The following is a 57,671-nucleotide window of genomic DNA, read 5'->3' as shown; positions in this document are numbered from 1 at the left end:
GCCGCATTCAAGATCACTCGCGCAGGCCAGCTTGTCGGCAACATGGCGGCGGAACGCCTCGGCGTGCCGTTCGGCATCGTCGACCTTTCCCTCGCCCCCACCGCCGAGGTGGGCGACTCTGTCGCGCACATCCTCGAGCGCATGGGCCTGGAGCAGGTGGGTACCCACGGCACCACAGCTGCGCTCGCGCTGCTTAACGACGCCGTGAAGAAGGGCGGCATGATGGCGTGCTCGCGCGTCGGTGGCTTGTCCGGTTCCTTCATCCCCGTCTCCGAGGACCGGGCGATGATCGACGCGGTCCGCGCCGGCTCCATCAGCATGGACAAGCTCGAGGCAATGACCTCGATCTGCTCTGTCGGCTTCGACATGATCGCCATCCCGGGCGACACGTCCGCTGAGCTGATCGCGGGCATGATCGCCGACGAGGCCGCCATCGGTGTGATGAACCACAAGACCACCGCGGCTCGGCTTATCCCGGTTCCGGGAACGAAGCCGGGCGACGAGGTCAACTTCGGCGGACTGCTCGGTTACGCGCCGGTCATTCCCGTCAGCACCAAGTCCAACGATGCCCTCATTCACCGTGGTGGGTTCATCCCCGCGCCGGTCCACGGGTTCAGGAACTAAAGGTCAAAGAAGGTAGGCGGCTGCCTACTTCTTGGTCCCGATCAGAAACCACGCGATCCACCCGAGGGTGTTGACCGTGGCGATGATCGGGCCCCACACCAGCTTCGATCCGCGCACCTTTTCCTTCGGCGTGCGGACGAGGCTGGCCAGCGCGGCGCTCTTTCCGATGCCGTCGATCGTGGCGAGGATGCCCACGGCGGTCTTCTCGCCGCTACTGAGGCGATTCCACTGCTTTGTCAGGGTGCTCACAAACTGATGGGTCATGCCCCGTAGTGTACGCACAGCGCACGGCCGGTTTGCTAGGTTTATGCAATGGCCTCTATCTCGCGCCCTTTTCTGTTGCTCAGCACCCGCCCGGAGGATGAAACGGCGGCGGCAGAGCTAGTGAGTTTCGTTCAGACTATGGGTCTTACTCAGGGCGATATTGAGCAGCGCCGAATTGAGGCGGCACCACTCGGCGAGGTCAATCTCGACGACTATTCCGGGGTTCTTCTAGGTGGAAGCCCGTTCAACAACACTGACGCAGTCAAGTCGAAGTTGCAGCTGCGCATCGAGCGGGAGATTGGCACGCTTATCGCCGAGATCATCGACCGCGACTTCCCGCTCCTCGGTGCCTGCTACGGCATCGGTGCCATTGGCACCGCCATCGGTGCACGCTTGGGTACCGAACACGCCGAAGACGCCGGCCCGGTCGAGCTTTCGCTTGTCGACGCCACCAGCAGCGACCCTGTCCTCGCGGGGCTACCCGAGCGGTTCACCAGCATCGTCGGGCACAAAGAGGCTGTCTTGGAGCTGCCAGACAAGGCCACTGTATTGGTCACCGGTGAGGCTTGCCCGGTGCAGATGTTCCGGGTGAAGAGCAACGTTTACGCTACCCAGTTTCACCCGGAACTCACCGGCGAATCCCTCGAGCTTCGGCTGCGCACCTACGCGCACCTGAACTACTTCGACCCTGCCGAGATGGACTCGATCTTGGAGGCCGTCTACTCGTCGGATTACACCTGGAACAACCGTATTCTGGCGAACTTCGCCAACCGCTACGCGCGGTAGCGCGCGCACAGCGCGACGACGTTGCGCGCTGCGTTGGAGAGGTTGGCCTCAGTATTGTCCATGGCCTCGGCGAGCGTGGCGGGTCCAGCACCAATCGGGAACACAGCCGTGATGCCCTCGGAATAGACAGCGTCGATGTCTCCGTCCACGGATCCGGCGAGCACGACGACGGGCGGCGGGGCTGCACCGGTTGCTGCGGCCGCGCGGCGGGCCACACCCACGGGGACCTTGCCGGACAGCGATTGCCCGTCGATGCGCCCCTCCCCTGTGATGACGAGATCGGCGTCGACGACGATGTCGCTGAAGCTGACGGCGTCGAGGACGGCGTCGATACCCGGTTGAAGCGTCGCATCAGCAAAAGCGACGAGGCCCGCCGCCAGGCCTCCGGCTGCGCCCGCGCCCGGAATCTCGGACACGCTGAGACCGTGATCGCGTTCGATGAGGTTGGCGATGTGGGCCAACCCGGCGTCGAGAAGCGTGACCTGCTCGCGGTCTGCTCCCTTCTGCGGGCCGAAGACGGCGGCTGAGCCGGTGGGGCCTGTGAGCGGGTTATCGATGTCGCACATGACCGTGACGCGCGCGCCGCGCAGGGTTGAGGCGGAGGTGTCGATGCGCGCCACCTGGCTCAACGTCGATCCGGTGGGCACAAACTCGCGCTCGTGTGCGTCGTAAAAGCGCACGCCGAGAGCGGCTGCGGCGCCGCATCCCATGTCTGTCGTGGCGCTTCCCCCGGCGCCCACAATGATGTGGCGCGCGCCGTTGTCTAACGCGTGGGAGATGAGCTCCCCGACTCCATACGTGGTGGCCCGGCCTGTGTCCAATCGTCCAGCCGCCAAGGGCAACCCCGCGCACGCTGCCATCTCGATTACGGACGTGGTGTCATCGAGCACGCCGTACGATGCGGTGACGGACTCCCCTAGGAACACGCCGCACACCGTCGCTTCCTTGATCTCGCCACGCGCGGCGGCGACAAGGGCTGCGACGGTTCCCTCCCCGCCATCGGCAACCGGGATCTGGATCACGTCAGCGGCGGGATCCGCCCGGTACACCCCTGCCGCCACGGCGGCATTGGCTCCCTGAGAGCTCAGTGCCCCTTTGAACGAGTCCGACACGACCACGATCTTCATAGTGCGTCCTTTCGTAGATTCCTAGACGAGAAAGATTCCGAGAATCCAAATGAAGATGATGGACGTGATACCCATGAGAAGGGTAACCACCGTTTGCGTCCGGTACCCCTGTTGCGGAGTCATGCTACCGAAGTTGGTGACGACCCAGAAGTAAGAGTCGTTCGCGTGGGAGACGGTCATTGCACCCGCCGCAATCGCCATCACAGCGAGCGCGATCTGAACCGGTGATTCCAGCCCGAGCGCGGGCAGCAGTGGCGCAACGATGCCCGAGGTGGTTACGAGCGCGACCGTTGACGAACCCTGCGCGGTCTTCAAGATGGCAGAGACGATGAAGGGGAAGAACAGCCCCATGGAGGCGAACGCGGTAGCGTTGGCCTGGACGAAGTCCACCAGGTCCGTGTTGGCGATAACCTTGCCCAGTACACCACCGGCCGCGGTGATGAACAGGATCGGTCCGACCACACGAAGCGTGTCCTCGGTGATGTCGTAGAGCTCGCCCGCCCGGCCAACCTGTGCCAGGACGGCAACGGCGATGGCTGTTCCCAGCGCCAGCGCGATGACTGGGGTTCCGATGAACTCGACCAGGTCACCCGCGATGCCGGTCCAGCCGGCGGCCTTGCTCACGGTTCCTGCCGCCATAGCGAGGATTGGAAAGACGATGGGAATCAGCGCAGCGCCGGCGCTCGGCAGGCGGCCGTAGGAGCGCCGCAGCTCCTCGTACAGCCCTTCGAGCTCTGCATCGCTCAACTCGTGCATGTCCTCATCCGTGGTCACGCGTTTTCCGATGTAGCGCGCGAAGAAGTACGCGACAATCATCGCCGGAATCGACACCACGGCACCGAGCGCGATCACGATGAGGAGGTTGTCGCCGATGCCGAGAGTGTTCGCAGCGGCGATCGGCCCGGGAGTCGGCGGGATGAACACGTGCGAGGTGTACAGGCCCGCCGACAGTGCAACGGTCATCGCGACCGAAGACGCAGCAGTCCGGCGAGCGAGCGCACGACGGATCGGGTTCAAGATGACGAATCCGGAGTCGCAGAAGACCGGGATCGAGACGATCCACCCCATCAGCTGCATGGCGAGGACGGGGCGCTTCCTACCGATCAACCGCACCAGCGCATCCGCAATCTGGAACGCACCTCCGGTCTTCTCCAAGATCAGGCCGATCAGCGCGCCGAGGATGATGACGATGCCGATCGAGGTGAACGTGCCTGAGAAACCCTCCCCAATCACCGTCGCGATTCCGGGGATCTTCTCGCCGGTGTCATCGGTGCGGTCGACAAGCGGGATCCCGCCGATCAGGCCAAGGCCCAGCGACACCAGCATGATGGAAATAAACGGGTGGATGCGCCACTTGGCAATCATGACGATCATGAGCGCGATTGCGGCTGCGAAAGCAGCAATCAAGGCAATTCCGGTCATCACCTCTCCTCTTCTGTGTAGGTAGTGAGTTGAGAATATGCTCCCGATGCCCGGTTATGCACTGGTCCCTGGAACACTATTGGTGAACAATTCTGTGCTCCAGAACATGCAAAGGAGAGTCGTATGCACATCGGCCCTGATCACGCGCAGCGCATCGTCGCGGAAATCAGCACGGTTCTCGGAATGGGCGTGAACCTGATCAACCGCGAAGCCACGATCATCGCCAGCACCGACTCCACCCGCGTGGGCGACTACCATCTCGGGGCGGCGCACGTGATCGCAGACGGTCTCGACTGCCTTGCCATCCCCGCGGACAATCCACTCCCAGGCACCCGGCCCGGGTTGAATCTCCCGATTCGCGTCAACGGGACCACCGCTGGGGTGTTGGGGGTCACGGGTGACCCTGAGGCAATCACGACACCCGCCCACGTCCTGCAGAAGATGACCGAGATCCTCCTGCGCGAAACTCACATGCGCGAAGAAGCCGAACGGCACGAACGCACCTTGGCACACTTCTTGCACTCCTGGCTCTACGATCACCCGGAGCGCCTCCCAGAGTTGGCCGAGGCCGGCCGGTTCTTCGGCGTCGACATCACGGCACCCCACATAGTGGTTGCGGCGAGCATCTCGCCTGCGCATGAACGCTTCCAGATGGCGCCGGTTGACACGCATAAAGAGCTCGACCTGGCGGCAAGCCGTTTGGTCACCGCGCTCACCTCCTCAGGCGCCGTCGCGGCGACGCTCGGCAGCAGACTCATCGCCGCCATTCCCCTCACCCCACCTCACACCGGCGAAGAGACACTGACAAAGGTGGCCGATATCGTGCGGTCGCAGGCAAGGCGCACCCGCCGCACGTCCACGGTGCGCATCGCCGCGGGAATCTCGGGCCACCAAGTGGAGCCGACGGAAGCCGCCTCCCAGGCGGAGAAGGCCCTGCACCACGCGCAGTCGTCACACACGGACGTGCACCTTTACGACGAACTCTGCCTCGAACTCCTCGTCAGCGCAATCCCGCCCCACGACCGCGAGGAGTTTGTCCGACGGGTGTTTCGCGATATCCCCGCCAGCTCACGGGAAGAAGCGATGCGCGACGTGCGGGCCTACCTCGCGGCTGATGGGTCGCTTGCCGAGGCGGCGCACCAACTATTCATCCACAAAAACACCCTCAACGCGCGCCTCAACCGGTTTGCGGAGCTCACCGGCTTCGACCTGCGGAGCATGTCCGACGCGGCCGTAGTATGGCTGGCAATTCAAATGCACGACACCGCGTAAAACGCGGCCTAGGCCAACTCGACGATCTCCATGTACTCGTCCGTCCACATGTCCTCATCGCCCTCCGGCATGATGATGACCCGCTCCGGCTCCAGCGCTCTGACCGCGCCGGGGTCGTGGGTCACCAGCACAACCGCGCCGGTATAGGTCTTCAGCGCATCGAGGACCTGCTCGCGGGATTGGGGATCGAGGTTGTTCGTGGGCTCGTCGAGAAGCAGGACATTCGCGCGAGAGGACACGAGTGTGGCCAACGCGAGGCGTGTCTTTTCACCACCAGACAGGGTCCCTGCGGGCTGCTCGAGCTTGTCGCCGGAGAACATGAAGGCGCCGAGCAGGCCGCGCAGATCCTGCTGACCGGCATCGGGGCAGGCCTCAATGGTGTTCTCCCACACCGACTTGTCCCCGTCGATAGTGTCGTGTTCCTGAGCGAAGTAGCCGATCTTGAGCCCGTGGCCGGTGACGAGGCCGCCCTCGCCGTCCGTGCGTTCCACACCGGCCAGGAGCTTGAGCAAGGTCGTCTTACCAGCACCGTTGGTGCCGAGCACGACCACGCGCGAGCCCTTGTCCACAGCGAGGTCGACGCCGGCAAAAACCTCAAGGGAGCCATACATCTTGGTCAGCCCCTTGCCGTAGAGCGGAGTCTTGCCGCACGGTGCGGGCTCCGGGAAGGAAATCGATGCCACCTTGTCCGCAATGCGGACATCATCAAGGTCGCTCAACATACGATCGGCCCGGGCGAGCATCTGCTTCGCCGCCGCAGCCTTAGTCGCCTTAGCGCCAAGTTTCGCTGCCTGCTTCTGCAGAGCAGAGGCCTTCTTCTCCGCGTTGGCGCGCTCGCGGCGGCGCCTCGCCTCGTCGAGGGCGCGCGCATCCTTGTACTTGGCAAAGCCCATGTTGTAAACATCCGCCTCGGCGCGTACCGCGTCGAGGTACCAGATCTTGTTGCAGACGTCCTCGAGCAGGTCGACGTCGTGCGAGATCATGACCAGCCCACCCTCGTGCTTCGACAGGAATCCGCGCAGCCACGTAATGGAGTCGGCGTCGAGGTGGTTGGTTGGCTCGTCGAGAAGCAGCGTGGTCGTCGACTTACCGGCGCCGCTGTTGGCGGCGAAAAGGATCTGCGCCAGCTCCACGCGTCGGCGTTGACCACCGGAGAGCGTCTTCAGCTGCTGGTCGAGGATGCGCTCGGGAAGCCCGAGATTGTCGCAGATCTGCGCCGCTTCTGCGTCGGCCTCGTAACCGCCGAGCGCGTGGTAGCGCTCCTCAAGCCGGGAATACTTGTTGATCGCGGCGTCGCGCTTCGCCCCGTCGGCAGTCTCCATGATCTCCTGCTGGCGTTCCATGGAGCTGCGCAGCTGGTCCAAGCCGCGCGCCGAGAGCACTCGGTCGCGAGCGGTCTGCTCGATGTCGCCCTCTTTTGAATCCTGCGGCAGGTAGCCGAGCTCGCCGGAGCGCGTCACCGAACCCGCGTACGGCTCGGTCTCCCCCGCAAGGATGCGCATCGTTGTGGTCTTGCCGGCGCCGTTGCGGCCGACGAGCCCGATGCGGTCGCCCGGCTGGACGCGGAGGTGCTGGCCGGGGGCGTCGAGAAGCGTGCGGGCGCCGACGCGGACCTCAAAATCATTGGTGACAATCACACCCGGATACCTTACTACTGCCCCCAACGACGAAAACCGGCGGACGAATCCGCCGGTGTGGTCGCCCTCGTCGAGCTAGACCGAGAACCCGAGGGCGCGCAACTGCTCGCGGCCCTCCTCAGTAATCATGTGCGGACCCCACGGGGGCATCCACACCCAGTTGAGCTCGAGCTCGTCGACACTCGTGTTGCCCACGACCGCCTGAGCCGCCTGCTCCTCGATCACGTCGGTCAGCGGACACGCGGGAGATGTCAACGTCATGTTGACCACCGCCTTGGTACCGGACTCGGCCGCCTCGATCCAGGTGTCGTAGACCAGGCCGAGGTCGACGACGTTGATTCCCAGCTCGGGGTCGATGACGTCGTGCAGGTACTCTGCCACCTTGCCGGAAAGTTCCTCCTGCTCAGCGGTCTGCGTCGGGCGCTCGCGTGGCCCGTCAAAATTGCTTTCGGTCATGTCGAACTCTCCTTAATCCTCGTCGCGGCCTTCTACCGCGTCCGACATTGCTGCCTGAAAGGCCTTCCACCCGAGCAGCGCGCACTTGACGCGCGCCGGAAACTTCGCGACGCCCGCGAACGCGACACCGTCGCCAATCATCTCCGCGTCGCCCTCCACGGTCCCGCGTGAGGTGACCATATTCTCAAACGAGGCGAGCTTCGCCTGCGCTTCCTCGATCGGCAGGCCAATCAGCTCTTCAGCCATGACGCTTGCCGACGCCTGCGAGATCGAGCATCCCTCAGCCGAGTACGACACGTCCTCAACGGTCGAGCCGTCCGCGGACAGGTGGACCCGCAACGTGATCTCGTCGCCGCACGACGGGTTGACGTGGTGAACCTCCGCCTCGAACGGGGCGCGCAGGCCCGCGTGCTGCGGGTTCTTGTAGTGGTCAAGGATGACCTCTTGGTACATCGATTCCAGGTTCACGCTTTACACCCCAAAGAACTTCTTGGCTTTTTCGATTGCGGCGGCCAGGGCTTCGATTTCCTGCTCCGTGTTGTACAGGTAGAAACTGGCCCGTGCCGTCGATTGGACGCTCAGCGCACGGTGGGCCGGCCAAGCGCAGTGGTGCCCGGTACGGATGGCCACGCCCTCGCTGTCGAGCACCTGCCCGAGGTCGTGTGGGTGGAGCCCCGCGACGCCGAACGAGATGGCACCGCCACGATTTTCTGCGGTGACTGGACCGGCGATAGTCAGCCCGTCGATAGCCTGGAGCCGCTCGAGGGCGAGAGCCGTCAACCTGTGCTCATGGGCCTGGATGGCATCCATGCCCACTTCCTCGAGGAACTCCACTGCGGCACCGAGGCCGACAACCTGGCTGGTCATCTGCGTACCCGCCTCGAAACGTTGCGGCGCCGGGGCGTAGGTGGAGCGCTCCATCTCGACGACCTCGATCATCGAGCCGCCCGTGAGGAACGGTGGCAGGGTGTTCAGGAGCTCTGCCCTGCCGTAGACGACGCCGACGCCCGACGGACCGAGCATCTTGTGGCCAGAAAACGCCGCGAAGTCCACGTTGAGACCGTGCAGATCAATGGCCATGTGCGGGACCGACTGGCACGCATCAAGCACGGTGAGCGCCCCGACAGCCTGGGCGCGGCGCACCATTTCGGCCACGTCGGCGTGGGCCCCTGTCACGTTGGACTGGTGGGTGAAAGCGACAACCTTCACTGTCTCGTCCAGTTCGAGGGAATCCATGTCGATGCGGCCGTCGTCGGTCATGGAGTACCACTTCAACGTCGCGCCGGTACGGCGTGCCAACTCCTGCCACGGCACGAGGTTGGCGTGGTGCTCCAGCTCGGTGACGACGATGGTGTCGTTCTCTGTGACGCGCAGGTTGCCCGCGCGGTCGTCGCCAAGCACGTACGCGACGAGGTTCAGCGCCTCGGTCGCGTTCTTGGTGAAGGCGATCTCGTGCCCGTCCGCGCCCACGAAGGCGGCGATGCGGTCGCGCGCGGTCTCGTAGGCGTCCGTCGCTTCCTCCGCCAGTTGGTACGAACCGCGGTGCACGGGTGCGAAATTGCCCAGGACAAAGGCACGCTCAGCTTCCCACACGCGTTCCGGTCGCTGTGATGTCGCTCCCGAGTCGAGGTAAACCAGCGGTTTGCCGTCGCGCACGGTGCGGGACAGGATCGGAAACTCCGCGCGGATGGCCTCCACGTTGAGTGATCCATCTGAGTGTGTAAGTGCCATTAGATGAACTTCTCGTAGCCTTCAGCCTCGAGGGTGTCCGCCAGGGAGGCGTCGCCCGTCTGCACGATCTGGCCGTTGGCGAAGATGTGCACGAAGTCCGGGGTGACGTAGTTAAGGATGCGCTTGTAGTGCGTGATCATCAACACGCCGCCGTTGGTCTCCTCCTGGTAGCGGTTGATGCCCTCGGAGACGATGCGCAGCGCGTCGACGTCGAGACCAGAGTCGGTCTCGTCCATGACCGCGAACTTCGGCTTCATGAGCGCGAGCTGCATGACCTCGTGGCGCTTCTTCTCACCGCCGGAGAAACCTTCGTTGACGGAACGCTCGGAGAACGAGGCATCCATCTGCAGTGCCTCGCGGGCAGCGTTAAGCTCCTGAACCCACTCGCGCAGCTTCGGTGCCTCGCCGCGAACAGCGGTCACGGCCGAGCGCATGAAGTTCGAGGAGGACACGCCGGGAACCTCGACCGGGTACTGCATGGCCAGGAAGAGGCCCGCACGGGCGCGCTCGTCGATCTCCATGTCGAGGATGTTCTCACCGTCGAGAAGCACCTCTCCATCGGTGACCTCGTACTTCGGGTGGCCTGCGAGGGTGTAGGCGAGCGTCGACTTGCCAGAACCGTTCGGCCCCATGATCGCGTGGGTCTCGCCGGAGTTGATGGTTAGGTTAACGCCCTTCAGAATCGGGGTCGGCTCCTGGCCTTCCTCGGTGGGGATAACGTTGGCGTGGAGGTTCCTGATTTCCAGAGTGGACATAGCTTTGTTGCCGTCTCTTTCTTTGTGGGTGTTTCGGGCTTCTAATTAAAGGTTCGCTTGCTCGAGCTCGCCGGACACGCGGGCGATGAGCTCGTCGCGGACGGACTCGACGGGGATCATGTTGAGGACCTCGTTGAAGAATCCGCGGATAATGAGGCGGGTCGCTTCTTCCTCTGGAATACCGCGGGAGCGCAGGTAGAAGACCTGGTCATCGTCGAAGCGCCCAACCGTGGCGGCGTGGCCGGCACCGGCAATCTCACCGGTCTCGATCTCGAGGTTCGGAATCGCATCGGCGCGTGCGCCGTCCGTCAGCACCATGTTGCGGTTCGTCTCGTAGGTGTCGGTGCCCTGCGCCTCGGCACGAATGAGGACGTCGCCGACCCAGCACGTGCGTGCGTCCGGCTTAGCGGAGTTCTTATCCCCCTGCAGCGCTCCCTTGTACAGAACGTTCGAGCGGCAGTTCGGAATGGAGTGATCCACGAGGAGGCGGTTCTCGATGTACTGGCCGTCGTCGGCGAAGTACACACCCGTGAGTTCTGCGTCGCCGCCCGGAGCGGTAAACGACACGCGCGGGGTGATGCGGACGATCTCGCCGCCGAAGGTAGCCACGGTGTGGCGCACGGTAGCGTCACGGCCCACGACGAGCTGCTGCGCTCCGAGGTGGACGGCGTCGGTGTCCCAGTTGGCGTCAACTACGGCGTGGACACGGGAGCCGTCGCCGATCACCCAGTTGATGTTGTCGGCGTGCGTGCCGGAACCTGCGTAGTTGACCAGGACGGTCGCAGCGGAGTTCGCTCCGGACTGGATGAGCACGGTGCCGAAGGTGGTGACGTCTGCGCCAGCACCCGTGACGGTGACGGTGACAGGGGCGTCGAGTTCGGCGTTGTCCGGGATGGTGATAATCGTTCCGCTTACGGCGGAGGTCCACGCCTGGGCTGCGACGCGGTCGACGGGGGCGCCGGCTGCCTTCAGCCGGTCGTCGTCAGGCGACACCTTCTCGACGGCGACCTCCGCGGGCGCTTCCACCTTGATCTGCGCCTCAGCGGCAGGGGCGAACGTGCCGTTGTGCAGGCCGCGGATGCGACGCAGCGAAATAAAGCGCCACACCTCATCGCGACCGCCGGGAACCTCGAAGTCATCCACGTTGAAGGAGGAAAACAGGTCGCCCTTGTTGTTGTGGGGGGTTGCCGCCTTGACAGTGTCAGCGGCGGTGTCGATAGCCAGGTCCGTCATGGTTTAACCCACCGATCCTTCCATTTGCAGTTCGATAAGACGGTTGAGCTCGAGCGCGTACTCCATCGGAAGCTCCTTCGCGATGGGCTCCACGAACCCGCGGACGATCATCGCCATCGCCTCCTCTTCCTCGATGCCACGTGACATGAGGTAGAACAGCTGCTCCTCAGAAACCTTGGACACCTTGGCCTCGTGGCCCAGGGTGACGTGGTCGTTGCGGATGTCGTTGTAGGGGTACGTGTCCGAGCGCGAGATGTTGTCCACCAACAGCGCGTCGCACTCGACGTTGGATGCCGAGTGGTGGGCGTTGGCGTTGATCTGCACCAAACCGCGGTAGGCGGCGCGACCGCCGCCACGCGCGACAGACTTGGACACGATGGTGGAGGAGGTGTGCGGAGCCATGTGTGTCATCTTCGCGCCGGTGTCCTGGAATTGTCCCTCGCCGGCGAACGCGACGGAGAGCACCTCACCACGGGCGTGCTCACCGGTCAGCCACACGGCCGGGTATTTCATCGTCACCTTGGAACCAATGTTTCCGTCGACCCATTCCATGGTCGCGCCCTCTTCGGCCTTAGCGCGCTTGGTCACGAGGTTGTAGACGTTGTTCGACCAGTTCTGGATGGTGGTGTAGCGGCAGCGACCGCCCTTCTTCACCACGATCTCCACCACCGCGGAGTGCAGGGAGTCGGACTTGTAGATCGGCGCGGTACAGCCCTCGACGTAGTGGACGTAGGCGTCCTCGTCCACGATGATCAGGGTGCGCTCGAACTGGCCCATGTTCTCCGTGTTGATGCGGAAGTAGGCCTGCAGCGGGATGTCCACGTGGACCCCCGGGGGCACGTAGATGAAAGAGCCACCGGACCAGACCGCGGAGTTCAGAGCGGAGAATTTGTTGTCGCCGGCCGGGATCACCGTGCCGAAGTATTCCTTGAAAATGTCTTCGTGCTCACGAAGAGCAGTGTCGGTGTCAACGAAGATGACGCCCTTGGCCTCAAGGTCCTCGCGGATCTGGTGGTAGACCACCTCGGACTCGTACTGAGCCGCCACACCCGCGACGAGGCGCTGCTTCTCTGCCTCGGGGATACCAAGCTTGTCGTAGGTGTTCTTGATGTCCTCGGGCAGGTCATCCCATGTGGTGGCCTGACGTTCCGTCGAGCGCACGTAGTACTTGATGTTGTCGAAGTCGATGCCTGAGAGGTCGGCGCCCCAGGTCGGCATCGGCTGCTTCTCAAAGATGTCGAGAGCTTTCAGGCGCTGGTTGAGCATCCACTCTGGCTCGCCCTTGATCTGCGAGATGTCGCGCACGACGTCAGCGCTGAGGCCACGTCGCGCGGAGGCACCCGCCACATCAGGGTCGTGCCAACCGTAGTTGTACGCACCAATGGAATCGATGATCTCGTCGTCGTTCATCGGCTTTTCAAGGCCGGGTGCGGGAGTTGTCTCAGTCAAAGTCTCCGCTCCTTTCAGATTGCTTCCTCACCGGCGTTGTGGCGGTCAGGGGGATATTGGTGGTACAGATGCCGTCTCCGTCCGCGATCAAAGCCAGCGGTTGAACATGTCTGCCAACGATCTCGGAAATCGCCTCATGCTCGGCCTCGCAGATTTCCGGGTGCTCCGCCGCAACGGCGGCGACTGGGCAGTGGTGCTGGCAAATCTGGATGCCCTCTCCCGCCCGCGTCACCGTCGCAGCGTACCCGGACTCGTCGAGAGCACGAGCGAGCTGCTGTGCAACTTCTTCAACATCGCCGTCTCCGTCGACCTCAGCGAGAATCTTCTCCACTCGCTGGCGCGCTAGCGCCCGCACAGCTTCTTCCCCACCGATTTCGCGCAGGACACCGATCGCGTCAGCGGCAAGGCTGTCGTAGTGGCTCCCGAACAGATCGCGGCCTTCATCAGTGAGACGGAAATACTTTGCCGGTCGTCCGCGGGTGGTTTCTTCGCCCGCGACGGCGCGGGGCCCGCACGTTTCTGCCAGACCGTCTTCGACGAGCTTGTCCAGATGGCGTCGGATACCCGCCGCGGAAAGGCCGAGGGACTCCGCAAGGTCGGAGGCGGTGACCGGGCCGAGTTTGAGCATCAGCGACATGACGTCGTGCCGGGTGTCACCCACCGACGCATGTGCGTGGTGCCGTTGTGCAGACATCTGTTCACCTCTCTCGCCACTTGTCACGGCAGTTCGTGCGCCTTAGGTCACACATTCCTGCCTCCACCTTTTTACAACAGTAATGTGTCTTTAATGATTCCGCACTAAACTCAACAGCCGTGTCGCCACTCCTGCCCGCCCCCCTACGCCCGCTGCGCCGGGCGTTTCCCCGCATGGGGTACCCGGGGTCGCGTTCCGCGGAGTTGCACGAAGACTCGCTTGTCGACGTCTCCGCGGCGCGCCTTTCCCCCGTCGCAGCCAACCGCTTCTACGTGTTGCGCTGGCTCGGGGTCGTTGGCACGTTGCTGATGGGACTCGGCGGTCTCGGCGGCGGAGCGTTGCCGGTTGTGGGCAACCCGTACAACGCCCTTCCCGGCGGCGCCGTCATGGCGCAGATGCTCCAGGCTTCCTCGGCCGTTGTCCTCCTGGGCGTCGCCCTCGTTGTCACGGCGTGGCTGCTGATGGGCCCGTTTGTCGGCGCAGGACGAGCCTCCGCGTCAGTGCGATCCGGGGAGCTTTTGCGCACCCTCGTGGCGTGGGTCATCCCGCTATGCTTGACCGCCCCTCTTTTCACACAGGATATTTACTCCTACCTCGCGCAGGGGTCTGTTGTGCGCCAGGGCCTCGACCCTTACAGCGCCGGGGCAGTCGAACTTCTCGGCTCCGAGAACCATCTGGTTCGCTCGGTGCCCTTCATCTGGGCCAATTCACCGAGCCCGTACGGCCCCGTAGCGCTCGGGGTTGCGGCGGCAATTTCCTGGCTCACGAATGACTCCATCGTGCTCGGTGTCTTGGCCCACCGGGCCGTCGCTTTGGTGGGGATTGCCGCCGCGACCTGGGCACTGCTCGCCCTTTCACGGCGGTGCGGAGTCACCCCCGCAACGGCGGTGTGGCTCGGGATGCTCAATCCTTTAACCCTGCTCCACCTCATCGGCGGCATCCATAACGAGGCCCTCATGCTTGGCCTCGTTCTCGTCGGAGTCGAAGTCGGGCTGCGCGCTCTCGACGCGTGGCCTGTAGAACGGGGTCGCGCGGCAGCGCTGTTCATCGCCTCGGGCGCCGCGATTTCATCCGGGGGCATGGTCAAAGTCACCGGTTTCATTGCCCTCGGGTTCATCGGCATGGCGCTCGCCCGCTCACTGCGCTCCAGGTTGCGCGGATGGGCGATCCCGGCCGCTGTTGCGGTGCAGACGGCGGTACTGGTGGCGTCGATAAGCATTGTCACGGCTCTCTCCGGCATCGGCCTCGGGTGGGTGACCGGGCAAGGCGGCGCCGCTTCCATTCGCAGCTGGCTGTCGATCACGACCGATATCGGAGTCAGCGCCGGCTTTATCGGCTCGCATCTCGGGCTCGGCGATCACACCGACGCGATGATGGCGGTCACACGAGGCGTAGGCCTTGTTGTCTCTCTCGCGTTCATGGCGCGACTGCTGTGGGCCACCTACCGCGGGACGATCCATCCGCTCGGCGGATTGGGCGTCTCAACGCTCGTCCTCGTCATCCTGTTCCCCGTTGTGCACCCGTGGTATCCCCTGTGGGCAATCCTTCCGCTCGCAGCGTGGGCGAACCGCCGAGCGTTCCGCATCGGCGTCGCTATCTATTCCGCGGTGTTTAGCTTCTTGGTTCTACCGCGCGGCTTGGCCCTGCCTCCCGGCACCGTCTTCACCATCTACGCCTCGGCCGCTGTGGCGTACGCCGTTCTGGTAGCCGTGGTGTGGTGGTGGTATTCCCGGCGGGGACACCGCAGCCTGGCATAGGTACCGGGCGAGTGGCCGCCGAGGGCTACACTGATTCGCCATGAGTACATCCCGCGGCACGCTGGCGGCCACAACCGATTCGACCGCGCTGGTGGCCGACAATGTCGTGAAACGCTTCGGGGCCAAAACGGCCGTAGATGGGGTGTCCTTTACCGTCGAGCGCGGCACTGTGTTGGCCTTGCTCGGCCCCAACGGTGCGGGCAAGACGACAACGGTAGAGATGTGCGAGGGCTTTACTGCTCCGACGTCAGGTGCCATCCGCGTCCTCGGCATCGACCCGGCGCACGACCCGGATCGCCTCCGCGAACGCATCGGCATCATGCTGCAGGGCGGCGGCTCGTACTCCGGAATCAAGGTTGGGGAAATGCTTCGGCTCTCCGCCTCCTACAACCATGACCCACTCGACCCGGAATGGCTCATTGAACTCCTCGGGCTCGGGGGCGTGCGCAACACAACCTATCGCCGGCTTTCCGGAGGACAGAAACAACGCCTCTCCCTCGCACTGGCCATGATCAGCCGACCCGAGCTCATCTTCCTGGACGAGCCGACCGCAGGCATGGACGCGCAGTCGCGCCTCGCCGTGTGGGACATCATCTCCGAGATGCGTCGCGACGGGGTCACCGTAGTACTGACCACCCACCTCATGGACGAGGCCGAAGCACTCGCGGACAAGGTGGTCATCATGGATCAAGGTCGCGTGGTCGCCCAGGGCACCCCGGGAGAGTTGACCAGCCATCAGCGCTCTCCTCTCGTATCGTTCGAGACGGTGGAGGCATTCGACCTTTCGCTTCTCGACGCCTCCTTGGCCCCCTTCCATGTCACGGTCGAAGCCAGCCGCCCGCTGCACTACCGCATCGCCGGCGTGGCGACGCCGGAAATCATTGCCACGGTCGCCGCCGAAGCCGCACGCCAAGGGATCCACATCCGCCAACTGGGAGTGTCCCACCGCAACCTTGAGGACGTCTTCCTCGACATCACCGGACGCGAATTGAGGAGCTAAACATATGCGCACGACCCCGGGAACCTTTACTCCGCGCCCGCAACGCTCCGCCCCGGTTGCCATGGCAGCCTCTCAAGGGCGCGTCGAGGCCACGCTGATGCTGCGTCACGGTGAGCAGCTTCTGCTTAACATCATCGTTCCGGCAGCGATCCTTGTGGCCGCGGCGAAGGTACCGCTGTTGGGTGCCGGCGACCATCTCGGACGCATCGTTCCAATGGTGTTCGCAGTCGCCGCCAGCAGCGCCGGATTTACCGGGCAGGCCATTGCTCTCGCCTTCGACCGGCGCTACGGGGCACTCAAACGCACTGGCGCCTCCGGGGTCCCGGCCTGGGCGATCATCGCCGGCAAGATCCTCGGGGTGCTGTCCACCGTCGCCGTCCAGGTCCTCGTCTTGGGAGGACTTGCCCTCATTCTCGGGTGGGTAGTTGCCCCGGCTGGAGCGGCGGCCGGCGTCTTTGCCCTCCTGCTCGGCGTCGCCGCCTTCACGTCGCTCGGACTCCTCATGGGTGGAACTTTGAGCTCGGAGCTGGTGCTTGCACTGGCCAACCTCATCTGGCTCGTCCTCATGGGCACGGTCGGATGGGTGGCGTTTTCCGGCGACCTGGAAGCCGCGGGATGGTGGAATGCTGTGCCCACTGTGGCCTTGGCCGGCGCCCTGAGTCAGGCCTTCGAGCTCAGCTACCACCCCGGTGCGTGGGTCTCACTGGCGGCGTGGACTACCGGCGCAGTCGTGCTTTCGACGCGCTGGTTCCGATTCGATGGCTAGGAAACTGCCAGCATCGTTTATGGTAGATATCAAACTAAAGTTGGATCGGAAGGCAACGGAACCACTGTGACCACCACCACGAATTCACCGGCCCCTGCACGCGCAGCGGCCGGCCCCTCGCTCGCCATTCAGCGCCTCTTCGCGCTGCTCCTGCTCATCGGCCAGGGCGCCATCACCGTCACCGGATCCCTGGTCCGCGTGACCGGGTCTGGACTCGGCTGCAACACCTGGCCCAACTGCCATCCGGGATCCCTCTTCCCGGTTCCAGGTGCAGCACCGTGGCTGCACCAAGCAATTGAGTTCGGCAACCGTCTGCTGACCTTCGCGCTCTCCGCAGCCGCAATCGCCGTCCTGGTGGCGGTGTACCGCGCTGGCCGACGCGCAGACATTAAGGGCCTTGCCATTGCATCACTGGTCGGCATTATCATCCAGGCCATCATCGGCGGCATCTCCGTCCACGTTGACCTGCGCTGGTGGGCAGTGGCCATTCACTTCCTGCCGTCCATGGTCCTCGTGTGGATCGCCGCAATGCTCTACATGCGGATCGCCGAGTCGGATGGCGTCGAGCCCTCCCGCCGGTTTGACTCAAGCATTCGTGCGCTGGTCGTGGTTGCGGCCGTAGCTCTCGCGTTGGTGCTCGTCACTGGCACGATGGTGACCGGATCCGGTCCGCACTCGGGTGACTCCGGTGTTGGTATGGAGGGCCGCCTCATGATCGATACCCAGCTGCTCTCCTACGTCCACGCTGCCTGCATGTACGTCTACCTAGTCACGACTCTGCTCGTGACGTTCTTGCTGCGCCGCAACAACGCGCCCAAGGACGCCTACGCCACAGCTCTCGTCTTGGTCGCAATGATCGTGATTCAGTGGGCAATCGGCGTCACCCAGTTCTACATGGGTGTTCCGCGCTGGACTGTGCCGCTTCACATCGCTATGTCGTCGGTAGTGGTTACGTTCAGTGCGTTCCTCTACGCGCACGGACAACGCCGCATCCCCACTCTGGTGTAGGTCAGTCGACCCCCGCGGATCACGCCCTCCGGTTACCCCGGAGGGCTTTACTTTTGTCCGTTGCCGAGACTGCGTCCCCCGGCTCTTCCACGCAGTAGATCGCGCGGCCCGCGCGGCGAGCCCTGGTTGCCCTCCCCTAAAGCGTGCCTGTTGAATGGCTTGGCGTGTCGCGCCCTGCGCGATCCACGCACACCGACCTAGACCTTTATTTGCGCTCCTACGCGGCGCGGAGCCCCTGGTTCGACCCTGTGGTCGGGGCTAGATCATCTCGGCGATCGTCTGCCACCCCAGGACGGCGTCGACAGATAGCGCGAGGAACACTGCGGCGAGATAGTTGTTCGAGAGAATGAACAGCTTGAGCGGCTTGACATCGACCCCGTTCTTCACACCTTCGTGAAGGCGGGTTGCCACGACGATGAACCCGATACCCGCTAGCACGGCAACGACGAGATAGATCCAGGACGCAGCGGGAACCAGCAGAAGCGACACTGCGACGGTGCCCCAGGTATAGATGAGAATCTGCCGCGTGGTCTCCACCGGGGAGGCGACGACGGGGAGCATCGGTACGTTGACACGCGCGTAGTCGTCGCGGTACTTCATAGCCAGCGCCCACGTGTGCGGGGGTGTCCAGAAGAAGATGATCAGGAACATAACAATGGCCTGCCACCACCGGTCCGGGGTTGAGTCATCGACGTTGTCGCGGATCGCAGCCCAGCCGACCAAAACCGGCATGCAGCCCGCAGCGCCGCCCCAGATAACGTTTTGCCAGGTGCGACGCTTCAACCATTTGGTGTAGATGAAGATGTAGAACCAGTTGGTCACAAGGATGAAAAATGCTGCGAGCCAGGAGTTGCACAGCAACCCCAACCACAGGACGCTGAGAATCAGCAGCGCCCAGGCAAACACCGCCGCACGGGTCTTGGTCACTCTCGCCCGGACCAGAGGCCGGGCGCGGGTGCGCCCCATCTTCTGGTCGATGTCGTAATCGGCCACCATGTTGAAGGTGTTGGCAGCGCCAGCACCCATCCATCCGCCGAACAGTGTGGCGAGAATGAGCCACACATTGACGCTCCCCCTGTCCGCCTGCAGCATGGCAGGAATTGCCGCGACGAGAAGGAGCTCAATGACCCGAGGCTTCGTCAGCGCAAAATAGGCCTTGATGGTCTCCAACGATTTCTCCTCTAGCCAAATTCACGGGCAGCTGCCGGGGTAAACACCCGGCGTTAATGCGCGAAGTTGCGCATTTCACAGTTAGTCGGGGCGCCGGCGACAAAAGTTCCAGACGCTCCCGCTCACCCTCAGTCCTTCGGACGATGGTAGCGCCACGTACTGGGCTGGAACGAATTGAACACACCCCACTATCTGTGCCACAGCGCTAAAGGCGGTGTCGTGATACGCCGTCGGCGATGAACGGTTAGGCTTGGTGCGCAGAAGCGGGTGTGCACGCCCCCTCGGCACCGCCACCCTTGAGCGACCACGAAGTGAGGATACTGTGAGCTTGCCCCCCGAACTCGCCGCCATGACCGTCCGCAACTACCCGGACGACTGGACCGAGAACGACACCCGCGCCGTCGACACCGCGCGCGTGCTCGCCGCCGATGCGGTGGAGAACTGCGGCTCTGGGCACCCAGGCACCGCGATGTCGCTTGCTCCGCTCGCGTACACCCTGTACCAGCGCGTGATGAATATCGACCCGCGCGACCCTCACTGGGTCGGTCGCGACCGTTTCGTCCTGTCGAACGGGCACTCGTCGCTCACCCAGTACGTCCAGCTCTACCTCGGTGGCCTGGGTCTTGAGATCGAAGATCTGAAGAACCTGCGCACATGGGGCGCGAAGACCCCCGGACACCCCGAGTACAACCACACCGCGCACGTCGAGATCACCACCGGCCCGCTCGGCCAGGGTTTGGCCTCCGCAGTCGGCATGGCAATGGCTGCGCGCCGCGAACGTGGCCTCTACGACCCTGAGGCTCCCGCAGGCGAGTCCCCGTTCGACCACTTCATTTACGTCGTGGCCGGTGACGGCTGCCTTCAGGAGGGTGTCACCTCCGAGGCCTCCTCCTTGGCGGGCACGCAGCAACTGGGCAACCTGATTGTCTTCTGGGATGACAACCGCATCTCCATCGAAGACGACACGCAGATCGCGTTCACCGAGGACGTGCTGAAGCGCTATGAGGCCTACGGCTGGCAGACCCTCACAGTCGAATCCGGCGAAGACGTCGCCGCCATCGAGAACGCTGTGGCTGAGGCGCAGGCCGACACATCGCGCCCGACGATCATCCGGGTCCAGACCGTCATTGGTTTCCCCGCTCCCAACCTGCAAAACACCGGTGCCATCCACGGTTCGGCGCTCGGTGCCGAAGAAGTGAAGCTGGTCAAGCAGGAGCTCGGGTTCAACCCCGAAGTGATGTTCCCCGTCGAGGACGAGGTCATCGCCCACACCCGCGCGCTCGTCGAGCGCTCCGCCGAAAAGCGCGCCGCCTGGGACGCCAAGTTCGAGCAGTGGGCGCAGCGCAACCCCGAAAGCAAAGCTTTGCTCGAGCGCTTGGCGGCTCGCGAGCTGCCCGCAGGCTGGGACGAGGGCTTCCCGACGTGGGAGCCCGACGCCAAGGGTGTCGCGACGCGCAAGGCATCGGAGGCCTGCATTCAGGCCGCTGCCGCTGCACTCCCCGAGCTGTGGGGCGGCTCCGCCGACCTGGCTGGGTCTAACAACACTCTGGTCAAGGGCGCGGAGTCCTTCGGCCCCGAGTCAATCACGACCGACATGTTCACCGCGCAGCCGTACGGCCGCAACCTGCACTTCGGAATCCGCGAGCACGCCATGGGCGCCATTATGAACGGCATTGCCCTCCACGGCGGCACGCGCGTGTACGGCGGAACCTTCCTCATCTTCTCCGAGTACCTCTACCCCGCTATCCGCGTTGCGGCCTTGTCCGGGATCGACGGATACTACGTGTTCACGCACGACTCCATCGGTCTCGGCGAGGACGGCCCGACCCACCAGCCCGTGGAGACGCTCACCGCTCTGCGTGCCATCCCCGACCTCGCCGTGATCCGCCCTGCGGACGCGAACGAGACGTCTGCGGCATGGAAGGCAGCCCTCGAGGCGAAGGAGCAGCCGAAGGTTCTCGCACTGTCCCGCCAGAACCTGCCTGTCCTGGAAGGCACCAAGGAGAAGGCATTCGACGGAGTCGCTCGTGGCGCCTACGTCCTGGTCGAGTCCTCCAAGGAGGTTCCCGACGTCATCCTCATGGCCACCGGTTCCGAGGTTCAGTACGCAGTCGAGGCCGCGAAGACGCTGGAGAGCGAGGGAACTGCCGCGCGCGTCGTGTCCGTCCCGTCCATCGAGTGGTTCCTCGAGCAAGACGAGGCCTACATCGAGTCGGTTCTCCCGCGCGACGTAAAAGCCCGCGTATCCGTCGAGGCCGGGGTTTCCATGCCGTGGCACCGCTTCACCGGCGACCACGGACGAAACGTCTCCCTCGAGCACTTCGGTGCCTCGGCTCCGGGCAGCGAGCTCTTTGAGCGCTTCGGCTTCACCGCGGACAATGTTGCCGCGGCGGCTCGCGAGTCCCTCGAATCTGCCCGCTCCGCTTCCAACCGATAGGAGAACCTCTGATGAGTTACATCGACGAACTGTACGAAATCGGCACGTCTACCTGGCTCGACGACCTGTCGCGCGACCGCATCACCAGCGGCAATCTCGACGAGGTAAGGGCGTCTAAGTCTGTCGTCGGTGTCACCACCAACCCGGCGATCTTTGCCAAGGCGATGTCTGTCGGCACCGCCTACGACGACCAGATCGCCCAACTCAAGGCGAACCAGTCGGAGGTCGACGCGGCGGTCTACGCCATGAGTGTCGACGATGTTCGCGACGCCTGCGACATCTTCGCCGACGTGTTCTCCCGCACCAACGGGCGCGATGGACGTGTGTCCATCGAGGTTGATCCCCGCTTCGCGGCCGATGAGAAGAGCACCGTAGAGCAGGCGCGCGAGCTGTGGAAACTCGTCGACCGCGGCAACGCCATGATCAAGATCCCGGCTACGGATGAGTCGCTGCCGGCGATCACTGCCGTCGTGGCAGAGGGCATCTCCGTCAACGTGACGCTGATTTTCTCGGTTGAGCGCTACAAGCAGGTCATCGAGGCGTACAAGGAGGGCATCCGCCAGGCTGCCGCCAACGGCAAGGACGTGAAAGAGATTCACTCCGTCGCGTCGTTCTTCGTCTCCCGCATGGACACCGAAGTGGACAAGCGACTCGAAACCATCGGTACCGACGAGGCGCTCGCTTTGCGTGGCAAGGCCGGTATTGCCAATGCGCGTTTGGCCTACCAGCTCTTTATCGACGAGTTCCTCTCCGAGTCTGGCCTTCCCGAGGATGCGAATCTGCAGCGTCCCCTGTGGGCGTCGACAGGCGTGAAGAACCCTGCCTACCCCGCGACCATGTATGTGACGGAGCTTGCCGGCCCGCACACCGTCAACACAATGCCCGAGGGCACGCTCGACGCTGTCCTTGAACAGGGAGGATTGCACGGCGACACGCTCACCGGATACGCCGAGCAGTCACGCGAAGTGTTTGAGCAGCTCGCCGCAGTGGGCATCGATCTGGACGATGTTGTGGCGGTGCTCGAGCGCGAAGGAGTGGACAAGTTCGTCGACGCCTGGCAAGAGCTGCTCGATTCCATGACTGAGAACCTGAAGTAACGAGTGACACGCAAGGACCTATCCGTGCCCACCGCACCTTCCCGCGGCGATAAGCCGATCAACCCGCTCCGCCGCTCGGATGACCTCCGCCTGCCGCGCATCGCCGGCCCGTCCGGCATGGTCATCTTCGGCGTGACGGGCGATCTTGCACGCAAGAAACTCCTCCCCGCCGTCTACGATCTGGCCAACCGCGGCCTTCTGCCCGCAGGCTTCACCCTTGTGGGGTACGGCCGCCGCGACTGGACGAAGCGCGACTTCGAAGACTACGTGCGTAGCGCCGTCGAGGACGGCTCGCGCACACGGTTCAACGACAATGTCTGGGACCGCCTGGCTGAAGGCATGCACTTCGTCCAAGGCGCCTTTGATGACGACGCGGCGTTTGACAACCTCGCGGAGCTTCTCGCAGAGTCTGACCGCACCCGCGGTTCCGCAGGCAACTGGGCGTTCTACCTGTCGGTTCCCCCGCAGCACTTCTCGGCGGTCGTCCACCAGCTGGACCGCACGTCTATGGCCGCGCAAAGCGACGGAAACTGGCGCCGCGTGATCATCGAGAAGCCCTTCGGCCACGACGCGGAGTCCGCCCGCGAGCTTAACGACGTCGTGAACCAGGTGTTCCCGGAGCGCTCCGTGTTCCGCATCGACCATTACCTGGGCAAGGAGACGGTCCAGAACATTTTGGCGCTGCGCTTCGCCAACCAGCTCTTCGAGCCGATCTGGAACGCCAATTACATCGACCACGTCCAGATCACCATGGCCGAAGACATCGGGCTCGGTGGCCGCGCGGGCTACTACGACGGTATCGGCGCAGCCCGCGACGTCATCCAGAACCACCTCATCCAGCTCCTCGCCCTCGTGGCGATGGAGGAACCTGCGTCGTTTTCTCCTGACCAGCTCAAGGCCGAAAAGCTCAAGGTCTTGCGCGCCACCACGCCAGTTGAGCCGTTCGCCGAAACCACCGCGCGCGGACAGTACAGCGCAGGGTGGCAGGGCTCGACGAAGGTCGTGGGTCTGCGCGAGGAGGACGGCTTCGATCCCGAGTCGACCACAGAGACATTCGCGGCCTGCACAATGCAGGTCAACTCGCGACGCTGGGCCGGCGTCCCGTTCTACCTGCGCACCGGCAAGCGCCTCGGCCGGCGCGTCACCGAGATCGCGCTCGTTCTCAAGCGCCCGCCCTATCAGTCGTTCGCTGAAGGTGAGGCAGTATCACTGACGAATAACGCAGTTGTCCTGCGGATTCAGCCGGACGAGGGGGTACTGATGCGATTCGGATCCAAGGTGCCGGGCTCGGCAATGGAGATCCGCGACGTCAACATGAACTTCTCCTACTCGGAGGCGTTCACGGAACAGTCGCCCGAAGCATACGAGCGCCTCATCCTTGACGCGTTGCTCGACCAGTCCAGCCTCTTCCCCACCAATGAGGAGGTCGAACGCAGCTGGGAGATCCTCGACCCAATCCTCGAGCACTGGGCCCGTTCAGGCCGACCTGACGACTACGCCGCCGGAACCTGGGGTCCGCAGTCTGCCGAGCGCATGTTGCGTTCGTCTGGCCGCGAGTGGCGACGCCCCTAAGGAGCACTACCGTGAACCTCACACTCAATGACACCTCCACCAAGGAGATTTCCGCCGCGCTGCTCGGTGAGGAGTTCTCTCCCCTCGCCACCGGCCGGGTCCTCACCCTGCTGGTCGTCGCCGAAGCTCGCGACGATCTGGACTCAATCCTCGACACGATCCGTGACGCGATGCGCGAGCATCCCGCGCGCATCCTCGTCCTCGTCCGCGGGGACAAGGCTGACGACGCCCGCCTCGACGCCAACATCTATCTCGATGCGGATTCGGGCGCAAACGAGATGGTGGTGATGAACCTCCACGGAGAGCTGGTGGACCACCTAGATTCCGTGGTCACACCGCTACTTCTGCCGGATACCCCCATTGCCGCGTGGTGGCCGCGCCATATCCCGGCAAGCCCCATTGCCGAGCAGATCAGCGCCATTGCGCGGCGCCGCATCACGAACACCCTGCGCACCACGACGAAACGGCCGCTGGAATTGATGGTGGACAGCTACGAGGTCGGAGACTCCGACATGGCGTGGTCCCGCATCACTCAATGGCGCGGCATCGTCGCGTCCGCGCTCGACCGCAACCCAGGTGCGCGTATTGACGCGGTACGGATTACAGGCCCATCCGCCAACCCCAGCGTCGACCTCGCGGCGGGCTGGCTTGCGAGCTGCCTGGATGTCGAGGTGGAGCGGTTGCCTGCGGTGGGTCCGAGCGAGATCATCCGCAATGTTCCCATCACCGAGCTGGTCATTTCACGCGAGGACGGCGAGATAGCCGTCACTGTTGTCGACGAGCGCAGCGTGCGCGTCACGGCACCGCAGCTTCCCGATTCATACGTCGCGCTGACCGCGCGCACCGATGCGGAGTGCCTCGCTGAGGAGCTCCGCCACCTCGACCCCGACGCCCCTTACGCCCGAGCCCTCCAGGGCTTGAGCAGGGTTGTCAGCCGCGGCAACGGCCACACTGCCTAGAAAGGACCTGCCACTATGGTCAATGTTTCGCGCCACGACGACCTCGACGCCCTCGTCAGCACCGCCGCCACCCGCCTTACAGAGGTGCTCTCCAGCATTCACAGCGCTCCGGACGGTGGCGTCCACGGAGATGGCCGCGCACGAATTGTCCTCACCGGAGGCGGTTCCGGAATCGCCCTACTCAACGCGCTGGTTGAACGCGACATCGATTGGTCGCGGGTCGAGGTGTTCTTCGGCGATGAACGCAATGTCCCCGTCTCCGACGCGGAGTCGAATGAGGGCCAGGCCCGCGACACTCTGCTCGACAAGATCTCGATTCCGGCTGACAACATCCACGGTTACGGTCTCGACGGCGGCGACATGACCGATCAGGTCCTCGCCTACGAGCGCACCATCGACGACGTCGCACCGCGCGGCTTTGACGTACACCTTCTCGGAATGGGCGGTGAGGGGCACATCAATTCACTGTTCCCCCACACCTCAGCCGTGGCGGAAAACGAGCGCCTCGTTGTGGCCGTTACTGATTCACCAAAGCCCCCGGCGGAGCGCGCGACGCTCACGCTCGCTGCGGTGACGCGTGCTGACCACGTGTGGCTACTCGTCTCCGGCGCAGAGAAGGCTGAGGCTGCCGCGAACGTGGCGCACGGCGCGGATGCTCGTGACTGGCCCGCGGCGGGTGCCATTGGTCGCGTTGAAACTGTTCTCTTTGTCACCGACGACGCGACGACCCACATAGATTAAGACCCCGCCCCCGACTGAGGGGGCGAGGCCTTGCACACGCTAGCGGTGCCTACACCGCGAACGATTGGGCCAAGTTAAGGCCGACGATGCAGGTGATCCAGATGACCGCAATCACGATGGTGTAGCGGTCGAGGTTCTTCTCCACGATGGTTGAGCCCGAGAGGTTCGACTGGACACCGCCACCGAAGAGGCTGGACAATCCGCCACCCTTTCCCTTGTGAAGCAGGACGAACACGGACATGAGGATGGAGGTGATCACCAGAATGATCTCGAGAGCTAGCACCATCAGGGATGTTCCTCTTCTTTCCTTTGACGTTTAACCTGCTCGATTCTACACCATGGCGTTGGCGGCCGATCCAACGGCACGCCCCCGCCCGCAGTGCTATTTCACTGCGTTTGCGGCCGCCGCCGCGAGGCGTGCGAACTCCTGGCCGTCCAAAGATGCGCCGCCGACGAGAGCACCGTCGACATCACTCTGGGAGACAGTCTCACCGATGGTGTCGGTCTTGACTGAGCCGCCGTAGAGGATGCGAACGGATTCGGCCGTGGTGGCGTCGGCAAGCTCGGCGATGAGAGCGCGAATCGCGTGGCAGACCTCCTGTGCGTCGGTGGCGGAGGCGACCTTGCCGGTGCCGATGGCCCACACGGGTTCGTACGCGACGACGACTCGGGAGATGTCCTCCGCGCTCAACCCAGCGAGGGATTCGCGGGTTTGCTTCACGACGTAGTCGACGTGGGAGCCAGCCTCGCGGACGTCGAGAGGCTCGCCGACGCAAACGATCGGGCTCATGCCATGGGCGAGTGCCTGCTTTGCCTTCTGCGCGACGAGGGCGTTGTCCTCCGAGTGATACTCGCGCCGCTCCGAGTGGCCGACAACCACCCAGGAGCAGCCCAGCTTCTCCAGCATCGCTGCGGAGATTTCACCGGTGTAGGCGCCTTTGTCGTGGGCGGATACATCCTGGGCACCGAAGGAGATCTGCAGCTTGTCGCCCTCGACGAGAGTCTGGACTGAGCGCAGATCAGTGAACGGGACAATCAGGGCAATATCGACGTACTCGTAGCCATCCTTCGGGAAGGCGAAGGCTAGTCGCTGAGTAGTGGAGATGGCCTCGAGGTGGTCGTGATTCATCTTCCAGTTGCCCGCGATCAGTGGGGTGCGTGCCATAAGAGTCGTTCCCTCCCTATTCGCTAACAGCTGCGACGCCGGGCAGGTCTTTGCCCTCGATGAGTTCGAGGGATGCGCCACCGCCGGTGGAGATGTGGGAGAAACCATCCTCGTCCAGTCCCAGGGTGCGCACGGAGGCAGCGGAGTCGCCGCCACCAACGACGGTGAACGAGCCGTTGTCGCGCGTCGCCGAAATCATGGCTTCAGCGACCTTCTTGGTGCCGTCGGCGAAGGCGGGGAACTCGAACACACCCATCGGGCCGTTCCAGAACACCGTCTTCGACCCCTCGATAGCCGCTGCATAGACGTCAGCGGTCTCCGGGCCGATGTCCAAGGACAGCCAGCCCTCAGGGATGTCGTCGAGGCCGACGACTCGCTTCTCAGCGTCCTTGTCGAATTCCGGTGCGACCGCGAGATCGGTCGGCAGCATCAGCTTGTCGCCGTAGCGTTCGAGAAGCTCGCGGCAGGTATCAACCATGTCGTCTTGCAGCAGCGATTTCTGCACATTGTGCCCCTGCGCAGCGAGGAAGGTGTAGCACATTCCCCCACCAATGATGACCTTGTCTGCCTTGCCAGCGAGAGCCTCGATAACACCGAGCTTGTCGGAGACCTTCGACCCACCAAGGACCACGATGTACGGGTTGGCGGGCTCGTCGGTCACGCTGCGCAGTGTCTCGACTTCCTTCTCCACGAGGTAGCCGGCGTAGGCGGGAAGCTTCTGGGCGACGTCGTACACAGACGCCTGCTTGCGGTGGACCACTCCAAAGCCGTCGGAGACGAACGCACCGTCATCGGCGGCGAGATCAGCCAACTCGTCCGCGAAAGCCGCGCGCTCGGCGTCGTCCTTGGAGGTTTCGCGGGGGTCGAAGCGCACGTTCTCGAGCAGGAGAGTCTCGCCCTCGGTCAGGCCATTAGCCCGCTCGTGTGCGTCTTCGCCACTGACGTCGCCAGCTAAGGCTACGTACTGTCCCAGCCGCTCCGACAGCGCCTCGGCAACCGCCTTGAGGGAGTACTCCGGCTTGACCTCGCCCTTGGGGCGGCCGAGGTGGGCCATAACGATGACCTTGGCACCGCCATCAAGCAGCGCACGCAGCGTCGGCAAGGATGCGTCGATACGGCCGGCATCCGTAATGTTGCCCTCGTCATCGAGAGGAACATTGAAGTCGGAACGGACGAGAACGTGGCGACCGTCCACGCCTTCGTCGAGAAGCTGCTGCAGGGTCTTGAGCGCCATTGAAGTACTCCTTAGGAGGCGTTGTGGTGAGTGAAAGTCAGACGAGCCCGATCCTAATCGGCGTCGGACTCGTAAGTTTTTAAGAGAGCTTGTCGGCGACAACCTTGGTCAGGCGGAGGTACTGCTCGGTGTAGCCCCACTCGTTGTCGTACCAAGAGATGACCTTGAGCATCGTGCCGTCGATGACCCTGGTCATACCGGCATCGAAGATTGCACCCTCGTGAGCGCCGATGATGTCGGAGGACACGATCGGATCCTCGGTGTAGCGCAGCGCCTGTCCGAACTTGGGGTCTGCCGCAGCTTCCTTCAGTGCCGCGTTAACCTCCTCGACAGTGGTCTCCTTCTCCAACGCAACGGTCAGGTCAGTAGCCGATCCAGTGATCGTGGGCACGCGCATGGCAAAGCCATCAAGCTTGCCCTGCAGGTTTGGTAGGACGAGGCCGACAGCCTTAGCCGCACCCGTCGTGGTCGGCACGATGTTTTGCGCGGCGGCACGCGCGCGGCGCAGGTCCTTGTGGGGCGCATCCTGGAGGCGCTGGTCGCCGGTGTAGGCGTGGATCGTGGTCATCAGACCCGAGACGATTCCAAACTTCTCGTCAATGACCTTGGCGACGGGTGCGAGGGAGTTGGTGGTGCAGGAGGCGGCGGAAATGATGGTTTCCTCGCCGGTGTAGTCGTCGTCGTTCACGCCCCAGACGTAGGTGCCGTCAACGTTCTTGCCCGGCGCCGAGATGATGACCTTCTTCGCCCCGGCGTTGATATGCGCCTGCGCGTCCTCGCCGGTGCGGAACTTTCCAGTGCATTCGAGGACGATGTCCACTCCGGCCTCGCCCCATGCGAGGTTAGCCGGATCTTTCTCCTCGGAAACCTCGATGCGGGTGCCGTCGATGGTGATGGACTCGTCATCGAAGCTGACCTCGCGCCCGAGCGGACCATAAGCGGTGTCGTACTTGACCAGGGTTGCGAGGGTTTCGTTGTCAGTCAGGTCGTTGATCTTGACAACCTCGAAGTCTCCCTTGTACTTATCCAGGATCAGGCGCAGGCTTGCGCGTCCAATACGACCAAATCCGTTGATCCCGATGCGGGTTGCCATGAGGTTTCTCCTTCAGAGAGTGGAGCAATGAGAACCCTGCCCAGTGTAGCGAGACGCAGATTATGCTGCAGAGCAGCCCAAATCCCCAGCAACGGGAGTAGAATGCGCTGGCCTACCCCCCCCTTGGGCGCTAGTCGTCCTCGCCCGGCACCGCTTCATCGCCAAGGACGACGGACTGGGTGTCGTCGATGCCCAGCTCGGCGGCCCGCTTGTCCGCCAACGACAAAAGGCGGCGGATGCGACCTGCGACGGCATCCTTCGTCATGGGCGGATCGGCGAGCCTCCCGAGTTCTTCTAAGGAAGCGTGGCGGTACTCGACACGGAGGAATCCAGCCTCAGCCAAATGCTCCGGAACATCGTCGCGGAGAATCTCCATAGCGCGCTCAACGCGGGCGGCCGCCGCGGCTGCTGCCTGAGCGGAACGTCGGGTGTTCGCATCGTCGAACGTGGCGAGGCGCTGGCCGGTTTTACTCCGAATCTGCTTCGAGCGGCGTTTGTCGTCCCACTCGAGCCGCGCCCGCGGCGCACCCATTCGGCTGAGAAGTACCCCGATAGCTTCGCCGTCGCGCACGTGGACAGCTTCGATGCCGCGCGTATCCTTCGTTTTCGCAGCCACTGAGAGTCGACGGGCAAGCCCCACGAGGGCGAGCGCCGCCTCCTGGCACGGACTCGCCACTTCGAGAGCGGAGCTGCGTCCCGGCTCCGTGAGCACGCCCCTAGCCAAGAACGCACCCCGGAACGCAGCTTCAACTTCCTGAACCGTTCCGGAGATGATCTGACGCGGCAGCCCAATGACGGGATGCCCCGACGCGGTCACGAGGTGGAGACGGCGCACGAGTTCGTGGGCACCGTCGTCAATGCGCACCTGGTAGGTCGTTTCCCGCGTCGCCGACCCAGGGGTGAGGGTCTGAACGGTGACGTTCATCGCATAGAGATCCTCGAGAAAAGCCACCAACCGTTCCGCCACTGCTCGCTCGCTAAAGCTCGCGAGGATTGCGAAACCACTCTGCGTCGCTTCGTACGCCCCGGCAAAACGAATCAAGGCCGCGGCTTCGGCCGCCCTGGTGTCCTGGGAGGTGGGGGCCACACACAGCAGCTCGTCTTTCACCTTCGCGGTCAGTGTCACCGCGCTACCTCCCTTGTCAGATAATTCTCATGAACCAGGCACGAACCTCGCTCCTGGCCGAAAGCATAGTTTAGCGGCCCTCGTAGAGTTCCCGGATGGCGACCGCGAGCTTGGCGGGATCATGCCTGTTGACCACACCGTCTACCGGAGCCGCATGCACATCGTGGTACGCGATACGCGCGCCAACCGCCTCCGCAGTCCGGCGCAAGTGGCGCCGCTCCCCTTCCGTGGGGCTGATGTGGTTGTCGGCTAGGAAATAGTCGACTTTGAGCGACGGTGAGTGCTGCGCCAGCACATGAATGTGCCGCTCGGTTGTGAAACCTTGCGTCTCCCCAGCCTCCGGCGAGAGGTTGAGCAACACGGTGACCATGGCGTCGGTCTTGTTCAGGGCATCGACCACATCCGGCACGAGAAGGTGCGGCAGAACCGACGAGAACCAGGACCCAGGGCCGATGGTCACGATGTCTGCCTCCATGATCGCGTCGATAACCAAGGGATTGACCGGCGGTTTGTCTGGAATGAGCCGGACCCGACGCACGGTTCCCGGCGTTGTTGCGACGGCTACTTGTCCGCGGACGGCGCGCATGACCCGGGGGTCGTCGTCAAGCCCGGCGACATCGGCCTCGATATCGAGGGGCTGGTTGCACACGGGAAGCACGCGTCCCCGCGCGCGTGTCCAGGATGAGATGGTGTCGAGTGCGAATTGCAGGTCGCCGTCGGCAAACTCGGTCAGACCCGCGATGAGGAAGTTGCCCAATGCGTGGCCCGCCATCGCACCGTGGCCCCCGAAGCGGTGCTGCAGCGTGGAGCGCCACAGCTCGCCTTCCGCGTCGTCGTTGGCGAGCGCAGATAGCGCCATGCGCAAATCCCCCGGCGGGATGATGCCCATTTCGCGGCGCAGGCGCCCGGACGAGCCACCGTCGTCAGCAACCGTGACGACCGCGTTGATGGTGCCGGCGTCGGCGTGACGCGTCGCACGAAGCGTCTGGTACAAACCATGTCCGCCGCCCAGGCAGGTGAAGGAAAGTGATGTCATAACGTTGTCGCCCTGCCCCGATTAGTGCCGTTCGAGGTCACGGTGCAAAACGCTGACATCCACCTCGTCGCGCTCCCGTAACGTCGCTGCGAGAGCTTCCGAAACAGCGACGGAGCGGTGGTGACCGCCCGTGCACCCGATGCCGACCGTGATGAAGTCTTTGCCCTCGTGCCGGTAACCGCCGAGCATGGACGACAGAAGATTTGCAACGTCCGCGACGAACGTGCGCGCCCCCGGCTGCGACAGGACGTAGTCCGCGACGGGTGCGTCGACACCGCGGAAGTCGCGCAGCTCGGGAACCCAGTACGGGTTGGGCAGGAATCGGACGTCGAAAACGATGTCAGCGTCGCGGGGCGCGCCGTGCTTGAACCCAAAAGACTGCACCGTGATGTGCTGCCGATCCTCAGGAAGCTGTCCAACCGAAACCTCGACCGCGCGGCGCAGATCATGGACGGACAAGTTGGACGTGTCAATGATGACGTCGGAGTTCTCCCGGATCGCCGCCAGTTCCTGCCTCTCACGCTCAATGCCGGCCTGGAGAGTATCGCCCTCTTGGAGCGGGTGGGTGCGGCGCACACTGTCGAAACGGCAGATGAGCACGTCGTCACGCGCCTCCAGGAAGAGGACGAAGGGCTCGTAGCCCCGCTCGCGGATCAGCTGAACCGTGCCGAGAAGCGAACCGTTGAAGATACGCGCGCGCACATCAGTGACAATGGCCAGGTTATCCACCGGCGAATCGTCCCGCGCGGCGAGATCGATGAGGTCGACAATCATCTGCGGCGGGAGATTCTGGGCGACAAAGAAGCCCTTGTCCTCGAAGACCTTGGCGGCCGTCGAGAGCCCTCCTCCGGACATCCCTGTGATGATCACGGGCCTGATCGTGGTTTCGCGCGACATGGAGCTCATCCTAACCAAAACCCAGCGTCGCCGATTAGTCGTCGGTGAGGTGCTGGTGAATTGTCTCAGCTAGTTTCGGGCCGATTCCACCTACCTGTTGGATCTCCTCCACGGTCGCTTCCCTGATCTTTCTCACGCTACCGAAGTGTTTGACAAGGTCGGTGCGCCGCGTTGGGCCCAGGCCAGGCACACCGTCGAGCGCCGACGCCCGCATCCGCTTGGAACGCTGCTGGCGGTGGTACGTGATGGCGAAACGGTGCGCCTCGTCGCGGATCTGCTGGAGCAGGTACATGCCTTCGCTGTTGCGGGGCAAGATCACCGGTTCGTCATCGTCTGGCACCCACACCTCCTCGAGGCGCTTGGCCAGTCCGATCAGAGCCACGTCGACCACTCCGAGCTCATCAAACACCGCCTGAGCGGCGTTGACTTGCGGCTTTCCGCCGTCGACGATGAACAGCTGCGGCGGGTAGGCGAAGCGTCGCGTGCCGGTAGTCTCCACATCCGGGTCGTCGTCGAACACGTCCTCATCCGGCGTGGCCAATTTGTCCTCGTTGTAGCGGCGGAACCTACGGCGGACGACTTCGGCGATCGAGCCGACGTCATCAGAACGCCCGTCCCCTGCGGCCTCGCGAATACGGTAGCGGCGGTAGTCCGACTTCTTCGGCAACCCGTCCTCGAACACTACAAGCGAGGCGACGACGTCGGTGCCCTGGATGTGGGAGATATCGGTGCATTCGATGCGTAGCGGCGCTTCCTCGAGACCGAGCGCATCCTGGATGTCCTGCAACGCCTGCGAGCGCGCCGTTAGGTCACCAACACGCTTGAGCTTGTGCTGGTGCAGCGCCTCGGCGGCGTTGCGGTGGACGGTGTCCATGAGCGCGGACTTGTCCCCGCGCTGCGGAACCCGAATCGTGACAGGCCCGCCGCGCAACGACTCGAGCAACACGGTGACCTCGTCCAGTTCTTCCGGAAGAACCTCGACCAGGATCTCCCTGGGCACCGGCATCGGCGGCTTCGCCGCGGCGCGCGATTCCTGGTCGACACCGCGGCGGCGGATCTTGCTTTCAAGCAGCTTGCGGTCTTCGTCCTCCTCCAGGCGCACCCGCTCGACGGCGTCGGAGTAGTACTGCACAAGGAAGTTCTGCATGAGCGCTGGCAGAGCCGGGTCGGCCTGATCCTTATCCAAGCGCTCCAAACTGCCCGGCTCGTTGCCGGTCTTCTCCACCACCCAGCCGCGCTGGGCGCGCATGCGGCCCTCGCGGACGGTGAAGATCTGCACGGCCGCCTCAAGCTCGTCGGTGGCGAAGGCGATGACATCAGCGTCTGTATCGGTGCTGAGCACAACGCTTTGGCGCTCCATCACCTTATTCAGCGCGCTGATATCGTCGCGAAGCCTCGCGGCCTTCTCAAACTCGAGGTTTGCTGCCGCCTCGTTCATACTGGCCGTGAGCTTTTTCATCACATGGTCGGTTCGTCCGGTCATGAAGGAGAGAAACCCCTGGACGATCTCGTCGTACTCACGCTCGTCCACCCTCCCGACGCACGGCGCCGAGCACTTGTCGATGTATCCGAGCAGACAGGGCCTGCCGAGGGATTCGTGGCGGTTGTACACGCCATTCGAGCACGTGCGCACGGGGAACACCCGCGTCAGCAGATCGAGAGTCTCGCGCACGGCCCACGCGTGGGAGAACGGGCCGAAGTAGCGCACTCCCTTGCGGCGGGGGCCGCGGTAGAAGAAGGCGCGGGGGAAGCGCTCTCCCACGCTCACCGCCAGCATCGGGTACGTCTTGTCGTCCCGGTACATGACGTTGAACCACGGATCGAAACGCTTGATCCACGTGTACTCGAGCTGCAACGCCTCGACTTCGGAGGAGACGACCGTCCACTCCACGCTTGATGCGGTGTGCACCATTTGCCGCGTGCGCGGGTGCAACTGGGCAGGCGGCTGGAAGTAGTTGTTCAGGCGAGACCGGAGGTTTTTCGCCTTTCCGACGTAGACGACGCGACCACTTGGGTCGCGAAACTTGTACACGCCTGGGTCGGTGGGAATGGTCCCTGGCGCTGGCCGATAGCTGGCGGGATTAACCACGTCGGTGACTAGTCCTCCGGCATGTAGGCGGCTTCAAGGCGACGGAAGGCGTCGACAGCCGCGATGGCCCGTTCCTTGTCGCCCGACTGGATCGCCCACAGCGGGACGTACTCGAACTCCGGCAGCTCGAGTCGCGCCATTCGCGCGCCGCGAGGGAAAGACAGGCCGTAGACAACGAGCCACGGATAAAAGCGGGTGCCGATGATGTTGCGCACCTCGACTCCGTCTTCGTTCGCTCGCACGCGGGGACGGGTCAGAGCAATCCACGACAGAACGCTGATAATGATGCCGACTCCGGGGAAGGCGAACTTATCGATGGTCGTGATCGTCAACCCAGTGAATTCGGCGTCGAGGACGGCGGCCATGAAGATGTGCACCGCCATGACCACGACCACCCATACGAGTGCGACGCGCTTGAGGTAGCGCGAGGTGATGGTGAGCTCCCACGGCTTCGTCGACACCACCGCGTGGGGGTCGGCGGCGTTGAGATAAGCAATCTCGCGATCGCTCAGCTTGTTGCCTTCGGTCACGTCTACCCCACTTCCTCGCGGCGCCACGCATGCGCGGACGCCGCAAATACGTCTTTCGGATGATAGTAGCCCCCAGGATTGCGCCCGCTCAAACGAGCGGAGCTGCTCTAGCCGCGGGCAGGGCGAGTGTGCACCTTTGCCAGTTCCAGCACGGCACCGAGCGCGGCCTCAACCGCCTCAGCGCCCTTATCCTCCTTCGAGCCCTCACCGCCGGCGCGCTCGTGCGCCTGATCTTCGTCCTCGACGGTGAGAACACCGTTGCCAATGGGCGTGCGCTCATCAAGGGCAATGCGGGTCAGCCCCGCAGTCACGGAGTCACAGACGTAGTCGAAGTGGGCGGTCTCTCCGCGGATCACGCAGCCGAGGGCGACCACGGCGTCATAGCGCGAAGCGCACGCCTGGACGACGACGGGCAGCTCCAAAGCCCCCGCGACGACGTACTCGTCGGCCTTTGCGCCGAGTTCCTTCGCGCGCGCGAGCGCGCGGGAGTTCAACTGAGAAACGATCGCCTCGTTCCAGCGCGTGGAGACGACAGCGATGGTCAGCCCCTCCGCCTTGAGCGTGGGAGCGGATGGTGCGCCGTGGGTTGCCATAAGTGGGCTCCTAGCTAGTAGTTGAGTCGTTCGTCGCAGCGTCATCGTGCCAATCCATGATGCTGGGCAGGTCGTGGCCGAGGCGCTCGCGCTTAGTGCGCAGGTAGCGAATGTTGTGGTGGGACGGCGCGATTTCAATGCGCACCCGCCCGGCGATCTCCGGGCCGTAGCCGTGCAGTGCCTGCACCTTGTCCGGGTTGTTGGACAAGAGGCGCAGGCTCGTGATGCCGAGGTCTGCGAGGATCTGGCCGGCAACGGAGTACTCGCGGGCGTCGATAGGCAAACCCTGCTCGAGGTTGGCATCCACGGTGTCGAGGCCGCCGTCCTGCAGGTGGTAGGCCTGCAGCTTCGCCAACAACCCGATGCCGCGACCTTCGTGTCCGCGGACGTAGACAATCACGCCGCGTCCGGCATCCTGGATACGACGCATAGATTCGTGCAGCTGGGGGCCGCAGTCGCAACGCAGGGAGCCAAACACGTCACCTGTCAGGCACTCAGAGTGGACCCGGACAAGCACGTCGTCTCCCCCCGTGATGTCACCGGCAACAAGAGCGACGTGTTCGGACCCGTCAACCGTGTTGCGGTAGCCGTAGGCGTCAAAATCGCCGAACTCGGTGGGCATCCGCGCGATCGAGGTGCGCACAACGTAGTGCTCCGTGTGCCGGCGGTAAGCGATCAGCTGTTCAATGGAGATCATCTTCAGGCCGTGCTTGTCAGCGAACCGGCGCAGCTCGGGCCCGCGCGCCATGTCAGTCGGGTCCTCCTCGGAGACGATCTCGCACAGCACGCCGACAGGCTGCATGCCAGCCAGGCGCGCGAGATCCACCGACGCCTCGGTGTGGCCGTCGCGTGTGAGCACCCCGCCGCGGCGGGCGCGCAGAGGAGCAATGTGGCCGGGGCGGGTGAACGACTCCGGACCGTACGAGCGGTCGGCGAGGCGCCTGATGGTCTCGCAGCGCGACCGGGCGGAAATTCCGGTGGTGCCGGTCGCCGCGTCAACGGTCACGGTGTACGCCGTCGCGCGCGCGTCTTCGTTGCGGGCGACCATCGGCGGCAGGTTCAGCTCGTCGGCTCGATCGTCCTCCAGCGCCGCGCAAATGTAGCCCGAGGAGTAGCGCACCATGAACGCCACCATCTCGGGGGTGGCGGTCTCGGCGGCGAAGATCAAATCACCCTCGTTCTCCCGGTCCTCGTTGTCAACAACGACAACGGCCTCACCGCGTGCGATTGCGGCGATTGCGTCCTCTACCGGGTCAAGGGAAATCGGGTCGGTCATGGTCTACGACTGTAGTCGCCGACCATTTTCTCGACGTACTTGGCCACGATGTCCACTTCCAGGTTCACCGCATCGCCGGGGACGAGCTCGCCTGCCGTGGTGTCTTCGAGCGTGGTGGGGATGAGCGAGACCTCAAACCAGTCGTCGCCGACAGCGGAAACCGTCAGTGACGTGCCATTGATGGTGATAGAGCCTTTCTCCACGACGTAGCGCGCCACGTCCGCCGGCAAGGAAAGCCGCAGCACCCTCCAGTGCTCTGATTCCTCGCGGGAAAGCACCTGGGCCACCCCATCGACGTGGCCCTGGACGATGTGGCCGCCCATCCGTGCACCAGCCGCGAGTGCGCGCTCGAGGTTGACGCGAGAACCGGCACCGTAGGACCCGAGCCGTGTGCGGTTAAGTGTCTCCTGCATGACATCCGCCGTGAACACTCCACCGGAGTTGTCGACCACAGTCAGGCACACGCCGTCGACGCTGATGGAGTCCCCGGGACGTGCATCTTCCGTGACGCGGGGCGCGGCGATAGCGATCCGGACGGCGTCGTGAAGCTGCTCCAGCGTCTCCACCCGACCGATTTCTTCGACTAATCCCGTAAACATCTACCTCTCCATCTCAATCAACACGTCGTTGCCGAGCGTACGCACGCCCGTCAGCGAGTACCTGTGCGCGTCCCGAATTGTTCCTGCCAGCGCGGTCTCGACAATGGGCCGGCCTTGACCAAGCAGCATTGGGGCCACATATGCCTGGATCCGATCCACCACCCCCAGCTCAAAGAAGCTGGTCAGAAGCGTCGCTCCGCCTTCGACAAGCACGTCGCGCATTCCTTGCTCCCACAGCTGCGCCATGGCCTCTTCCGGGTTCGGGTACTGCACGAAACCCAGGGTGGAGAGGTGCCCCTCGGGCACTTTTCGCTTGCCGACGACCACCCTCACCGGCTGCCGCTTCCGCAAGCTCCCGTCCGGATAACGGGCGGTGAGGGAGGGATCGTCGGCAAGCACGGTCCCGGTGCCGACAACGATCGCGTCGCGTGTCTCGCGGTCCTCGTGGACAAAGTCGCGGGCTGCGGGGCCGGTGATCCACTTGCTGGTCCCGTCGACGGCAGCTGTGAAGCCGTCGACGGTAGCGGCGAACTTTGCCGTGACGCTGACGCGCTGCTCTCGCACGCTTGTCAACCACGGCTGGAGCGCCTCGACCGGACGCGGGAGAAACTCGACGTCGACTCCCCTGGCGCGCAGGTAGTCTGCACCGTCGGCGGCTGCCGGGTTTGGGTCGGCCGTGAAGTAGGTGAGCTTTGCAATCCCGGCCTGTTCCAAGGCGTGCGAGCACGGCCCGGTCCTGCCCTGGTGGTTGCACGGCTCCAACGTCACCACGGCGTGGGCTCCGCGCGCTTTCTCGCCTGCGGCACGCAGCGCGTTGATCTCAGCGTGCGGTCCACCAACGGGGCTGGTTGCGCCCGTGGCGATGACCTCGCCGGAGGGTGAGTACAGGGCACATCCCACCGGCGGGTTGGGAGAGGTCGTGCCCCGCACCGCGTCACCGGCGGCGATTGCCTCGGCCCACTGGTTGGCCTGCACGTCTATTGCTGGGAGGCCTCAGTGGCCATGGCTCGCAGCTTTTCGACGGCATCCGCGGGGTTGTCCGCCCCGAACACCGCCGACCCGGCCACAAACGCCTCGACGCCGGCCTCCGCAGCTTGAGCAATTGTCGACTCAGCAATTCCGCCATCGATGCCGATGATCGTGTTAAGGCCGCGCTCGCGGATGTGGTCGCGCAACGTCATCACCTTGGTCAAGACCTCGGGCATGAACTTCTGCCCACCAAAGCCCGGCTCCACACTCATGATCATGACCTGGTCAAACTGATCCAGGTCATCGAGGTACGGCTCGACCGCCGTCTTGGGCTTGATGGCGATACCGGATTGCACGCCCAATTCCTTGATCTGGCGAGCGGCCGCAACGTGGTCGCGCGCTGCTTCAACGTGGAAGATCAACCGGTCACCGCCGGCTTTGACGTAGGTCTCGAACCAGCGCTCCGGCTCCTCGATCATCAGGTGCATGTCGAGGAACTGGTCGGTGACCCCGTCAACTGCCCGGGTCACGTCGGGGCCGAAAGACAGGTTCGGCACGAAGTGGCCGTCCATGATGTCGACGTGGAGAAAGTCCGCATTCGGGACCTTGCGCACGTCAGTGCCGAGGTCCGCATAGTCGGCCGCGAGGATCGAGGGGGCGATGTAGATCATGGCTTCTACCCTAGCTTTCGCAGCACGGAGAAGAACATCGCGTCAGTTCCGTGGCGGTGCGGCCACATCTGAACGCTGGGGCCGTCGCCGACGTTGTCCATGCCGTTAACGAACTCGCGTGCATCGAGCTCCTCAACCTTGCCCGCACCCAGCGCCTTATCGACGACACCACGGGTCTCACGCACGTCCGGCGAGCACGTCGAATACACCACGACGCCGCCGGGCTTGACCAGCTCGATGGCGCTGGCCAACAGCTCAGACTGGAGCGTGGTGAGCTCAGCGATGTCGTCCTCCGACTTCGTCCACCGCGCCTCCGGGCGCCGGCGCAGGGCGCCGAGGCCGGAACAGGGGGCGTCGACAAGCACCCGGTCGTATCCGGGCTCGAGTCCGGGCGAGCGGCCGTCAGCGGTGCGGACCTCCACCGGGAGGCCCGCTACCGCCTTGCGGATCAGCGCGCTGCGGTGGTCGCTGACCTCGACCGCGTCGACGCGGGCACCGTCAATCGCGGCGAGCGCCCCCATCAAGGCCGCCTTGCCACCGGGACCGGCGCACAGGTCGAGCCAACGGCCCTGATCACTGTCGACCGGAACGGAGGCGACGGCGCGCGCGATGAGCTGGGAGCCCTCGTCCTGGACGGAAGCGAGCCCGTCACGCACCGGCTCAAGCTTGCCGGGATCCCCCTGCTCCAAGTAAACCGCGTATGGCGAGTACTTCCCCTCTTCGCCGCCGGTTGCCAGAGCAAGCTCCTCCGCTGAGATCTCGCCCGGGCGGGCGACAAGGTGGACGACGGGGCGTTCACTATCGGCTGTGAGCGCCTGCTCCAGCTCTGCCTCGCCGAGCGCCTCGCGAAACGAGCGCGCGATCCATTCCGGGTGAGCTGTGCGAAACGCGAGTCCCGCGAGGTCGTCTTTCGGTGCCAGTTTGTCCATCCACTGGTCGGCCGGGGTACGCGAAATCGTGCGCAGTACGGCGTTGGCGAAGCCCTTCGCGTGTTCGTGTCCGGCTGCCTGGACAAGGCGCACTGCGGTATCGACCGCAGCGTGCTGCTCCACCCTGGTGTACAGCAGCTGGTACGCACCCAGGCGAAGCGCGGCCAACACCTCGGGGGCCATCGCACCCAGCGAGCGCGACGCACAGTCCGCGATCACTGCATCGAGGACGCCGAGCGACCGCAGCGCCCCGTAGGTCAGCTCGGTGGCGAAGGCCGCGTCCCGGCCGGAGATGCGGCGCTCCCGCAAAAGCGCCGGCAGCGTGAGGTTGGCAAAGGCCCCATCCTGAGCCACGCGTAGGAGGACCTCCCACGCTGCCTCGCGCGCCGGATCCCCGATAGAGACTCGCGTGCCCGTCTGATCGCGCTGTTCTGCCTGGCTCCGCTTCGACTTTGGCGCGCGACGGGGCTGCGTACCCGTCTCTTCGGCGTTGCGCTTCGGCTGCCGGCGTCCGGCCGCCCTGGACCTGAAACCACCACTCACTGGAACACCACTCCTTGTTCGGTTACCTCGGGTGACAATCCGCGCGCCCAGGCCGCGGCGTCCATCATCTTCTTGCCGGGCGGCTGGATCAGCCCGAGCTGAACGTCGGCGGAACCGGTGCCGACGAATACGGCGTTCTTCTCCACCCGCACGTGCCCTGGGGCAAGCTCCGCGTGGTCGGAAACCGTCACCGGCCCCAGCTTGACGCGCGATTCCTGCCACGTGGTCCACGCACCGGGACCAGGAGTGTGGGCGCGCACGTGCCGGTCGATCTCCGCAGCGTCGTCCGACCACGTGACGCGGGCGTTCTCGGGGGTGATTTTGCGCGCGTAGGTTCCCTCCTCCGGTTGAGCGACCGGCGACGCAGTACCGTTCTCCAGCGCGGTCATGGTCTCCACGAGCAAGTCTGACCCTGTGTGCGCCAGACGGGTAAGCAAGTCGTCGGCGGTATCGGTGGGCTGGATCGGCTCCTCAACCGTCGCGAGGATGTCACCGGTGTCCAACCCGGCGTCGATACGGAACGTGGTTGCACCGGTCATCGCGTCACCGTCCCGGATAGCGGCCTGTACGGGAGCCGCACCGCGCCACTTCGGCAGCAGCGAGAAGTGGAGGTTGACCCAACCGTGCGGGGCGATGTCGAGCATGTCCTCGGGGATGAGGTTGCCGTAGGCGACGACAGGAATTGCATCGGGCGCGAGTTCAGCAAGGCGTTGCCTGATCTCCTCGTTGCCACGCAACGTGTCCGGTGTGAGCACCTCAATGCCATGCTCTTCGGCGAGCGCCTTGACTGGCGACGGGTGCAGGCTCCGACCGCGCCCTCGACGAGCATCCGGGCGGGTAAGCACCGCAACCACCTCGTGGTCCGAATCGAGCAACTTTTGCAGGGCTACTACGGCGGGCTCAGGCGTGCCCGCGAATACGAGTCGCATTTAGGTCTCCTTCCACCAGTCGGCAGCGCGGATGCCGGCCATCGCGGCCTTGCGCTGTTCCTGGTCCATTCGGCGCATGAACATGATTCCGTCAAGATGGTCCGTCTCGTGCTGAATGCAGCGAGCGAGCAACCCGGTTCCCCGCACAGCGACGGAGCGTCCCGCGCTGTCGTATCCCGTGGCGAGCACGTCGTTGAAGCGGGTGACATCACCAGTGATCCCGGGAACCGACAAACAACCTTCGCGTCCGGTCTGCTCAGCATCCCCGATTGCGCGCCAGACGGGGTTGACAATGTGGCCCCGCATTCCCTGGCAGTCGAAGACGAAGACTCGTGACAAGACGCCAACCTGGTTGGCGGCGAGGCCGACTCCTCCAGCAGCGTCCATGGTTTCCAGCATGTCGGCCACCAGACGCCGCAGCGGTTCGCCGAACTCTGCGACCTCGGTCGCTGGCGTATTCAGCACGGCGTCGCCGAACAACCTGATATCCCGTATTGCCATGACCCAAGAGTGTACCCACCAGCAAGGGTTGACCCCGCTACCCGATGTCGATCGGGTCCACCTGAATCCTCAGCGGCAGGTCTTGCTTGCGGGTCGCCCGGCTGATCGAACCAGCACGCAGTGCGCGACCCAGCTCGACGCGGCCGGTCAAGGGGCTGCGCACCAGCATCCGTTGCACCGGGCCGTGCTCCTGCCGATCCCACTCGCCGGGGATTCCCACTCCTGCCGGCAGGTCGACAGGGCCAAGTACCTCGGCGTGCGGGGGCAGGTCGACGTGCGCGAAGTAGTCCTCGAGTGCATCGCGTGGTGCATCGACGACGGCTACGTGGACCGCCGGGGGGAATCGCGCTTCACGACGTTGCTGAAGCTCGAGCGCCGCATACCCCGCAACATCCCACCGAATCAGGTGTTGGACGGCCGGGTGGGCGGGATCCGCCACGATGATGACTTCGCCGTCCGCCGCGCGCGACTCGACGAGGGCGGCTGCCGCGCACCACTTGGCAAACGCGTCTTCGACAGCCCTCAGGTCGGGCCGGCGCAGCAGCGCCCATGTGTCAACGAGCACTGCTGCCCCGTAGCCGCCGTAATCCACCTGTGGCTCCGCCCCCGGAGTCGCCACGATGATCTGCGGCTCACGGGCCACGGAATCGAGAATCTTCTCTCCCCACGAGGTGCGTACCGCAACACCAGGGAACGCGCGGCCGAGCTCCTCCGCCGTGCGCTCAGTACCGAGCACTACCGCACGCAATCGGCGCGAGCCACACACCGAGCACACGTGCGCGGAGTCGATGCGCCCGCACCAGCGGCACGACGGGGCCGCGGCGGCACCGCCTTCCGGAAGGCCGAGCGGGCCATTGCACCACCGGCACCGAGCCGGGGTCCGGCACGACCCGCACGCAAGCGATTGGATGTAGCCGGTGCGGGGGACCTGGAAGAGAACCGGTGCCCCACGCTCGAGCGCCCGCGTGGCCACCTGAAATGCTGCCGACGGCAGGCGCGCCGCCCGCGCGCGCGGGTCGCGCTCCAATTCCACGTCAGAGTCGCCCGCGGCGCGGATCAAAGGCTCGCGCTGGCGCAGCAGCTCCCTTGGTGCGACCAACTCATGCATCCACCCCGTCTCCACCAGCAACTGCGTCTCCGCAGTACGCGCGTAACCGGCAACGACCAGGGAGGCCTTCTCAATGACGGATCGTGTGGTGAGCACCTCTCGGGCGTGGACGTAGGGCGCACGCGGATCGACGAGCGAGTCGTCGCCGTCGTTGACCACAACCATCAGCCGCACGTCCTTTACAGGCGCGAACGCCGCCGAACGCGTCCCGATGACCAACCGCCCCTGCCCGCTGATGATGGACAAGTACCGCGAGTAGCGCGCCTGCGGCCCCTGTGCCGCGGTCAAAGTGGTGATCTGCCGGGCGCCGACGATCTCACGCAGCGCCCGCTCACACTTATCGACGTCACGCTGGTCCGGCACCACGATCAGCACCCCGCCTCCGCCGAGCGCCACCTTCGCCGCAAGCGCCGCGAGAGCCCCGGCCCAGTCCTCGCCCGGGGTGATCTGCCATGCGGCGCGGGCGAGTTTGCCCCCGACGACGGCATCGACGAACGACTGGCCAAACGCGTACCCCGTCCAGGCAGACAGGTCAGGTTCCGCGGCGCTTCCAAGCTCCTCCCACGGGGTCGAGCGATCCGTCTCCTCGGCTTTGGCGTGGCGCGCCGGGATTGCGAGACGGTAGATGTCGCTGCGTGTGCCGGCGTAGCGCTGCGCGAGAGCGTCGACAAGCTCGCGTATGCGCTCGGGTGCGACGACGTCCGGGCTGATGACGCGCTCGATGAAGCGCAGGTTGCCGTCGTGCTCGGAGGTGGCGTGGCGCGACAGGACAATCGCGTCAACCAACCTGCCGGCAAAGCGGATGCGCACCTTCACGCCCGGTTGCGCTGTCTCCGCATCTGCATCGGTAACGAGATAATCAAACCCTCTGTCAAGGTGCGACAGTCCCAGCAAAGGAAGTACCCGCGCCACCGGCTGAGCTGCGGATACGCGAGAGTCTGTCATGGGGCCACATCTTAGCGCAGGCCCCAGACACGACCCGCCGGGCAGGCGCCGGGCTGCTCTAATTAGGCGAGCCCGGCGGCAGCGCGCAGCTCGTCGACCTTGTTGAGCTGCTCCCACGGCAGGTCGACATCGGTGCGCCCAAAGTGGCCGTAGGCCGCCGTCTGGGCGTAGATCGGGCGACGCAGTTCAAGGTCGTTGATGATGGCATCAGGGCGCAGATCGAAAACCTGCTCCACGGCGTGCTGGATCGTCTCATCGGTGTGCCCCTCCGCGGCGGTGCCGAAGGTCTCCACGTACAAGCCCACGGGGTTCGCGCGGCCGATGGCGTAGGCCACCTGGACCTCTGCTTTGTCCGCGAGGCCGGCTGCGACGATATTCTTGGCCACCCAGCGCATCGCGTAGGCCGCAGACCGGTCCACCTTCGACGGATCCTTGCCGGAGAAAGCGCCGCCACCGTGGCGGGCCGTACCGCCGTAGGTGTCCACGATAATCTTGCGGCCTGTCAGACCGGCGTCGCCCATCGGTCCGCCCATGACGAAGGAGCCAGACGGATTGACCAAGAGCTTGGTCTCATCGTCGTAGTAGCGTTCGAGACCCGCGTCGCGGATAACCCACTCGACAACCTGAGTGCGAATTGCCGCCTCAAGGTCCGCACCGGTGAAAGCCGGGTCGTGCTGGGTGGAAATGACGATAGTGTCAATGCGCACGGGGGTGTCGCCATCGTAAGCGAACGTGACCTGGGTCTTGCCATCCGGACGCAGGCCGACGACCTCGCCGAGCTTGCGCACCTGGCTCAACCTACGCGCCAGTCGGTGCGCAGTGGAGATCGGCAGCGGCATGTATTCCGGGGTCTCGTTGGTGGCATATCCGAACATGAGGCCCTGGTCCCCGGCGCCGGACTGATCGTTTGCCTCGGTCGAGGTGTGTTCGCGAACCTCCTGGGAGGTTGTCACGCCCTGGGAAATTTCCGCTGATTGCTCACCAATGGCAATGTTGACGCCGCAGGTGCGGCCGTCGAAGCCCACCTCAGAGGAGATAAAGCCGATGCCAACGAGTTTGTCGCGCACGATCTTGGCGATGTTGGAGTACGCGGAGGTGTGAACCTCCCCCACCACGTGCACCTGGCCGGTAGTGACCAAGGTCTCGACGGCGACACGCGAGAACGGGTCCTGAGACAGCATGTCGTCCAGAATCGCGTCGGAGATGGCGTCACAGATCTTGTCGGGGTGACCCTCGGTGACTGACTCGCTGGTAAAGAGGCGGTGGAACGCGCCAGTAGACGCAGCAGACTCGGTAGACATTGCGCTCTTTCCTTCGTCGTGGTGGTTAGCTCGACCCAGAATAGACCAAGCTGTCTAATTTGCCAAACTACGCCGGGCCTGGAATGCCTCAATGACATCCCACATCTTGGTCGCCACCACGTGCTTCGGTCCGTCAGCAATTTCTTCCGTCGACCCGTCAGCACCGATCAGCCAGCCGCTGTTGCGAGCCTGGCCAAACACTGCGCCGCCCGCGACGGAGTTAACCATCAGCAGATCCGCCCCCTTGTGCTGCAGCTTTGCACGACCGTTAGACAAAACGTCGTCGGTCTCGGCCGCGAACCCCACGATGGTCGCGGAAGTTTCCCCCGCACGTCGCTTATCGACGATCCCCCGCAACACGTCGGGATTCTCCACCAACTCAATCCGGCTCAAGGCGTCGTTGGCGACGCCCTTCTTCATTTTCGAGCTCACCTCCGCAGCGGGGCGGAAATCTGCAACAGCCGCCGCCATGATGACAACGTCAGCACTACCCACACGAGAGTTCATCGCCTGCTCCAGATCGCGTGTAGAGCGCACCCGCACGACCTCAGCGCCTGCCGGAACCGGCAGATCCTCGGTGTCCCCGGCCACGACGGTTACCTCAGCACCGCGGTGTGCGGCGATCTCTGCAAGCGCGAATCCCTGCCGACCGGACGAGCGGTTCCCGATAAAACGCACTGGGTCGATGTTTTCCTGGGTTCCGCCCGCGCTGATCAGCACGCGAACGCCGTCGAGTCCGCGCCCGATTGGACCCGTGCTCGCGACCGTTCTTGCCAACTCCGCAATCTGCTCGGGCTCCAACAACCTGCCTGGCCCGGAATCCTTTCCCGTCAACCGCCCGTGCGCAGGCTCGAGCACTGTCAGCCCTCGCGAACGGAGCGTCGCCACATTGGCCTGGGTCGCAGGATTGAGCCACATCTCCGTATGCATGGCAGGGGCGATGACTACAGGGCACGTCGCGACGAGAATTGTCGCGGTGAGCAGGTCGTCGGCCCGCCCTGCGGCGATGCGGGCGATGACGTCGGCGGTTGCCGGGGCGACAACCACGAGGTCCGCCTCTTGGCCCACCATCACGTGCTGGACCTCATCAACCCGGGTAAAGACCCCGGTGTCGACGGGATTGCCGGACAATGCCTCAAAAGTGGCGGCACCCACGAAGTTGAGCGCATTCTCCGTAGGGACAACGCGCACACTGTCACCAGCCTCCGTGAATTGACGGATGAGGTGACACGCCTTGTAGGCGGCAATGCCGCCGGAAACTCCGATAACCACGTTGCGGGGTTCGTCCATGATGCCGAAGTCTACCTCGCATCCCTGATGGACCCACTGCCTCGTACGTCGTACCGGACCAACAACGCACAAAAGCGCGGCCCTCCCAAAAAGGGGAAGGGCCGCGCTTCAGGTTCACAGAGTTCAGGGAACTCTACTGGCCTTCCTCGTGCTCGAGGAGGCCTGCCTGAATCTCACGCAGGGCGATGGAGAGAGGCTTCTCACCAACCTCCGGGGTAACCAGGGGTCCGATAAACTCGAAAACTCCCTCGTCCTGCTCCTGGTAGAAGCTGTTGATCTGGCGTGCGCGCTTAGCCGCGAAGATGACCAAGGCGTACTTCGACGACACCTTGCTCAGCAACTCGTCGATCGGCGGCGCCGTAATGCCGTCCGGCGTGTCGTAGACCATCTCTTCGGCGGCCTGATTCGTCGACAGGTCGTTGGATACGTTGCTCACTTGCACCTACTGTTCTTGGGCTATTTCTGGGGCTGATTCATCAGGATATCGGCTATCGAGCTGACAGCCACCTCGACATCGTCGTTCACCACAACCTTGTCGAACTCGTCCTGCACCGCAAGCTCCGCCCGAGCCGTCTGCAAACGGCGCTGGATGACATCCTCGGGCTCCGTTCCACGGCCGGTCAACCGCTCCACCAGCACCTCCCATGATGGAGGCGCGAGGAAGACTGTCTCCGCCTCCGGCATGAGCCGCTTGATGTTGCGGGCGCCGACGATATCGACTTCGACAAGCACTGGTCGGCCAGCTTCAAGTGCCTCACGCACCGGACCCGCTGGGGTACCAGAGCGCTGTAGACCACCGTGGATGTCCGCCCATTCAAGCATCTCTCCAGCGTCGATACGGTGCTGGAAGCTCTCGGGCGACACGAAGAAGTAATCTGTTCCGTCAACCTCGCCGGGGCGGGGCTGGCGGGTGGTCATTGACACCGAGAAGTACAGGTTCGGAACGTTGCTGCGCAGACGGTGGACGACTGTCGATTTCCCGACAGCGGAGGGGCCAGCAAGGACAACCAACCTCCCCCGTGACGTCACGTCTGACACCGGTTTAGTCCTCGTTGAAACCGAAGCGCTCGAGCAGGGCGCGGCGCTGACGCTCGCCCAAGCCGCGGAGGCGGCGGGTCTGAGCGATTTCGAGCTCGTCCATGATCTCGCGGGCCTTGACCTTGCCCACCTTCGGCATAGCCTCGAGCAGAGCGGAGACCTTGGTCTTGCCGATAATCTCGTTCGACTCTGCCTTGTCGAGGACGTCCTTCAGGGTGGTGTCGCCGCGCTTGAGGGAAGCCTTGAGCTCAGCGCGCTGCTTGCGCGCCTCTGCTGCCTTTGCGAGTGCTTCCTTGCGCTGCTCATCAGTCAACTGTGGAAGGGCCACGATTCCTCCATTGTGTAGTAGTTAAAGTCTCCGGCCAGCGCACCGGCCAGGGACAGCTCACTGCAGCGGGTTACGTCTCCGCCGAAAGCGAATTTCACCGGTGCAACTTGCCGTTTCTGGCCAAGTGTAACACTGGATACCGTCGATCATGGTACCCGCGGGACGCGTTTGTCCACGTCACCGCGTTGCCGCCAATAAATTACCAGGGCTTTCGCTGCGGCTGCCAAAGCCCCCAAGTTAACTGCGTATTGCCAGTTCAACGGCACGTTTACGCAGCTCGGCGACGTCCGGGCCGCCAGCTAGAACGCTGCGCGAAACATTGGGGAAGAACAACTGCTTTGCTTCTCCCGCCATTGCCTCGACCGCATCCATGGTGCCGCCCTGCGCGCCAACACCGGGCAAGAGCACCGGCCCGTTGAGCGCGCCGAGCTTCGGCGGATGGGCGACCGTCGCGCCAACGACGACGCCCATGTGGCCGACGCCCTCGGAGTCGTTGTAGGCGGCGCAGCTGTCCACCATCTGCTGGGAGATCGTGGCCCCGTTAACGCTTTGCATCTGGAACGCCTCCGCCTCCGGGTTCGAGTTCGCCGCCATGACGAACACCCCCTTGCCGTTGGCACGCGCCATGTCGATCGCCGGATCCAGCGAGCCCACGCCGAGGAACGGTGTGAGTGTCAGCGCATCGGCCTCCAGCGGCGAACCCGGTGCCAACCATGCCTCGGCGTAGCCTTGCATGGTTGAACCAATATCTCCGCGTTTGGCGTCGGCCACCGTCAGCGTTCCGGCAGCGCGCAAGGCGCCCAGGGTCTCTTCCAGCACGGCGAAGCCCTGGGACCCGAAGCGCTCGAAAAACGCAACCTGCGGTTTGACCAGAGCGACGTGCCCGGCGAACGCCTCGACGCAGATCCGGGCGAACTCGCGCACGCCCTCGATGTCGTCACCGACGCCCCACTGCGCAAGCAGCGCGGCGTGCGGATCGATACCGACGCAGAGGCGGCCGAACTCCTCGCCTGCGGCTACGAGCCGCTCGCCGAAACCCACTTACTTCGCCCCGCCGGTGTGGTCAATCTCCTGCAGGCTGAGAACGGAGATCTCGTTGTCGCGGATGTCCTCGATGCCCTGGACCGCGGCAGTGACGCCTTGAACGGTGGTCATCATTGGCACACCGGTGGCGGCAGCTGTTGCGCGAATCTCGTAGCCGTCATGGCGCGCGCCCGACGAGCCTGCCGGCGTGTTGAGGATCAGGTCGATCTCGCCGTCAGCGATGCGCTCGACGATTGACTTGCCCTCCGCACCCTCGCGTACTTCCGAGGCCTTGAGCGCAATCTCGCACTCAATACCGTTGCGGCGCAGCATGGAAGCCGTGCCAGCGGTGGCAACAATGCGGAATCCCATGGTGGAGAGACGCTGGATAGGCAAGATGAGCGAGCGCTTGTCGCGGTTGGCTACCGACGCGAAGACAGTACCTTCAGTCGGAAGCGTGCCGAACGCCGCTGCCTCCGCCTTGGCGTAAGCCTCACCAAACGACGCTGCGAGGCCCATGACCTCACCCGTGGACTTCATCTCCGGGCCGAGGATGGTGTCGAGCACCTCTCCTTCAGGGGTGCGGAAACGGGTAAACGGAAGCACTGCCTCCTTCACCGCAATCGGGTGCTCAAGCGGCAGGGTCCCGCCGTCGTACGCCGACGGCAGCAGCCCCTCTTCGCGCAGCTCGGCGATGGTAGAGCCCATCATGACACGCGATGCAGCCTTGGCCAGGTGGACACCGGTCGCCTTGGACACGAACGGAACCGTGCGCGAGGCACGCGGGTTGGCTTCGATGACGTAGAGAATGTCGTCCTTGAGCGCAAACTGGACGTTCATCAGGCCCTTCACACCAATACCGAAGGCGAGCGCCTCGGCACTGCGGCGGACCTTCTCGATGTCCTCCGGGCCGATCGTCATCGGCGGAAGCGCACACGCGGAGTCACCAGAGTGGATACCGGCTTCCTCGATGTGCTCCATGACGCCGCCGAGGTAGACGTCGGTTCCGTCCGAGAGAACATCGACGTCGATCTCGATAGCGGAGTCAAGGAAGCGGTCAACGAGCACCGGGTGGTCCGGGCTGAGCTCGGTCGCACGGTTGATGTAGTCCTCGAGGCTGTTCTCGTCGTAGACGATTTCCATACCGCGACCACCAAGCACGTAAGACGGGCGCACCAGCACCGGGTAGCCGATGCGCTGGGCAACCTCGCGCGCCTCCTCGAAGGAAGTCGCGGTACCGAAGGCCGGTGCCGGGAGATCTGCGGCCTCCAGCACCTTACCGAACTCACCGCGGTCCTCAGCAAGGTCGATTGCCTCGGGGGTTGTGCCCACGACGGGCACGCCGGCGTCGGCAAGCTTCTGCGCCAACCCCAACGGAGTCTGGCCACCGAGCTGGACAATGACGCCGGCAACGGTGCCGGAAGCCGACTCCGCGCGGTAGATCTCCATGACGTCTTCGAACGTCAGCGGCTCGAAGTACAGGCGGTCCGCCGTGTCGTAGTCCGTCGACACCGTCTCCGGGTTGCAGTTGACCATCACGGTCTCGTAGCCCACACGGGACAGTTCGAGTGCAGCGTGGACACAGGAGTAATCGAACTCGATGCCCTGGCCGATGCGGTTGGGGCCGGAGCCTAGGATGATGACCTTGTCTTTGCCGGTGACCTCAACCTCGTTCTCGGCGTTGGGGTCGAGTTCGTAGGCCGAGTAGTGGTACGGCGTCTGCGCCTCGAACTCGCCCGCGCAGGTGTCAACGGTCTTGAACACCGGGTGGATCCCCAGCGACCAGCGCAGGGAACGCACTCCGTCTTCGCCAGCGAGCTCAGGGCGCAGGGCCGCGATCTGTGCGTCGGACAGACCGTACATCTTGGCTTCGCGCAGTAGATCGGCGTCGAGCACGGGGGCGTCGACAAGCGTCTGGCGGAAATCGATGAGGGCGGAAAGCTCAGCGAGGAACCACGGGTCGATGCCGGAGGCCTCGTAGACCTGCTCAATGGTGGCACCGAGGCGCAGCGCGAGCTCGACGTCGTACATGCGCTTATCGGTCGGGATCTTCAGGTCAGCGAGGACCTTGTCTACGTCGGTGGCACGGTCGCCTGCGACGTACTCGTCGGAGCGGGTCCAAAAACCGTTGGGCTTGTCCTCCATGGAGCGCATGACCTTGTTCAGGCCCTGGATGTAGTTGCGGCCGATGCCCATCGCTTCTCCAACGGCCTTCATCGAGGTGCCGAGGGTGACGTCGGAGCCCGGGAACTTCTCGAAGGCGAAACGCGGCATCTTGACGATGACGTAATCGAGGGTCGGCTCGAAAGCTGCCGGGGTGACCCCGGTGATGTCGTTGGTGATCTCGTCGAGTGTGTAGCCAATCGCGAGCTTGGAAGCAATCTTGGCGATCGGGAAGCCGGTCGCCTTCGACGCCAGCGCCGAGGAGCGCGACACGCGCGGGTTCATCTCAATGGTGATGATGCGGCCGTCGACCGGGTTGACTGCGAACTGGATGTTGCAACCGCCGGTGTCCACGCCGACCTCGCGGATGATCGCGATGCCCTGGTCGCGCATGGTCTGGAACTCGCGGTCCGTCAGCGTGAGCGCCGGCGCGACCGTCACAGAGTCACCAGTGTGCACGCCAAGGGCGTCGACGTTTTCAATGGACGCGATGACCACGACGTTGTCGTCACCATCGCGCATGAGCTCAAGCTCGAATTCCTTCCAGCCGAGGATGGACTCCTCGATCAGGACGTTGGCCTCAGGCGAGGCCTCAAGGCCGCCGCCAGCGATGCGCTCGAGGTCCTCCATGGTGAAGGCGAGGCCGGAGCCGAGACCACCCATGGTGAACGAGGGACGGACGACGACGGGCAGGCCGAGCTCGGCGACCGTCTCGTGGACCTCGTCCATGGTGTGGCAGACGCGGGAGCGAGCGGATTCGCCGCCGACTTTGGCAACGATGTCCTTGAACTTCTGGCGGTCCTCGCCACGCTCGATGGCATCGATGTTGGCACCGATGAGCTCGACTGCGTGCTTGGCCAAAATACCCAAGCGATCCAGCTGAATTGCAGCGTTGAGCGCGGTCTGTCCACCGAGGGTGGCCAGGATGGCGTCGATCGGGTGGCCCTGCTCCGCCTCGCGGGTCAGGATGGCATCGATGTACTCCGGTTCGATCGGCTCCACGTAGGTGTGGTCCGCGAACTCGGGGTCGGTCATAATCGTGGCCGGGTTGGAGTTGATGAGGGTGACGCGCAGTCCCTCCTCCTTAAGCACGCGGCACGCCTGGGTGCCGGAATAGTCGAACTCGCAGGCCTGTCCAATAACGATCGGCCCAGAGCCGATAACCAGGACGTGGTTGATGTCTTCGCGTTTCATGGTGTGTTCGTCCTCTCCTGGTTACTTACGGTTCGGGCTGTGGTTGTCCATCAGGGAGATGAACTGATCAAACAGCGGGTTGGCGTCGTGCGGACCTGCCGCCGACTCCGGGTGGTACTGCACCGAATAGGCCATGCCGCTCTCAAGCGCCACGCCCTCGACGACGTCGTCGTTAAGGCAGGTGTGGGTGACAACCGCCGGGCCGAAGTCGGTGTCGAAGCGCTCTCCCGCAGTGCCGCGCAGGGCGAAGCCGTGGTTCTGGCTAGTGATGTCGATTTTGCCTGTGAGGTGGTTCTTCACCGGAACGTTGATGCCACGGTGGCCGAACTTGAGCTTGTAGGTCTCCATGCCCAGCGCCCGGCCGAGGATCTGGTTGCCGAAGCAGATGCCGAACAGCGGGATCTTATTCGTGATGACCTCGCGGGCCACGGCCACCATCGCGTCGGCGGTAGCGGGGTCGCCGGGGCCGTTGGAGATGAAGACACCGTCCGGGTTGTAGGTAGAGATCTCGGAGTATGGGGTATTCGCCGGAACGACGATGGTTTCGATGCCGCGCTTGGCAAAGTGGCCCGGCGTCGCGGTCTTAATGCCCATGTCGTAGGCGACCACGGTGTACTTCTTCTCCCCTACTGCAGCGATGGTATACGGCTTGTCCGTCGACACCTCGCCCGCAAGGTCGGCGCCGGCCATGCTCGGCTGTTCGTTGACGCGGGCGACAAGTGCGTCAACATCGCCCGTGGCTGCCTCGCCGGTGAAAATGCCGGCGGCGATCGAGCCGTAGTTACGTAGGTGGCGCACGACGGTGCGGGTGTCGATGCCGTAAATGCCGGTAATGCCCTGCGCGTTCATTTCGTCTTCGAGGGAGCGCTTGGCACGCCAGTTGGAGACGCGCTTGGACACGTCACGCACAACGAGGCCCGCGACCCAGATCTGATTGTCGTGGGATTCGTTGTCCTCGTCGTTCCACCCGGTGTTACCAATCTGGGGCGCGGTCATAACCACAATCTGGCGGTGGTAGGACGGGTCGGTCATCGTCTCCTGGTAGCCGGTCATGGCCGTGGTGAAGACGGCCTCGCCGAGGGTCTCTTCAGCGGCGCCGAACGAGTATCCGGGGAAGACCTTGCCGTCGCCGAGCACGAGGACGGCGGGAATCTTAGCGTTGCTCACGGTGTTAGTCCTTACCTATTTTCCGAGTGAGTGGGTCACGGTGCCGCGCAGCATGGTCATCTCCACGCGTGCAGTGAAGTCCATGCCTTCGTAGGGGGTATTGGATGCCTTGGAGGCCATATCTTCGCCGTAGGCGGTCCACGGCGATTCCGGGTTGACCAAGGTGAGGTTGGCGGGCTCACCCGCGCTAATCGGCCGGCCTTGGTCAGCCAGGCCGAGGATTTCAGCTGGGCGCTCACTCATGACCTTGGCCACGAAACGCCAGTCTGCGAGACCTGTCTCGATGAAGACCCGGGAGATGACCGACAGCGAAGTCTCCAGCCCAAGCATGCCGGGCTTAGCCAATTCGAACTCCACGCACTTGTCTTCGGAGCCGTGCGGGGCGTGGTCGGTGGCGACGACGTCGACGGTGCCGTCGAGAAGCGCATCGCGCAACGCCTCGGCGTCACGGATCTCGCGCAGTGGCGGGTTGACGCGGAAGACGCCGTCGTAGGTCTCGAGCTTTTCGTCAGTAAGCAGCAGGTGGTGCGGTGTAACCTCCGCCGTCACCGCGATTCCCTGCTCCTTTGCCCAACGCAGCAGGTCGACTGTGCCCTGCGTCGAAGCGTGGCAGATATGCAGCCGCCCGCCGTAATCGCGGGTCATGATGACATCGCGAGCGACGATGGACTCCTCCGCCACACGCGGCCAGCCGCGCAGGCCGAGGCGAGCCGCAGTCTCACCCTCGTGTGCGCAGGCGCCGTCGGTCATCCGGTGGTCTTCAGCGTGCTGGGCGAGCAGGACGTTGCTGGCCTTCGCGTATTCAATGGCGCGGCGCATGATCTGCGGGTCGTTGACACACTTGCCGTCGTCAGAAAACATCCGCACACCCGAACGGCTCATCAGGCCGATCTCCGTAAGCTGCTTGCCTTCGAGCCCCACTGTGATGGAACCAACCGGGTAAACATCGCAGGTGCCGTGAGCTTGGCCCTTCTCCCAAACGGCTTCGGCCAAAAACGGCTGATCGATAACCGGAACCGTGTTCGCCATGGTGAACACAGCGGTGAACCCACCACGCGCGGCGGCGTCGGAGCCGGTGGCGATCGTTTCGGTGTCCTCGCGGCCGGGCTCGCGGAGGTGAACGTGCATGTCCACCAGGCCAGGCAGCAAGATGTTGCCCTTGCCGTCGATGACCTCGTCGGCGCTCACCCCGGCATCGGCTAGGCCTGCCTCGACGCGGGAGATGACTCCGTTATCGATCAGGACGTCAACAGCATCCTCGCCATAGGGGCGGACGTTTGTGATAAGCGTGCTCGCCATTAGTTTTCCTCTCCAGCCAGAAGTGTGAACAAGACCGCCATACGGGTGTACACACCGTTGGACACCTGTTGCAGGACCGCGGTGTTGTCGCGGTCAGCGACGTCAAAGTTGATTTCCATGCCGCGTAGCATCGGACCGGGGTGCATGACGATAGCCCCGTCTTTCATCCGCGCTGCCCGCTCACGGCTGAGCCCGAACAGCGTCGCGTACTCGCGGTGCGACGGGAAGAACCCACCGTCCATTCGCTCTGCTTGGACGCGCAGCATCATGACCACATCGGCGTCGGCGATCTCGGCGTCGAAATCGAAAGCGCACCGTGCTGGCCATGTCTCCACACCGTGGGGCAACAGCGTCGGCGGCGCAACGAGCACAACCTCAGCACCGAGCGCAGCCAGCAGGTCGACGTTGGAGCGTGCCACTCGCGAGTGCAGGATGTCTCCGACGATGATGACCTTGCGCCCGGCGACATCGCCGATGCGCTGGCGCATCGTGACGGCGTCGAGAAGTGCCTGCGTCGGGTGCTGGTGCTGGCCATCGCCGGCGTTGACAATCGAGATCTCGGGCAACCACTGTGTCAGAAGCTGCGCGGCACCCGACGCCGGGTGGCGCATGATGATCGCATCGGCGCCGATTGCGGCGAGAGTCATGGCCGTGTCCTTGAGGGACTCGCCCTTCTTCACAGACGAGGAAGACGCCGAAATGTTGATCACGTCGGCGCTCATCCACTTACCGGCTGTCTCGAAGGAGGCACGTGTGCGCGTGGAATTCTCGTAGAACAGCGTGAACACCGTGCGGCCGCGCAGGGTGGGCAGCTTCTTGATGTCGCGTCCCTCTAGCGCCTCGCGGAAACGGTCCGCCTCATCCATGATGCCGACGATCTCGTCGCGGCTTAGATCCTTGATATCGATCAGGTTCTTCATTACTCAGCCTCCCGCGTCAGGGTGACGCCGTCTTCGCCGTCGAGGGGTGTGAGGGAAACCGTGATGTCCTCGTCCTTCGCGGTAGGCAAGTTCTTGCCCACGTAATCGGCGCGGATCGGTAGCTCGCGGTGCCCACGATCGACCAGGACTGCCAACTGGATGCTGCTGGGGCGACCAATATCGCGCAACGAGTCGAGCGCGGCGCGGATTGTGCGCCCGGAGAACAAAACGTCGTCCACCAGAACGACCACAGCGTTATCCAGGCTGACTGGAACGGTGGTAGGACGCAAGGCGCGGTGGGGCTTGTCCCTCAAGTCGTCGCGGTAGAGGGTGACATCCAAGCTGCCCACGGGAACGGGGACGCCGGAGAACTCCTCAATCGCCGCGCCGATACGCTGCGCCAACGGCACTCCCCCCGAGGGAATACCCATGAGCACGATCTGCGGAGCGTCCGCAGAATCAAGCGCGGTCTTCTCGATGATCTGATGCGCGATGCGTGCGATCGTTCGCCCGACGTCTGAAGCGCTCAAAAGCTCAACCGTCGCGCGTCTCTCTTCACTCATCGAACCTCCTTCCCCGCCTCTCTGTGCGGAAATTAAAGGATGTCTAGTGTGGTGACTATCCACGAGATTAGCACTACAGGAGAACTACATGGGATTGACCGCGTCGCACACTGTTTCCGCACCTCCAGCACAGGTCTGGCAGTGGCACTCGCGACCCGGGGCGGTTGTACGACTAACGCCACCTTTCCTTCCCATGACAGTCACTTCCCAGGCTTCCTCGCTTGCCGACGGCACCACGACCTTCGCGCTCCCCGCCCGCCAGCGCTGGGTCGCCCAGCACGATCCATCCGGCTACATTGAGGGCCGCCAGTTCGTCGACGTCGTTGTCAACGAACCATTCCGGACGACAACCGCGTGGCGGCACACCCACGAGTTCGCCCCGGCAGGCCCAAGTGGCGATGCGGCGGGGTCGGCGACCCTCATCACAGACCGCATTGACACCCGTGTCCCGGCTCGCATCCTGCGCGCGGCGGTGGCCTACCGGCAGAACCAACTCATCAACGACATCGATTTTCTGTCACAGCTGCCGGATTCGACGCCGCTGACGGTCGCTGTCACCGGTGCTCGCGGCCTCGTGGGGACCGCGCTGTGTGCCCAGCTTGGCACGGCCGGTCACACAGTCATCCGTCTCGTCCGGGGAGACGCCGGCCTGGGCGAGCGGCATTGGAACCCCGAGCACCCCGCGTCCGATCTTCTCCACGGCGTAGACGCGGTTGTCCACCTTGCAGGCGAGCCGATCTTCGGTCGTTTCACGGAAGAGAAGAAGCAGCGCATTCTCGACTCCCGCATCGGCCCCACTGCGGCACTCGCCCGTCTCGCAGCCGACAGCGGTGTTGCCACCTTCGTTTCCGCCTCTGCCATCGGGATTTACGACGACGGGTTCTTAGCCCAGGTGTGCCGTCAATGGGAGGCAGCTACCCACGTTGACGCAATGCGCACCGTCAACATTCGCACGGGCTTGGCTCTCTCCGGTGCGGGCGGGCTGCTTCCCGTCCTGCGTGCCTCGGCGTCGGTAGGCCTCGGCGCCCGAATCGGCGACGGCGATTTCTGGATGTCGTGGATCTCGCTCGACGATCTCACCGACACATACCTGCGCGCGCTCATAGATCCGACGATGGAAGGCGCCGTCGACGCGACCGCTCCCAACCCCGTCACCAACGCGGAGTTCTCGCGCATCCTCGCTGGCTTGCTGCGC

54 protein-coding genes (2 of these 54 cut by a window edge) are annotated in these 57,671 nt (G+C 64.1%); 13 read left to right on the top strand and 41 right to left on the bottom strand.

What is annotated here, in order from left to right; all coding sequences use genetic code 11:
* On the top strand, positions 1 to 624 hold the 3' end of the coding sequence (locus VVR41_RS01365) for a PFL family protein (protein ID WP_368523280.1). The gene continues 747 nt to the left of window position 1, outside the view; only the last 624 of its 1,371 coding nucleotides appear in the window; its start codon lies beyond the left edge, outside the window; its stop codon occupies positions 622 to 624.
* A 24-nt stretch (positions 625 to 648) separates the two neighbouring features.
* Here the strand turns inward: VVR41_RS01365 and VVR41_RS01360 are convergent, their stop codons facing one another.
* The gene (locus VVR41_RS01360; RefSeq protein WP_368523279.1) at positions 649 to 888 is read right to left on the bottom strand and encodes a PLDc N-terminal domain-containing protein; all 240 of its coding nucleotides are present in this window, start codon (positions 886 to 888) and stop codon (positions 649 to 651) included.
* Between the two features lie 48 nt (positions 889 to 936).
* Between VVR41_RS01360 and VVR41_RS01355 the strand changes: the two genes are divergently transcribed.
* Complete coding sequence (locus VVR41_RS01355) at positions 937 to 1,674, top strand: glutamine amidotransferase (protein WP_368523278.1); 738 nt, start codon at positions 937 to 939, stop codon at positions 1,672 to 1,674.
* Here the strand turns inward: VVR41_RS01355 and VVR41_RS01350 are convergent.
* Together VVR41_RS01350 and VVR41_RS01345 are read right to left on the bottom strand one after the other, a co-directional pair.
* Entirely contained in the window at positions 1,662 to 2,801 is a 1,140-nt protein-coding gene (locus VVR41_RS01350) for a glycerate kinase (protein ID WP_368523277.1), read from the bottom strand. The genes VVR41_RS01355 and VVR41_RS01350 overlap by 13 nt on opposite strands.
* Before the next feature lie 21 nt (positions 2,802 to 2,822).
* Positions 2,823 to 4,223, bottom strand: a complete 1,401-nt coding sequence (locus VVR41_RS01345) for a GntP family permease (RefSeq protein WP_368523276.1) — start codon at positions 4,221 to 4,223, stop codon at positions 2,823 to 2,825.
* Between the two features lie 123 nt (positions 4,224 to 4,346).
* Here VVR41_RS01345 and VVR41_RS01340 point away from each other — a divergent pair, with 123 nt between their 5' ends.
* A complete protein-coding gene (locus VVR41_RS01340) occupies positions 4,347 to 5,495 on the top strand; it encodes a CdaR family transcriptional regulator (protein WP_368523275.1) in 1,149 nt (382 codons plus the stop codon).
* Positions 5,496 to 5,503: 8 nt separating this feature from the next.
* On the opposite strand, the gene VVR41_RS01335 is transcribed toward VVR41_RS01340, so the two are convergent.
* The 8 genes from VVR41_RS01335 to VVR41_RS01300 form a co-directional block, all read right to left on the bottom strand.
* Positions 5,504 to 7,132 carry an ABC-F family ATP-binding cassette domain-containing protein gene (locus VVR41_RS01335; RefSeq protein ID WP_368523274.1) on the bottom strand — a complete coding sequence of 543 codons (1,629 nt, stop codon included), beginning with the start codon at positions 7,130 to 7,132 and terminating at the stop codon, positions 5,504 to 5,506.
* Positions 7,133 to 7,207: 75 nt separating this feature from the next.
* Entirely contained in the window at positions 7,208 to 7,588 is a 381-nt protein-coding gene (locus VVR41_RS01330) for a metal-sulfur cluster assembly factor (protein WP_368523273.1), read from the bottom strand.
* A 12-nt stretch (positions 7,589 to 7,600) separates the two neighbouring features.
* A complete protein-coding gene (gene sufU / locus VVR41_RS01325) occupies positions 7,601 to 8,056 on the bottom strand; it encodes a Fe-S cluster assembly sulfur transfer protein SufU (RefSeq protein ID WP_321100711.1) in 456 nt (151 codons plus the stop codon).
* A 3-nt stretch (positions 8,057 to 8,059) separates the two neighbouring features.
* A complete protein-coding gene (locus VVR41_RS01320) occupies positions 8,060 to 9,319 on the bottom strand; it encodes a SufS family cysteine desulfurase (RefSeq protein ID WP_321100710.1) in 1,260 nt (419 codons plus the stop codon).
* Positions 9,319 to 10,074 (bottom strand): Fe-S cluster assembly ATPase SufC, encoded by a 756-nt coding sequence (sufC, locus tag VVR41_RS01315; RefSeq protein ID WP_321100709.1) that lies wholly within the window; start codon positions 10,072 to 10,074, stop codon positions 9,319 to 9,321. Before sufC ends, VVR41_RS01320 begins: the two co-directional genes overlap by 1 nt.
* Before the next feature lie 45 nt (positions 10,075 to 10,119).
* The gene (gene sufD / locus VVR41_RS01310; protein WP_368523272.1) at positions 10,120 to 11,307 is read right to left on the bottom strand and encodes a Fe-S cluster assembly protein SufD; all 1,188 of its coding nucleotides are present in this window, start codon (positions 11,305 to 11,307) and stop codon (positions 10,120 to 10,122) included.
* 3 nt (positions 11,308 to 11,310) lie between these two features.
* Positions 11,311 to 12,717 (bottom strand): Fe-S cluster assembly protein SufB, encoded by a 1,407-nt coding sequence (sufB, locus tag VVR41_RS01305; RefSeq protein WP_368523344.1) that lies wholly within the window; start codon positions 12,715 to 12,717, stop codon positions 11,311 to 11,313.
* A 31-nt stretch (positions 12,718 to 12,748) separates the two neighbouring features.
* On the bottom strand, positions 12,749 to 13,450 hold the full coding sequence (locus VVR41_RS01300; protein ID WP_368523271.1) for a helix-turn-helix transcriptional regulator: 702 nt from the start codon (positions 13,448 to 13,450) through the stop codon (positions 12,749 to 12,751).
* A gap of 173 nt (positions 13,451 to 13,623) precedes the next feature.
* On the opposite strand from VVR41_RS01300, the gene mptB reads away from it, so the two are divergent.
* The 4 genes from mptB to VVR41_RS01280 all read left to right on the top strand — a co-directional run bounded on the left by mptB (position 13,624) and on the right by VVR41_RS01280 (position 17,981).
* A complete protein-coding gene (mptB, locus tag VVR41_RS01295; RefSeq protein ID WP_368523343.1) occupies positions 13,624 to 15,207 on the top strand; it encodes a polyprenol phosphomannose-dependent alpha 1,6 mannosyltransferase MptB in 1,584 nt (527 codons plus the stop codon).
* A 40-nt stretch (positions 15,208 to 15,247) separates the two neighbouring features.
* The gene (locus VVR41_RS01290) at positions 15,248 to 16,207 is read left to right on the top strand and encodes an ABC transporter ATP-binding protein (protein ID WP_321100705.1); all 960 of its coding nucleotides are present in this window, start codon (positions 15,248 to 15,250) and stop codon (positions 16,205 to 16,207) included.
* Positions 16,208 to 16,211: 4 nt separating this feature from the next.
* A complete protein-coding gene (locus VVR41_RS01285; RefSeq protein WP_368523270.1) occupies positions 16,212 to 16,973 on the top strand; it encodes a multidrug ABC transporter permease in 762 nt (253 codons plus the stop codon).
* Between the two features lie 66 nt (positions 16,974 to 17,039).
* On the top strand, positions 17,040 to 17,981 hold the full coding sequence (locus tag VVR41_RS01280) for a heme A synthase (protein WP_368523269.1): 942 nt from the start codon (positions 17,040 to 17,042) through the stop codon (positions 17,979 to 17,981).
* A 258-nt stretch (positions 17,982 to 18,239) separates the two neighbouring features.
* Here VVR41_RS01280 and VVR41_RS01275 read toward each other — a convergent pair whose 3' ends face one another.
* Entirely contained in the window at positions 18,240 to 19,151 is a 912-nt protein-coding gene (locus VVR41_RS01275) for a heme o synthase (RefSeq protein ID WP_368523268.1), read from the bottom strand.
* A 349-nt stretch (positions 19,152 to 19,500) separates the two neighbouring features.
* Here VVR41_RS01275 and tkt point away from each other — a divergent pair, with 349 nt between their 5' ends.
* Genes tkt through pgl form a run of 5 tightly spaced genes read left to right on the top strand, consistent with a single transcriptional unit; the run spans position 19,501 to position 25,957 of the window.
* The gene (gene tkt, locus VVR41_RS01270; protein ID WP_368523342.1) at positions 19,501 to 21,588 is read left to right on the top strand and encodes a transketolase; all 2,088 of its coding nucleotides are present in this window, start codon (positions 19,501 to 19,503) and stop codon (positions 21,586 to 21,588) included.
* An 11-nt stretch (positions 21,589 to 21,599) separates the two neighbouring features.
* Positions 21,600 to 22,685, top strand: coding sequence for a transaldolase (gene tal, locus VVR41_RS01265; RefSeq protein ID WP_368523267.1), 1,086 nt, complete (start codon positions 21,600 to 21,602; stop codon positions 22,683 to 22,685).
* 24 nt (positions 22,686 to 22,709) lie between these two features.
* The gene (gene zwf, locus VVR41_RS01260) at positions 22,710 to 24,257 is read left to right on the top strand and encodes a glucose-6-phosphate dehydrogenase (RefSeq protein WP_368523266.1); all 1,548 of its coding nucleotides are present in this window, start codon (positions 22,710 to 22,712) and stop codon (positions 24,255 to 24,257) included.
* Positions 24,258 to 24,268: 11 nt separating this feature from the next.
* Positions 24,269 to 25,216, top strand: a complete 948-nt coding sequence (locus VVR41_RS01255; RefSeq protein WP_368523265.1) for a glucose-6-phosphate dehydrogenase assembly protein OpcA — start codon at positions 24,269 to 24,271, stop codon at positions 25,214 to 25,216.
* Positions 25,217 to 25,231: 15 nt separating this feature from the next.
* Positions 25,232 to 25,957 carry a 6-phosphogluconolactonase gene (gene pgl, locus VVR41_RS01250; RefSeq protein WP_368523264.1) on the top strand — a complete coding sequence of 242 codons (726 nt, stop codon included), beginning with the start codon at positions 25,232 to 25,234 and terminating at the stop codon, positions 25,955 to 25,957.
* Positions 25,958 to 26,006: 49 nt separating this feature from the next.
* Here pgl and secG read toward each other — a convergent pair whose 3' ends face one another.
* The 29 genes from secG to pyrR form a co-directional block, all read right to left on the bottom strand.
* On the bottom strand, positions 26,007 to 26,243 hold the full coding sequence (secG, locus tag VVR41_RS01245) for a preprotein translocase subunit SecG (protein WP_321103665.1): 237 nt from the start codon (positions 26,241 to 26,243) through the stop codon (positions 26,007 to 26,009).
* A 96-nt stretch (positions 26,244 to 26,339) separates the two neighbouring features.
* A complete protein-coding gene (gene tpiA / locus VVR41_RS01240; protein ID WP_368523263.1) occupies positions 26,340 to 27,122 on the bottom strand; it encodes a triose-phosphate isomerase in 783 nt (260 codons plus the stop codon).
* Between the two features lie 16 nt (positions 27,123 to 27,138).
* Positions 27,139 to 28,356, bottom strand: a complete 1,218-nt coding sequence (locus VVR41_RS01235) for a phosphoglycerate kinase (RefSeq protein WP_368523262.1) — start codon at positions 28,354 to 28,356, stop codon at positions 27,139 to 27,141.
* Between the two features lie 79 nt (positions 28,357 to 28,435).
* A complete protein-coding gene (gene gap / locus VVR41_RS01230; protein ID WP_368523261.1) occupies positions 28,436 to 29,449 on the bottom strand; it encodes a type I glyceraldehyde-3-phosphate dehydrogenase in 1,014 nt (337 codons plus the stop codon).
* 130 nt (positions 29,450 to 29,579) lie between these two features.
* Positions 29,580 to 30,575 carry a DNA-binding protein WhiA gene (gene whiA / locus VVR41_RS01225; protein ID WP_368523260.1) on the bottom strand — a complete coding sequence of 332 codons (996 nt, stop codon included), beginning with the start codon at positions 30,573 to 30,575 and terminating at the stop codon, positions 29,580 to 29,582.
* Positions 30,576 to 30,645: 70 nt separating this feature from the next.
* Positions 30,646 to 31,611, bottom strand: coding sequence for a uridine diphosphate-N-acetylglucosamine-binding protein YvcK (gene yvcK, locus VVR41_RS01220; RefSeq protein WP_368523259.1), 966 nt, complete (start codon positions 31,609 to 31,611; stop codon positions 30,646 to 30,648).
* A gap of 21 nt (positions 31,612 to 31,632) precedes the next feature.
* Entirely contained in the window at positions 31,633 to 32,508 is an 876-nt protein-coding gene (gene rapZ, locus VVR41_RS01215; RefSeq protein ID WP_409338251.1) for an RNase adapter RapZ, read from the bottom strand.
* 34 nt (positions 32,509 to 32,542) lie between these two features.
* On the bottom strand, positions 32,543 to 34,597 hold the full coding sequence (gene uvrC / locus VVR41_RS01210; RefSeq protein WP_368523257.1) for an excinuclease ABC subunit UvrC: 2,055 nt from the start codon (positions 34,595 to 34,597) through the stop codon (positions 32,543 to 32,545).
* Positions 34,598 to 34,605: 8 nt separating this feature from the next.
* Positions 34,606 to 35,127, bottom strand: a complete 522-nt coding sequence (locus VVR41_RS01205; protein ID WP_321103649.1) for a PH domain-containing protein — start codon at positions 35,125 to 35,127, stop codon at positions 34,606 to 34,608.
* Between the two features lie 107 nt (positions 35,128 to 35,234).
* Positions 35,235 to 35,720 (bottom strand): 6,7-dimethyl-8-ribityllumazine synthase, encoded by a 486-nt coding sequence (gene ribH / locus VVR41_RS01200; protein ID WP_321103647.1) that lies wholly within the window; start codon positions 35,718 to 35,720, stop codon positions 35,235 to 35,237.
* Positions 35,721 to 35,730: 10 nt separating this feature from the next.
* The gene (locus VVR41_RS01195) at positions 35,731 to 36,996 is read right to left on the bottom strand and encodes a bifunctional 3,4-dihydroxy-2-butanone-4-phosphate synthase/GTP cyclohydrolase II (RefSeq protein ID WP_368523256.1); all 1,266 of its coding nucleotides are present in this window, start codon (positions 36,994 to 36,996) and stop codon (positions 35,731 to 35,733) included.
* Positions 36,993 to 37,595 carry a riboflavin synthase gene (locus VVR41_RS01190; protein WP_368523255.1) on the bottom strand — a complete coding sequence of 201 codons (603 nt, stop codon included), beginning with the start codon at positions 37,593 to 37,595 and terminating at the stop codon, positions 36,993 to 36,995. The genes VVR41_RS01195 and VVR41_RS01190 overlap by 4 nt, the downstream gene beginning before the upstream one ends.
* Entirely contained in the window at positions 37,596 to 38,570 is a 975-nt protein-coding gene (gene ribD / locus VVR41_RS01185; protein WP_368523254.1) for a bifunctional diaminohydroxyphosphoribosylaminopyrimidine deaminase/5-amino-6-(5-phosphoribosylamino)uracil reductase RibD, read from the bottom strand.
* 2 nt (positions 38,571 to 38,572) lie between these two features.
* A complete protein-coding gene (rpe, locus tag VVR41_RS01180) occupies positions 38,573 to 39,235 on the bottom strand; it encodes a ribulose-phosphate 3-epimerase (RefSeq protein WP_321103641.1) in 663 nt (220 codons plus the stop codon).
* 5 nt (positions 39,236 to 39,240) lie between these two features.
* Complete coding sequence (locus tag VVR41_RS01175) at positions 39,241 to 40,707, bottom strand: transcription antitermination factor NusB (protein ID WP_321103639.1); 1,467 nt, start codon at positions 40,705 to 40,707, stop codon at positions 39,241 to 39,243.
* The gene (gene fmt / locus VVR41_RS01170) at positions 40,704 to 41,636 is read right to left on the bottom strand and encodes a methionyl-tRNA formyltransferase (RefSeq protein WP_321103637.1); all 933 of its coding nucleotides are present in this window, start codon (positions 41,634 to 41,636) and stop codon (positions 40,704 to 40,706) included. The genes VVR41_RS01175 and fmt overlap by 4 nt, the downstream gene beginning before the upstream one ends.
* Entirely contained in the window at positions 41,637 to 42,137 is a 501-nt protein-coding gene (def, locus tag VVR41_RS01165; RefSeq protein ID WP_368523253.1) for a peptide deformylase, read from the bottom strand. It lies immediately after the preceding gene.
* Between the two features lie 37 nt (positions 42,138 to 42,174).
* Positions 42,175 to 44,190, bottom strand: coding sequence for a primosomal protein N' (locus tag VVR41_RS01160; protein WP_368523252.1), 2,016 nt, complete (start codon positions 44,188 to 44,190; stop codon positions 42,175 to 42,177).
* Positions 44,191 to 44,252: 62 nt separating this feature from the next.
* The gene (gene metK, locus VVR41_RS01155) at positions 44,253 to 45,491 is read right to left on the bottom strand and encodes a methionine adenosyltransferase (RefSeq protein WP_368523251.1); all 1,239 of its coding nucleotides are present in this window, start codon (positions 45,489 to 45,491) and stop codon (positions 44,253 to 44,255) included.
* Positions 45,492 to 45,545: 54 nt separating this feature from the next.
* Positions 45,546 to 46,781: a bifunctional phosphopantothenoylcysteine decarboxylase/phosphopantothenate--cysteine ligase CoaBC gene (gene coaBC / locus VVR41_RS01150; RefSeq protein ID WP_368523250.1), complete on the bottom strand. Its 1,236-nt coding sequence runs from the start codon at positions 46,779 to 46,781 to the stop codon at positions 45,546 to 45,548.
* 133 nt (positions 46,782 to 46,914) lie between these two features.
* Positions 46,915 to 47,169, bottom strand: a complete 255-nt coding sequence (rpoZ, locus tag VVR41_RS01145; protein ID WP_409338258.1) for a DNA-directed RNA polymerase subunit omega — start codon at positions 47,167 to 47,169, stop codon at positions 46,915 to 46,917.
* 68 nt (positions 47,170 to 47,237) lie between these two features.
* On the bottom strand, positions 47,238 to 47,819 hold the full coding sequence (gene gmk, locus VVR41_RS01140; RefSeq protein ID WP_321103626.1) for a guanylate kinase: 582 nt from the start codon (positions 47,817 to 47,819) through the stop codon (positions 47,238 to 47,240).
* A gap of 4 nt (positions 47,820 to 47,823) precedes the next feature.
* Positions 47,824 to 48,147, bottom strand: a complete 324-nt coding sequence (gene mihF, locus VVR41_RS01135) for an integration host factor, actinobacterial type (protein ID WP_321103624.1) — start codon at positions 48,145 to 48,147, stop codon at positions 47,824 to 47,826.
* Positions 48,148 to 48,384: 237 nt separating this feature from the next.
* Positions 48,385 to 49,188: an orotidine-5'-phosphate decarboxylase gene (pyrF, locus tag VVR41_RS01130; RefSeq protein ID WP_368523248.1), complete on the bottom strand. Its 804-nt coding sequence runs from the start codon at positions 49,186 to 49,188 to the stop codon at positions 48,385 to 48,387.
* Positions 49,189 to 52,527, bottom strand: a complete 3,339-nt coding sequence (gene carB / locus VVR41_RS01125) for a carbamoyl-phosphate synthase large subunit (protein ID WP_368523247.1) — start codon at positions 52,525 to 52,527, stop codon at positions 49,189 to 49,191.
* Positions 52,528 to 52,548: 21 nt separating this feature from the next.
* On the bottom strand, positions 52,549 to 53,694 hold the full coding sequence (gene carA, locus VVR41_RS01120) for a glutamine-hydrolyzing carbamoyl-phosphate synthase small subunit (RefSeq protein ID WP_368523246.1): 1,146 nt from the start codon (positions 53,692 to 53,694) through the stop codon (positions 52,549 to 52,551).
* Between the two features lie 15 nt (positions 53,695 to 53,709).
* Positions 53,710 to 54,993, bottom strand: coding sequence for a dihydroorotase (locus VVR41_RS01115; RefSeq protein WP_368523245.1), 1,284 nt, complete (start codon positions 54,991 to 54,993; stop codon positions 53,710 to 53,712).
* Positions 54,993 to 55,913 carry an aspartate carbamoyltransferase catalytic subunit gene (locus VVR41_RS01110; protein WP_368523244.1) on the bottom strand — a complete coding sequence of 307 codons (921 nt, stop codon included), beginning with the start codon at positions 55,911 to 55,913 and terminating at the stop codon, positions 54,993 to 54,995. Before VVR41_RS01110 ends, VVR41_RS01115 begins: the two co-directional genes overlap by 1 nt.
* The gene (pyrR, locus tag VVR41_RS01105; RefSeq protein WP_321103613.1) at positions 55,913 to 56,476 is read right to left on the bottom strand and encodes a bifunctional pyr operon transcriptional regulator/uracil phosphoribosyltransferase PyrR; all 564 of its coding nucleotides are present in this window, start codon (positions 56,474 to 56,476) and stop codon (positions 55,913 to 55,915) included. The genes VVR41_RS01110 and pyrR overlap by 1 nt, the downstream gene beginning before the upstream one ends.
* Positions 56,477 to 56,564: 88 nt before the next feature.
* On the opposite strand from pyrR, the gene VVR41_RS01100 reads away from it, so the two are divergent.
* A protein-coding gene (locus VVR41_RS01100; RefSeq protein ID WP_409338250.1) for a TIGR01777 family oxidoreductase crosses the window boundary here: on the top strand, positions 56,565 to 57,671 show its 5' portion. It continues 189 nt past the right edge of the window; 1,107 of the gene's 1,296 nt are visible here — the first part of the coding sequence; its start codon is at positions 56,565 to 56,567; its stop codon lies off the right edge, out of view.

The organism is Corynebacterium sp. LK2510, from assembly GCF_040946405.1.
Classification (GTDB): domain Bacteria; phylum Actinomycetota; class Actinomycetes; order Mycobacteriales; family Mycobacteriaceae; genus Corynebacterium.
The sequence above is the reverse complement of the archived record's forward strand: the minus strand, read 5'-3'. Positions and strand labels throughout refer to the sequence as shown.

Excerpts from the sequence above, each read along its gene's own strand:
- VVR41_RS01360 (WP_368523279.1), bottom strand. The coding sequence starts at position 888 with ATGACCCATCAGTTTGTGAGCACCCTGACAAAGCAGTGGAATCGCCTC.
- VVR41_RS01355 (WP_368523278.1), top strand. The coding sequence starts at position 937 with ATGGCCTCTATCTCGCGCCCTTTTCTGTTGCTCAGCACCCGCCCGGAG.
- VVR41_RS01350 (WP_368523277.1), bottom strand. The coding sequence starts at position 2,801 with ATGAAGATCGTGGTCGTGTCGGACTCGTTCAAAGGGGCACTGAGCTCT.
- VVR41_RS01345 (WP_368523276.1), bottom strand. The coding sequence starts at position 4,223 with ATGACCGGAATTGCCTTGATTGCTGCTTTCGCAGCCGCAATCGCGCTC.
- VVR41_RS01340 (WP_368523275.1), top strand. The coding sequence starts at position 4,347 with ATGCACATCGGCCCTGATCACGCGCAGCGCATCGTCGCGGAAATCAGC.
- VVR41_RS01330 (WP_368523273.1), bottom strand. The coding sequence starts at position 7,588 with ATGACCGAAAGCAATTTTGACGGGCCACGCGAGCGCCCGACGCAGACC.
- VVR41_RS01320 (WP_321100710.1), bottom strand. The coding sequence starts at position 9,319 with ATGGCACTTACACACTCAGATGGATCACTCAACGTGGAGGCCATCCGC.
- sufC (WP_321100709.1), bottom strand. The coding sequence starts at position 10,074 with ATGTCCACTCTGGAAATCAGGAACCTCCACGCCAACGTTATCCCCACC.
- sufD (WP_368523272.1), bottom strand. The coding sequence starts at position 11,307 with ATGACGGACCTGGCTATCGACACCGCCGCTGACACTGTCAAGGCGGCA.
- sufB (WP_368523344.1), bottom strand. The coding sequence starts at position 12,717 with ATGAACGACGACGAGATCATCGATTCCATTGGTGCGTACAACTACGGT.
- VVR41_RS01300 (WP_368523271.1), bottom strand. The coding sequence starts at position 13,450 with ATGTCTGCACAACGGCACCACGCACATGCGTCGGTGGGTGACACCCGG.
- mptB (WP_368523343.1), top strand. The coding sequence starts at position 13,624 with ATGGGGTACCCGGGGTCGCGTTCCGCGGAGTTGCACGAAGACTCGCTT.
- VVR41_RS01290 (WP_321100705.1), top strand. The coding sequence starts at position 15,248 with ATGAGTACATCCCGCGGCACGCTGGCGGCCACAACCGATTCGACCGCG.
- VVR41_RS01285 (WP_368523270.1), top strand. The coding sequence starts at position 16,212 with ATGCGCACGACCCCGGGAACCTTTACTCCGCGCCCGCAACGCTCCGCC.
- tkt (WP_368523342.1), top strand. The coding sequence starts at position 19,501 with ATGACCGTCCGCAACTACCCGGACGACTGGACCGAGAACGACACCCGC.
- tal (WP_368523267.1), top strand. The coding sequence starts at position 21,600 with ATGAGTTACATCGACGAACTGTACGAAATCGGCACGTCTACCTGGCTC.
- pgl (WP_368523264.1), top strand. The coding sequence starts at position 25,232 with ATGGTCAATGTTTCGCGCCACGACGACCTCGACGCCCTCGTCAGCACC.
- secG (WP_321103665.1), bottom strand. The coding sequence starts at position 26,243 with ATGGTGCTAGCTCTCGAGATCATTCTGGTGATCACCTCCATCCTCATG.
- tpiA (WP_368523263.1), bottom strand. The coding sequence starts at position 27,122 with ATGGCACGCACCCCACTGATCGCGGGCAACTGGAAGATGAATCACGAC.
- VVR41_RS01235 (WP_368523262.1), bottom strand. The coding sequence starts at position 28,356 with ATGGCGCTCAAGACCCTGCAGCAGCTTCTCGACGAAGGCGTGGACGGT.
- gap (WP_368523261.1), bottom strand. The coding sequence starts at position 29,449 with ATGGCAACCCGCATCGGGATCAACGGATTTGGTCGTATTGGACGCGCA.
- yvcK (WP_368523259.1), bottom strand. The coding sequence starts at position 31,611 with ATGACATCACTTTCCTTCACCTGCCTGGGCGGCGGACATGGTTTGTAC.
- rapZ (WP_409338251.1), bottom strand. The coding sequence starts at position 32,508 with ATGTCGCGCGAAACCACGATCAGGCCCGTGATCATCACAGGGATGTCC.
- ribH (WP_321103647.1), bottom strand. The coding sequence starts at position 35,720 with ATGGCAACCCACGGCGCACCATCCGCTCCCACGCTCAAGGCGGAGGGG.
- VVR41_RS01195 (WP_368523256.1), bottom strand. The coding sequence starts at position 36,996 with ATGACCGACCCGATTTCCCTTGACCCGGTAGAGGACGCAATCGCCGCA.
- VVR41_RS01190 (WP_368523255.1), bottom strand. The coding sequence starts at position 37,595 with ATGTTTACGGGATTAGTCGAAGAAATCGGTCGGGTGGAGACGCTGGAG.
- rpe (WP_321103641.1), bottom strand. The coding sequence starts at position 39,235 with ATGATCTACATCGCCCCCTCGATCCTCGCGGCCGACTATGCGGACCTC.
- fmt (WP_321103637.1), bottom strand. The coding sequence starts at position 41,636 with ATGCGACTCGTATTCGCGGGCACGCCTGAGCCCGCCGTAGTAGCCCTG.
- def (WP_368523253.1), bottom strand. The coding sequence starts at position 42,137 with ATGGCAATACGGGATATCAGGTTGTTCGGCGACGCCGTGCTGAATACG.
- VVR41_RS01160 (WP_368523252.1), bottom strand. The coding sequence starts at position 44,190 with ATGACAGACTCTCGCGTATCCGCAGCTCAGCCGGTGGCGCGGGTACTT.
- metK (WP_368523251.1), bottom strand. The coding sequence starts at position 45,491 with ATGTCTACCGAGTCTGCTGCGTCTACTGGCGCGTTCCACCGCCTCTTT.
- coaBC (WP_368523250.1), bottom strand. The coding sequence starts at position 46,781 with ATGGACGAACCCCGCAACGTGGTTATCGGAGTTTCCGGCGGCATTGCC.
- rpoZ (WP_409338258.1), bottom strand. The coding sequence starts at position 47,169 with ATGGTCTACGACACGCCGGACGGCATTACGGCGCCGCCGATCGACGAG.
- carB (WP_368523247.1), bottom strand. The coding sequence starts at position 52,527 with ATGAAACGCGAAGACATCAACCACGTCCTGGTTATCGGCTCTGGGCCG.
- VVR41_RS01115 (WP_368523245.1), bottom strand. The coding sequence starts at position 54,993 with ATGGCGAGCACGCTTATCACAAACGTCCGCCCCTATGGCGAGGATGCT.
- VVR41_RS01110 (WP_368523244.1), bottom strand. The coding sequence starts at position 55,913 with ATGAAGAACCTGATCGATATCAAGGATCTAAGCCGCGACGAGATCGTC.
- pyrR (WP_321103613.1), bottom strand. The coding sequence starts at position 56,476 with ATGAGTGAAGAGAGACGCGCGACGGTTGAGCTTTTGAGCGCTTCAGAC.